Annotated in this window: 61 protein-coding genes, 3 tRNA genes and 2 riboswitches (1 of these 66 running past the window's edge); of the genes, 50 read left to right on the top strand and 14 right to left on the bottom strand. The window is 35.4% G+C overall.

Annotated features, from left to right (window positions below; all coding sequences use genetic code 11):
• Window positions 1–136: 136 nt before the first annotated feature.
• From O1A01_RS18300 to O1A01_RS18265, 8 genes are all read left to right on the top strand, one after another.
• Window positions 137–427 carry a DUF188 domain-containing protein gene (locus O1A01_RS18300; protein WP_270064687.1) on the top strand — a complete coding sequence of 97 codons (291 nt, stop codon included), beginning with the start codon at window positions 137–139 and terminating at the stop codon, window positions 425–427.
• A gap of 14 nt (window positions 428–441) precedes the next feature.
• A complete protein-coding gene (gene dnaG / locus O1A01_RS18295; RefSeq protein WP_270064686.1) occupies window positions 442–2256 on the top strand; it encodes a DNA primase in 1815 nt (604 codons plus the stop codon).
• Between the two features lie 44 nt (window positions 2257–2300).
• On the top strand, window positions 2301–3425 hold the full coding sequence (rpoD, locus tag O1A01_RS18290) for an RNA polymerase sigma factor RpoD (protein WP_066418699.1): 1125 nt from the start codon (window positions 2301–2303) through the stop codon (window positions 3423–3425).
• A 110-nt stretch (window positions 3426–3535) separates the two neighbouring features.
• On the top strand, window positions 3536–4078 hold the full coding sequence (locus O1A01_RS18285; protein ID WP_270064685.1) for a hypothetical protein: 543 nt from the start codon (window positions 3536–3538) through the stop codon (window positions 4076–4078).
• 110 nt (window positions 4079–4188) lie between these two features.
• Window positions 4189–5328: an acyl-CoA dehydrogenase family protein gene (locus O1A01_RS18280; protein ID WP_270064684.1), complete on the top strand. Its 1140-nt coding sequence runs from the start codon at window positions 4189–4191 to the stop codon at window positions 5326–5328.
• A gap of 180 nt (window positions 5329–5508) precedes the next feature.
• Window positions 5509–5874, top strand: a complete 366-nt coding sequence (gene cccA / locus O1A01_RS18275) for a cytochrome c550 (RefSeq protein WP_066418704.1) — start codon at window positions 5509–5511, stop codon at window positions 5872–5874.
• A gap of 262 nt (window positions 5875–6136) precedes the next feature.
• Window positions 6137–6841 carry a tRNA (adenine(22)-N(1))-methyltransferase gene (locus O1A01_RS18270; protein ID WP_066418710.1) on the top strand — a complete coding sequence of 235 codons (705 nt, stop codon included), beginning with the start codon at window positions 6137–6139 and terminating at the stop codon, window positions 6839–6841.
• On the top strand, window positions 6838–7959 hold the full coding sequence (locus tag O1A01_RS18265) for a Nif3-like dinuclear metal center hexameric protein (RefSeq protein WP_270064683.1): 1122 nt from the start codon (window positions 6838–6840) through the stop codon (window positions 7957–7959). The genes O1A01_RS18270 and O1A01_RS18265 overlap by 4 nt, the downstream gene beginning before the upstream one ends.
• Before the next feature lie 381 nt (window positions 7960–8340).
• Here O1A01_RS18265 and O1A01_RS18260 read toward each other — a convergent pair whose 3' ends face one another.
• Complete coding sequence (locus tag O1A01_RS18260) at window positions 8341–9288, bottom strand: 4-hydroxy-3-methylbut-2-enyl diphosphate reductase (protein ID WP_066421940.1); 948 nt, start codon at window positions 9286–9288, stop codon at window positions 8341–8343.
• 92 nt (window positions 9289–9380) lie between these two features.
• Entirely contained in the window at window positions 9381–9986 is a 606-nt protein-coding gene (gene vrrA, locus O1A01_RS18255) for a VrrA/YqfQ family protein (protein WP_270064682.1), read from the bottom strand.
• A 278-nt stretch (window positions 9987–10264) separates the two neighbouring features.
• On the opposite strand from vrrA, the gene O1A01_RS18250 reads away from it, so the two are divergent.
• The gene (locus O1A01_RS18250) at window positions 10265–11566 is read left to right on the top strand and encodes a DEAD/DEAH box helicase (protein WP_270064681.1); all 1302 of its coding nucleotides are present in this window, start codon (window positions 10265–10267) and stop codon (window positions 11564–11566) included.
• Between the two features lie 197 nt (window positions 11567–11763).
• Complete coding sequence (locus O1A01_RS18245; RefSeq protein ID WP_270064680.1) at window positions 11764–12663, top strand: deoxyribonuclease IV; 900 nt, start codon at window positions 11764–11766, stop codon at window positions 12661–12663.
• Window positions 12664–12704: 41 nt separating this feature from the next.
• Here the strand turns inward: O1A01_RS18245 and O1A01_RS18240 are convergent, their stop codons facing one another.
• Window positions 12705–12965, bottom strand: coding sequence for a DUF2624 domain-containing protein (locus O1A01_RS18240; RefSeq protein WP_066421021.1), 261 nt, complete (start codon window positions 12963–12965; stop codon window positions 12705–12707).
• 123 nt (window positions 12966–13088) lie between these two features.
• On the opposite strand from O1A01_RS18240, the gene O1A01_RS18235 reads away from it, so the two are divergent.
• The 5 genes from O1A01_RS18235 (at window position 13089) to O1A01_RS18215 (ending at window position 16943) form a co-directional block, all read left to right on the top strand.
• Entirely contained in the window at window positions 13089–14465 is a 1377-nt protein-coding gene (locus O1A01_RS18235) for a PAS domain-containing sensor histidine kinase (protein ID WP_270064679.1), read from the top strand.
• A gap of 153 nt (window positions 14466–14618) precedes the next feature.
• Window positions 14619–15401 (top strand): metal ABC transporter ATP-binding protein, encoded by a 783-nt coding sequence (locus O1A01_RS18230; protein WP_270064678.1) that lies wholly within the window; start codon window positions 14619–14621, stop codon window positions 15399–15401.
• Entirely contained in the window at window positions 15401–16237 is an 837-nt protein-coding gene (locus O1A01_RS18225; RefSeq protein WP_270064677.1) for a metal ABC transporter permease, read from the top strand. Before O1A01_RS18230 ends, O1A01_RS18225 begins: the two co-directional genes overlap by 1 nt.
• Entirely contained in the window at window positions 16237–16653 is a 417-nt protein-coding gene (locus tag O1A01_RS18220; RefSeq protein WP_270064676.1) for a Fur family transcriptional regulator, read from the top strand. Before O1A01_RS18225 ends, O1A01_RS18220 begins: the two co-directional genes overlap by 1 nt.
• 134 nt (window positions 16654–16787) lie before the next feature.
• Window positions 16788–16943 carry a hypothetical protein gene (locus O1A01_RS18215; RefSeq protein WP_270064675.1) on the top strand — a complete coding sequence of 52 codons (156 nt, stop codon included), beginning with the start codon at window positions 16788–16790 and terminating at the stop codon, window positions 16941–16943.
• 26 nt (window positions 16944–16969) lie between these two features.
• Here the strand turns inward: O1A01_RS18215 and O1A01_RS18210 are convergent, their stop codons facing one another.
• Both O1A01_RS18210 and O1A01_RS18205 read right to left on the bottom strand, forming a co-directional pair.
• Window positions 16970–17092, bottom strand: a complete 123-nt coding sequence (locus tag O1A01_RS18210; protein ID WP_268874294.1) for a hypothetical protein — start codon at window positions 17090–17092, stop codon at window positions 16970–16972.
• A gap of 41 nt (window positions 17093–17133) precedes the next feature.
• Window positions 17134–17218: riboswitch (cyclic di-GMP riboswitch) on the bottom strand.
• 74 nt (window positions 17219–17292) lie between these two features.
• Window positions 17293–17859 (bottom strand): 5' nucleotidase, NT5C type, encoded by a 567-nt coding sequence (locus tag O1A01_RS18205; protein WP_270064674.1) that lies wholly within the window; start codon window positions 17857–17859, stop codon window positions 17293–17295.
• A gap of 163 nt (window positions 17860–18022) precedes the next feature.
• On the opposite strand from O1A01_RS18205, the gene O1A01_RS18200 reads away from it, so the two are divergent.
• Entirely contained in the window at window positions 18023–18430 is a 408-nt protein-coding gene (locus O1A01_RS18200; RefSeq protein ID WP_270064673.1) for a hypothetical protein, read from the top strand.
• A 68-nt stretch (window positions 18431–18498) separates the two neighbouring features.
• Here the strand turns inward: O1A01_RS18200 and ispG are convergent, their stop codons facing one another.
• From ispG to O1A01_RS18185, 3 genes are all read right to left on the bottom strand, one after another.
• On the bottom strand, window positions 18499–19605 hold the full coding sequence (ispG, locus tag O1A01_RS18195; RefSeq protein WP_270064672.1) for a flavodoxin-dependent (E)-4-hydroxy-3-methylbut-2-enyl-diphosphate synthase: 1107 nt from the start codon (window positions 19603–19605) through the stop codon (window positions 18499–18501).
• A 139-nt stretch (window positions 19606–19744) separates the two neighbouring features.
• The gene (locus tag O1A01_RS18190; protein WP_270064671.1) at window positions 19745–20083 is read right to left on the bottom strand and encodes a hypothetical protein; all 339 of its coding nucleotides are present in this window, start codon (window positions 20081–20083) and stop codon (window positions 19745–19747) included.
• A gap of 99 nt (window positions 20084–20182) precedes the next feature.
• Window positions 20183–20983: a DUF1189 domain-containing protein gene (locus O1A01_RS18185; protein ID WP_270064670.1), complete on the bottom strand. Its 801-nt coding sequence runs from the start codon at window positions 20981–20983 to the stop codon at window positions 20183–20185.
• A 238-nt stretch (window positions 20984–21221) separates the two neighbouring features.
• On the opposite strand from O1A01_RS18185, the gene O1A01_RS18180 reads away from it, so the two are divergent.
• From O1A01_RS18180 to O1A01_RS18110, 15 genes are all read left to right on the top strand, one after another.
• Window positions 21222–22862 (top strand): Na/Pi cotransporter family protein, encoded by a 1641-nt coding sequence (locus O1A01_RS18180; protein WP_270064669.1) that lies wholly within the window; start codon window positions 21222–21224, stop codon window positions 22860–22862.
• Between the two features lie 105 nt (window positions 22863–22967).
• Window positions 22968–23450: a DUF456 domain-containing protein gene (locus O1A01_RS18175; protein WP_270064668.1), complete on the top strand. Its 483-nt coding sequence runs from the start codon at window positions 22968–22970 to the stop codon at window positions 23448–23450.
• Between the two features lie 150 nt (window positions 23451–23600).
• Window positions 23601–23677 (top strand) — tRNA-Met (locus O1A01_RS18170).
• Between the two features lie 8 nt (window positions 23678–23685).
• A tRNA-Ile gene (locus O1A01_RS18165) sits at window positions 23686–23759 on the top strand.
• Window positions 23760–23777: 18 nt separating this feature from the next.
• Window positions 23778–23870, top strand: a tRNA-Ser gene (locus tag O1A01_RS18160).
• Window positions 23871–24166: 296 nt separating this feature from the next.
• Window positions 24167–25126 (top strand): 6-phosphofructokinase, encoded by a 960-nt coding sequence (gene pfkA, locus O1A01_RS18155; RefSeq protein WP_270064667.1) that lies wholly within the window; start codon window positions 24167–24169, stop codon window positions 25124–25126.
• Window positions 25127–25271: 145 nt separating this feature from the next.
• Entirely contained in the window at window positions 25272–25880 is a 609-nt protein-coding gene (locus O1A01_RS18150; RefSeq protein ID WP_270064666.1) for a superoxide dismutase, read from the top strand.
• A 220-nt stretch (window positions 25881–26100) separates the two neighbouring features.
• Complete coding sequence (locus O1A01_RS18145; protein WP_270064665.1) at window positions 26101–27384, top strand: MFS transporter; 1284 nt, start codon at window positions 26101–26103, stop codon at window positions 27382–27384.
• 107 nt (window positions 27385–27491) lie between these two features.
• Entirely contained in the window at window positions 27492–29600 is a 2109-nt protein-coding gene (locus tag O1A01_RS18140) for a peptidoglycan D,D-transpeptidase FtsI family protein (protein ID WP_270064664.1), read from the top strand.
• Window positions 29601–30107: 507 nt separating this feature from the next.
• On the top strand, window positions 30108–31118 hold the full coding sequence (locus tag O1A01_RS18135) for a PstS family phosphate ABC transporter substrate-binding protein (protein ID WP_270064663.1): 1011 nt from the start codon (window positions 30108–30110) through the stop codon (window positions 31116–31118).
• 88 nt (window positions 31119–31206) lie between these two features.
• On the top strand, window positions 31207–32157 hold the full coding sequence (gene pstC / locus O1A01_RS18130) for a phosphate ABC transporter permease subunit PstC (protein ID WP_270064662.1): 951 nt from the start codon (window positions 31207–31209) through the stop codon (window positions 32155–32157).
• 1 nt (window position 32158) lies between these two features.
• Window positions 32159–33043 (top strand): phosphate ABC transporter permease PstA, encoded by an 885-nt coding sequence (gene pstA / locus O1A01_RS18125; protein WP_270064661.1) that lies wholly within the window; start codon window positions 32159–32161, stop codon window positions 33041–33043.
• Window positions 33044–33092: 49 nt separating this feature from the next.
• Complete coding sequence (gene pstB, locus O1A01_RS18120; RefSeq protein ID WP_270066435.1) at window positions 33093–33887, top strand: phosphate ABC transporter ATP-binding protein PstB; 795 nt, start codon at window positions 33093–33095, stop codon at window positions 33885–33887.
• Window positions 33888–33904: 17 nt separating this feature from the next.
• Window positions 33905–34567, top strand: coding sequence for a phosphate signaling complex protein PhoU (gene phoU / locus O1A01_RS18115; protein ID WP_270064660.1), 663 nt, complete (start codon window positions 33905–33907; stop codon window positions 34565–34567).
• A gap of 265 nt (window positions 34568–34832) precedes the next feature.
• Window positions 34833–36296 carry a SulP family inorganic anion transporter gene (locus O1A01_RS18110; RefSeq protein WP_270064659.1) on the top strand — a complete coding sequence of 488 codons (1464 nt, stop codon included), beginning with the start codon at window positions 34833–34835 and terminating at the stop codon, window positions 36294–36296.
• 21 nt (window positions 36297–36317) lie between these two features.
• Here the strand turns inward: O1A01_RS18110 and O1A01_RS18105 are convergent, their stop codons facing one another.
• Together O1A01_RS18105 and O1A01_RS18100 are read right to left on the bottom strand one after the other, a co-directional pair.
• Window positions 36318–36491, bottom strand: coding sequence for a hypothetical protein (locus O1A01_RS18105; protein WP_270064658.1), 174 nt, complete (start codon window positions 36489–36491; stop codon window positions 36318–36320).
• Window positions 36492–36631: 140 nt separating this feature from the next.
• Complete coding sequence (locus O1A01_RS18100) at window positions 36632–37243, bottom strand: class I SAM-dependent methyltransferase (RefSeq protein WP_270064657.1); 612 nt, start codon at window positions 37241–37243, stop codon at window positions 36632–36634.
• Window positions 37244–37474: 231 nt separating this feature from the next.
• On the opposite strand from O1A01_RS18100, the gene O1A01_RS18095 reads away from it, so the two are divergent.
• From O1A01_RS18095 to O1A01_RS18065, 7 genes are all read left to right on the top strand, one after another.
• Complete coding sequence (locus tag O1A01_RS18095) at window positions 37475–37819, top strand: ArsR/SmtB family transcription factor (RefSeq protein ID WP_270064656.1); 345 nt, start codon at window positions 37475–37477, stop codon at window positions 37817–37819.
• 13 nt (window positions 37820–37832) lie between these two features.
• The gene (locus O1A01_RS18090) at window positions 37833–39131 is read left to right on the top strand and encodes an arsenic transporter (protein ID WP_270064655.1); all 1299 of its coding nucleotides are present in this window, start codon (window positions 37833–37835) and stop codon (window positions 39129–39131) included.
• Window positions 39132–39155: 24 nt separating this feature from the next.
• Entirely contained in the window at window positions 39156–39575 is a 420-nt protein-coding gene (arsC, locus tag O1A01_RS18085; protein ID WP_270064654.1) for an arsenate reductase (thioredoxin), read from the top strand.
• A 139-nt stretch (window positions 39576–39714) separates the two neighbouring features.
• Window positions 39715–40002: a hypothetical protein gene (locus O1A01_RS18080; RefSeq protein ID WP_270064653.1), complete on the top strand. Its 288-nt coding sequence runs from the start codon at window positions 39715–39717 to the stop codon at window positions 40000–40002.
• Window positions 40003–40126: 124 nt separating this feature from the next.
• Window positions 40127–40235, top strand: a riboswitch (SAM riboswitch).
• 142 nt (window positions 40236–40377) lie between these two features.
• Entirely contained in the window at window positions 40378–41487 is a 1110-nt protein-coding gene (locus O1A01_RS18075; RefSeq protein WP_270064652.1) for a sugar ABC transporter substrate-binding protein, read from the top strand.
• 61 nt (window positions 41488–41548) lie between these two features.
• Complete coding sequence (locus O1A01_RS18070; protein WP_270064651.1) at window positions 41549–43054, top strand: sugar ABC transporter ATP-binding protein; 1506 nt, start codon at window positions 41549–41551, stop codon at window positions 43052–43054.
• The gene (locus tag O1A01_RS18065; protein ID WP_270064650.1) at window positions 43044–44042 is read left to right on the top strand and encodes an ABC transporter permease; all 999 of its coding nucleotides are present in this window, start codon (window positions 43044–43046) and stop codon (window positions 44040–44042) included. Before O1A01_RS18070 ends, O1A01_RS18065 begins: the two co-directional genes overlap by 11 nt.
• A gap of 47 nt (window positions 44043–44089) precedes the next feature.
• Here the strand turns inward: O1A01_RS18065 and O1A01_RS18060 are convergent, their stop codons facing one another.
• Window positions 44090–44626, bottom strand: coding sequence for a hypothetical protein (locus tag O1A01_RS18060; protein WP_270064649.1), 537 nt, complete (start codon window positions 44624–44626; stop codon window positions 44090–44092).
• Complete coding sequence (locus O1A01_RS18055; protein ID WP_270064648.1) at window positions 44619–44978, bottom strand: hypothetical protein; 360 nt, start codon at window positions 44976–44978, stop codon at window positions 44619–44621. Before O1A01_RS18055 ends, O1A01_RS18060 begins: the two co-directional genes overlap by 8 nt.
• Window positions 44979–45186: 208 nt before the next feature.
• On the opposite strand from O1A01_RS18055, the gene O1A01_RS18050 reads away from it, so the two are divergent.
• Both O1A01_RS18050 and O1A01_RS18045 read left to right on the top strand, forming a co-directional pair.
• The gene (locus O1A01_RS18050) at window positions 45187–45588 is read left to right on the top strand and encodes a hypothetical protein (RefSeq protein WP_270064647.1); all 402 of its coding nucleotides are present in this window, start codon (window positions 45187–45189) and stop codon (window positions 45586–45588) included.
• Window positions 45578–47959 carry a glycosyltransferase gene (locus tag O1A01_RS18045; RefSeq protein WP_270064646.1) on the top strand — a complete coding sequence of 794 codons (2382 nt, stop codon included), beginning with the start codon at window positions 45578–45580 and terminating at the stop codon, window positions 47957–47959. The genes O1A01_RS18050 and O1A01_RS18045 overlap by 11 nt, the downstream gene beginning before the upstream one ends.
• 58 nt (window positions 47960–48017) lie before the next feature.
• Here the strand turns inward: O1A01_RS18045 and rpmG are convergent, their stop codons facing one another.
• Window positions 48018–48167, bottom strand: coding sequence for a 50S ribosomal protein L33 (gene rpmG, locus O1A01_RS18040; protein WP_013059189.1), 150 nt, complete (start codon window positions 48165–48167; stop codon window positions 48018–48020).
• A gap of 204 nt (window positions 48168–48371) precedes the next feature.
• On the opposite strand from rpmG, the gene O1A01_RS18035 reads away from it, so the two are divergent.
• The 7 genes from O1A01_RS18035 (at window position 48372) to O1A01_RS18005 (ending at window position 54459) form a co-directional block, all read left to right on the top strand.
• Window positions 48372–48932, top strand: a complete 561-nt coding sequence (locus tag O1A01_RS18035) for a 5-formyltetrahydrofolate cyclo-ligase (RefSeq protein ID WP_270064645.1) — start codon at window positions 48372–48374, stop codon at window positions 48930–48932.
• Window positions 48925–49719 carry a DUF92 domain-containing protein gene (locus tag O1A01_RS18030; RefSeq protein WP_270064644.1) on the top strand — a complete coding sequence of 265 codons (795 nt, stop codon included), beginning with the start codon at window positions 48925–48927 and terminating at the stop codon, window positions 49717–49719. Before O1A01_RS18035 ends, O1A01_RS18030 begins: the two co-directional genes overlap by 8 nt.
• A 58-nt stretch (window positions 49720–49777) precedes the next feature.
• Window positions 49778–50731, top strand: a complete 954-nt coding sequence (locus O1A01_RS18025; protein ID WP_066419219.1) for an L-lactate dehydrogenase — start codon at window positions 49778–49780, stop codon at window positions 50729–50731.
• 83 nt (window positions 50732–50814) lie between these two features.
• Complete coding sequence (locus O1A01_RS18020; RefSeq protein ID WP_066419217.1) at window positions 50815–50994, top strand: hypothetical protein; 180 nt, start codon at window positions 50815–50817, stop codon at window positions 50992–50994.
• A gap of 181 nt (window positions 50995–51175) precedes the next feature.
• On the top strand, window positions 51176–52021 hold the full coding sequence (locus O1A01_RS18015; RefSeq protein ID WP_066419216.1) for a 2OG-Fe(II) oxygenase: 846 nt from the start codon (window positions 51176–51178) through the stop codon (window positions 52019–52021).
• A gap of 11 nt (window positions 52022–52032) precedes the next feature.
• On the top strand, window positions 52033–52305 hold the full coding sequence (locus O1A01_RS18010) for a DUF1450 domain-containing protein (RefSeq protein ID WP_270064643.1): 273 nt from the start codon (window positions 52033–52035) through the stop codon (window positions 52303–52305).
• Between the two features lie 639 nt (window positions 52306–52944).
• Window positions 52945–54459 carry a rhomboid family intramembrane serine protease gene (locus tag O1A01_RS18005; protein WP_270064642.1) on the top strand — a complete coding sequence of 505 codons (1515 nt, stop codon included), beginning with the start codon at window positions 52945–52947 and terminating at the stop codon, window positions 54457–54459.
• A 329-nt stretch (window positions 54460–54788) separates the two neighbouring features.
• On the opposite strand, the gene O1A01_RS18000 is transcribed toward O1A01_RS18005, so the two are convergent.
• The gene (locus tag O1A01_RS18000; protein WP_066419835.1) at window positions 54789–55640 is read right to left on the bottom strand and encodes a hypothetical protein; all 852 of its coding nucleotides are present in this window, start codon (window positions 55638–55640) and stop codon (window positions 54789–54791) included.
• A gap of 204 nt (window positions 55641–55844) precedes the next feature.
• Between O1A01_RS18000 and O1A01_RS17995 the strand changes: the two genes are divergently transcribed.
• The 3 genes from O1A01_RS17995 to O1A01_RS17985 all read left to right on the top strand — a co-directional run.
• Window positions 55845–57257 (top strand): spore germination protein, encoded by a 1413-nt coding sequence (locus O1A01_RS17995; protein ID WP_270066434.1) that lies wholly within the window; start codon window positions 55845–55847, stop codon window positions 57255–57257.
• Window positions 57258–57453: 196 nt separating this feature from the next.
• A complete protein-coding gene (locus O1A01_RS17990) occupies window positions 57454–57645 on the top strand; it encodes a YqgQ family protein (protein WP_066419833.1) in 192 nt (63 codons plus the stop codon).
• Between the two features lie 14 nt (window positions 57646–57659).
• On the top strand, window positions 57660–57671 hold the 5' portion of the coding sequence (locus tag O1A01_RS17985) for an ROK family glucokinase (RefSeq protein WP_270064641.1). Its footprint extends 948 nt past the window's final position; the window shows 12 of its 960 coding nt (coding positions 1–12); the start codon lies at window positions 57660–57662; the stop codon falls past the right edge of the window.

Below are 57671 nucleotides of genomic sequence, written 5' to 3'. Positions count from 1 at the left end.
ACGCATAAGCCATATGTGCTCTACATTTCAAGGAGAGACTTATAAGTAGCATCCCTATTCTCATGTTATAAAAAGAGAAATAAAAGGTACTTGAGTTTATGTCGATGAAGGAAAAGAATCTGCAGACTTATACATAATGAATGCTGTAAAAAAAGGCGACGTTGTAATAACTCAAGATCATGGGCTTGCTAGTATGTTAATCGGTCGAAACGTTTACGTAATATCATCGTGTGGAAAGGTATATAAAGAGGATGAAATGGATTTCAGCCTACATTTACGTTACTTATCAGCTAATAAACGTAGAAGTGGAAAGTATGTAGAAGGGCCAAAGCCTTTTACAGAAGAGAACGACAGCAATTTACTACTTCACTTTCAAGAATTTTGTCGAACTATGAAGGAATTCAAGATTTTAAGTAGAATATTATAGCATGGAGTGTTTTTATGACTATAAGAATTCCTGAAAATACAATTGAACAAATAAGACAATCGACTGATATTGTAGAAGTAATAAGTGAATATGTAAGTTTAAAGAAACAAGGAAGAAATTTTTTTGGCTTATGTCCATTCCATGGTGAGAGTACACCTTCTTTTTCCGTTTCACCAGATAAGCAAATATTTCACTGTTTTGGTTGTGGTGCTGGTGGAAATGCATTTAATTTTATAATGGATATTGAAGGTATAAGTTTTGTCGAAGCAGCACAAAAACTAGCTAAAGTTTCGAATGTTGAAATTGAACAAGACGTTCAGCTTACTTCAAATGAAACTTCTGCTAATAGCACTGAGAAAAGTCAAATGACAAATGCTCATATGCTCTTACAGAAATTTTACCATCATTTACTCCTAAATACAAAAGAGGGTCAACATGCATATGACTATTTAACTTCTCGAGACTTTACAGATGACACGATAAAAAAGTTTGGAATTGGGTATTCCCTTAATAGTTGGGATTTTGCATTAAAGTTTCTAACAAAAAGGGGTTTCAAAGAATCCTTACTTGAAAAAGCTGGATTACTAATTGAAAAAGAAGAGAAGTTTGAGTATTTTGACCGCTTTCGTGATCGAATTATGTTTCCTATATATGATCATAAAGGGAACTTAATTGCTTTCTCAGGAAGAGTTTTAGGAAAAGGGGAACCAAAGTATTTAAATTCTCCAGAAACCATTATTTTTAACAAAAGTCAGGTTCTTTACAATTTTCACCAAGCAAGATCCCATATTCGAAAGGAACAAAAAGTAATCCTTTTTGAAGGGTTTGCAGATGTAATAGCCGCAGATCGTGCAGGTGTTTTTCATTCGATTGCAACAATGGGAACATCTTTGACGGACGATCAAGCAAGAATTATTAGGAGAAATGTAGAGAACGTAACTATTTGCTACGACGGTGATAATGCAGGAGTGGAGGCTGCCTTTCGAGCTGCCAATTTATTAACTAAACATGGTTGTACTATAAGAATTGCAACGTTACCAGACGGTCTAGACCCTGATGACTACATCCGCAAAAAAGGTCCGGAGTCATTTAAAGATGATGTATTAGGGGCAAGCCTAACGTTCATGGCATTTAAGTTAAAATATTTCCGAAAAGGGAAAGATTTAAATGACGAAGGCGTAAAAATGAATTATATTGATTCCGTTCTACAAGAAATTAGTTATTTACATAACGCAGTAGAGCGAGACCATTATCTTCGTCAATTATCTTCCGAGTTTTCTTTATCACTGGAAGCTTTAAAAGAGCAACTACAAAAGTTTTCCAAAAAGAACAGTAAAAATCAAGAGAAGGAAGACATTACCATCAAGAAACCAGTTTCAAAGGTAGTTCTTTCTCACAAGCTTCGACCAGCATATGAGAACGCTGAACGATTTTTACTAGCGCATATGTTAAGAAACAGAGACATATCCGATAAAGTACAAGATCAAATTCAAGGCTCCTTTAACATAGAGCAGCATAAAGCAATAGCAGCTTATTTATATGCTTTTTATGAAGAGGGGTTTGAACCAAATATTAGTCTTCTATTAGAAAGAATAACAGACGAAAACATAAAACGACTCGTTTCCGAACTAGCAATGTTAACAGTTGAGGATGAAGTAAATGATGTAGTATTGAATGATTACATTAAACAGGTGTTGAATTATCCAAAGATGTTAACAATAAAAGAAAAGGAAATAGAAAAACAACAAGCGGAACAAAAGAAGGACATTATGAAAGCTGCGCAAATTGCTATGGAGATTATCCAATTAAAAAAACTACTCAAACAGTAATAAATGCCTCTTATCGCGTTTCAATGTTGGAAGGAGGGACCGTGATGGCCGAAAAGTCAGCACATTCTAAAGATATGGAAGCAGAATTAACAATTGAACAAGTGAAAGAACAATTAACAGAGGTTGGAAAAAAACGTGGTGTCCTTACCTATGAAGAAATAGCTGAACGGATGTCAAGTTTTGAAATAGAGTCCGACCAGATGGATGAATATTATGAGTTTCTAGGTGAACAAGGCGTTGAAATCATCGCTGAAGGTGAAGAACCTGAAAATCCAAACGTTAAAGAATTAGCAAAAGAAGAAGAATTTGATTTAAATGATTTAACAGTTCCACCGGGAGTTAAAATTAATGATCCTGTTCGTATGTACTTAAAAGAAATTGGACGTGTTGATTTACTCTCCGCTGAAGAAGAGATTGAATTAGCTAACCGAATTGAGCAAGGTGACGAAGAAGCAAAACGTCGACTAGCAGAAGCAAATTTACGCCTCGTTGTAAGTATTGCTAAGCGTTACGTCGGTCGTGGAATGTTGTTCCTTGATTTAATTCAAGAAGGGAATATGGGATTAATCAAAGCTGTAGAGAAGTTTGATTATCGCAAAGGATTTAAATTTTCCACTTACGCAACATGGTGGATTCGTCAAGCTATTACTCGTGCAATAGCAGACCAAGCCCGTACAATTCGTATTCCTGTGCATATGGTTGAAACAATTAATAAACTTATTCGAGTACAACGTCAACTTTTACAAGATTTAGGTCGCGAACCAACACCGGAAGAAATTGGAGAAGATATGGATCTGACTCCTGACAAAGTAAGGGAAATTTTAAAAATTGCTCAAGAACCTGTTTCGTTAGAAACTCCTATTGGTGAAGAAGATGATTCGCACTTAGGTGATTTTATTGAAGACCAGGATGCAACATCTCCTTCTGATCATGCCGCGTACGAGCTTCTTAAAGAGCAATTAGAAGACGTTTTAGACACTTTAACAGATCGTGAAGAGAATGTACTACGTTTACGCTTTGGATTGGATGACGGACGTACTAGAACGTTAGAAGAAGTAGGTAAAGTCTTCGGTGTTACAAGAGAACGTATTCGTCAGATTGAAGCAAAGGCTTTAAGAAAATTAAGACATCCTAGTCGTAGTAAACGATTAAAAGATTTTCTTGAATAATTAATACCAAGAAGTAGTTTACTTTTAGACAATAAAAGTAGGCTATTTCTTTTTTATTTTATAATTAAAAAGTGAATTTTCTGTCTTTAAAACTTATTGGAGGGTCCAATATGCGTGATCAAAGAAAATCAATTATTATAAATGAAATTAAATATTGGAAGCAGAATCGTTTGTTACCAGAACAATATTGTAATTATTTATTAGCTCTTTATTCAGAAGGTACGGAAATAGATAATACAATAACCCAAAAAGCATCAAAGCTTAGAGGAAATATAGCATTACGTTTGTTCGGATTGTTTCTCCCGTTATTAGTACCATTTACTTTTCTTGTCATTTATTTTACTGAATTGTCGAGCCAATTGCAAATGGTCATTCTGTCGATTTTTATCGTAATTGCGTTTTTAGGACTTATTTTATTTTCTAAGGAAGGTCATTTTATCCACATACCAGTAATTGTACTTATTTTATTATTACTTGTTTTCTCAGTAACTTTAGCTGAAATGGTAAATGTTGGACCTCACTTTTTTACTATATTAGTAGCATTTCAAGCTGTCGTTTGGCTATTGATTGGTATTTGGAAAAGGTGGTACTACTTACACGTTGTTTCTATCTTTACATTTCTTGTGATTATCTTATTTATAATATTGCAATAATATCAGAAATTTTTATGTTTTTTAAAAGTTGAGAATATTACTCTCCTTCTATTATAATACATTTGAAAGCGTATTCAATAGTTTTTCGGAAGAATAAAGGGGGAGAGAAGATGAACTTTGATTTAACGCAAGAACAAGCGCTTATAAAAAAAACAATTCGTGAATTTTCAGATGAAGAAGTTGCACCAGGAGCATTAGAAAGGGACCGAACAAAGGAATTTCCGTTAGAAATATTCAATCAGTTAGCTGATTTAGGAATTATGGGCTTGCCCTTCCCGGAGGAGTATGGTGGTGCTGGTGGTGATACGGTAAGTTTTGCTATTGTAGTCGAAGAGTTAAGTCGAGCTTGTGGATCTACAGGTATCACTTACTCTGCACATATTTCTTTAGGTGGTTCACCTATAAACATGTTTGGTACGAAAGAGCAAAAAGAAAAATATTTAACTCCGATTTGTACTGGTGAATCTTTTGGAGCATTTGGGTTAACAGAGCCAAATGCTGGCTCAGATGCAGGGGGAACACAAACAACAGCGATAGAAGCAGGTGATGAGTATGTTATAAATGGTAATAAATGTTTTATTACTAATGCTTCCTATGCGAAACACCTAGCTCTAACAGCAATTACTGGACGTAATGGTGCCGAAAAAGAGATTTCTGCTATTATCGTACCTACAAACGCACCAGGATTTCATGTAATTGATAACTATGAAAAAATGGGATTAAATTCGTCTAATACGACTGAGTTAGTATTAGAAGATGTTAAAGTACCAAAAGAAAACCTAATAGGGAAACGTGGAGAGGGCTTTAAACAATTTTTAATTACTCTTGACGGTGGTCGTATCGGAATTGGTGCAATGGCTGTAGGAATCGCTCAGGCAGCTTTTGAGCGAGCGCTCGCTTATTCGAAAGAAAGGAAACAATTTGGCCGCTCTATTTCAAGTTTCCAAGTGAATCAATTTAAGTTAGCCGATATGGCAATGAAGCTAGAGCTGGCTCGAAATATGGTTTATAAGGCTGCGTGGTTAAAGGACCAAGGTAGACTGTATTCGAAAGAAGCTTCAATGTGTAAACTATACGCATCAGAAATTTGTATGGAAATTGCCGATCAAGCTGTTCAGCTTCACGGTGGTTACGGATATATGAAAGACTATCATGTGGAACGTTACATGCGCGATGGGAAATTGCTAGAAATAGGGGAAGGTACTTCTGAAGTACAAAGAATGGTCATTGCTAGACAACTTGGCTGTTAAATAATATTACTTTTTATGAAAAACTTCATCAAATGATGAAGTTTTTTTGTCTAATCTGTGAATTATAAAAGAGAGTTTTTAATTTGGTCTTTTCCTATGGTAAAATATGAAGTAAAATAGAGGTTGCTTGTATTATAATAAATAATGACCTAACGTATGTACATAAGGAGGTTGAAATCGATGAATCGTAATCCGCTAATTCCATTTGCATTAATTGCGGTGCTTGGTCTTGGATTTATGTTCTTATTATCCTTTGTTGGATTAAACCAAGCTAACAATTTAGCTGATGGTGGTGGTGAAGAGGCAGCAGTTTTAACTGCTGATGAGCTTTATCAACAAAGATCTTGCTTAGGCTGTCATGGAAACGAGCTTCAAGGTGTATCTGCACCGGCTTTAGCTGATGTAGGTGAGCGTCTTTCTGAAGATGAAATTAAAGACATCATCATTAATGGACAAGGAACTATGCCAGGAAACCTAGCTACTGCAGAAGAAGCAACTATCTTAGCAGAATGGCTAGCTAACTATGGACAAGAAGAAACTGAATAATAAAGCGAAAGCGTATTAACTTTTGGTTATCTTATTAATAAGCAAAAGCTCAATACTAATTGAATACGTTTTCTATAAGCAAAAAAAGTCCTTTACATTCGTAGAGGACTTTTTTTAGCGATATAATGGAATTACCAGGTAGATCTTGAATTTAAAAATTTAAACTTAGGTTGAAGTGGAAAATATCATACCAATACTGTTATAGTAATAAAAGATTAAACATACATAAATTTTAACAATACATAGATAGTGGTGATTATCGTTGAATGAATTAAAACTTTCCAAACGACTAGAAGAAGTGGTAAAACATATTCCAAAAGGTAGCTCCATCGCAGACATAGGATCTGACCATGCCTACCTCCCTTGCTATGCTTACTTAACAGAGCAGATCAAAAGCGCCATCGCAGGGGAAGTTGTTGAAGGACCTTACCAATCAGCATTAGAACAAGTAAAAAAATCAGATTTACAACATGTCATTACAGTAAGAAAAGGAGATGGACTCGATGTAATTTCTCCTGGAGAAGTTGACTGTATTACGATTGCTGGAATGGGCGGTACCCTTATCCAATCTATATTAGAACGTGGCAAAAACAAGCTAGAAGGCGTTCAAAGGCTTATTCTACAACCTAATATAGGAACTCATAAAGTAAGAGAATGGCTTTTGCAAAATGACTGGGAAATAATTGCTGAAACAATTTTAGAGGAAGACCAACGGATATATGAGATCGTTGTAGCGGAAAGAGGAACAGCAATCGCACCTTATCATGAAAACAAAGAAGCTGGCTTACTTTTAGGGCCATTCCTGATGAAAGAAAAAAGTGAAGTGTTCACGAAGAAATGGCAACATGAAAAATTGCATTGGCAACAAATTGTAACGCAATTACAAAATGCTCCAGAAAGTGAAGAGAACAGAAAGAAAAAAGCGGAGTTGCACCAGAAGATTGCGATTGTGGAGGAGATATTGTGAATAAAATACCAAATGGCTACGAAATCATCCAAGCATTTGAATCCTTTTCGCCTAAAAAATTGGCAGTAGAAGGAGATAAAATAGGTTTGCAGATTGGTACATTAAATAAAAAAGTTGAAAACGTCATGGTTACTTTAGATGTGTTAGAGTCAGTAGTAGACGAAGCGATTGAAAAAAAGGCAGATCTTATTATTGCGCATCATCCTCCAATTTTTCGCCCGCTTCCGAATGTGACACCTAATAGTGCGGCAGGGAGAATTGTAACAAAATGTATTCAACACAACATTGCGGTTTATGTAGCACATACCAATTTAGATGTTGCACCAGGTGGTGTGAATGATTTATTAGCGTCAGCCTTACAATTACAAAACACAAAAGTGCTCTCACCTACAACAGAAGATAAGTTAAAGAAATTAGTAGTATTTGTACCTTTTTCACATGTAGATGAAGTTAGAGACGCGATTAGTACTGCAGGAGCAGGACATATCGGCAACTACAGTCATTGTACTTTTAATATTGAAGGAGAAGGTACTTTTAAACCACTTGCTGGTACTAATCCTTATATCGGTGCAGTTAATGAGTTAGAAACCGTTCAAGAAAAACGTATTGAAACAATAATTCCTTCCTCAATGGAGACTAAAGTCATTTCAGCAATGATAAAAGCACATCCATATGAAGAAGTAGCTTATGATATTTATGAGTTGGAAAATAAAGGAGAAGTATTAGGTTTAGGTAGAATTGGAACATTGCAAAATACAATGACGTTGCTACAATTTGCCCAATACGTAAAAGAAAAGCTAGAAGTGGAAAATGTACGAGTTGTCGGCCCGCATGATGCTGTTATTGAAAAGGTTGCAGTGTTAGGTGGGGATGGTAATAAGTATATTTATGATGCGAAATTTGCTGGTGCAGATGTGTATGTAACAGGAGATGTTTATTTCCATGTTGCACATGATGCAATGGCACTTGGTTTACATGTGGTAGATGCAGGACATTATGCAGAAAAAATAATGAAAAAAGGGGTAGAAGAAAAACTAGCCCATTTTGCTTCAAAAAATAAATGGAATGTTCAAATTGCTATTTCCACAACGAATACAGATCCTTTTACATTTGTTTAGGTAGATAAACAACGAATAAAAAACGGAAGTGAAGTCACTTCCGTTTTTTATTATCGTTTAGGAAATTATAAAAGTGGAAAGTTGTGGATAACTACTAACTTTGTGTTGCTACGTCTAGCTCCTTTGGAAAAGGCCCTCGAGACATAATTCAGTCACTTCCGGTGGACAAAGAGCGTCCACCTGCAGCGCCGCACCTTTCTTGTCGGGCCAGAACGAGCCGCCTCCGCTTTTGTGTCTAGCTCCGGCGCTTAGGCCCTATCAAACTTCCCTTATCCGAAGTACGATAAGTCAACATCGGCTCCTCCGTCGCCGTGTTTCCTTTATCACAACCGTAACAGTCCAGTTTGTACGGGCCTAAATGAAGCGCCTGCGCTTTTGTTCTTATTTACTAGCTGTTTTTACTTTTGGTAATATTTTTTGAAGTGGTACTTTACGCTCGCGAACCCACGTTTCTTCATTTTCAGGGTCAAATTGCTGTAAAAATGTAATGACTTCCTTTGTAATTGGAGTCGGTGTTGAAGCTCCAGCTGTAACAGCTACATTTTTTGCATGTTTAATCCAATCAATTTCAATTTCTGTAACATCTGCTACTCGGTAAGCTGGTGTATTAGCTATTTCTTTAGAAACTTGCGCAAGTCTATTAGAGTTATTACTCTTTGGATCACCAACTACTATTAGTACATCCGCTTCACCGGCTTGTTCTGCTACCGCCTCTTGTCGAACTTGTGTTGCTAAGCAAATTTCTTTATGTTGTTCTACGTGAGGGTATTTTTCTCTCACTTTATCCATAATATCAAGTACATCCCATTGACTCATCGTCGTTTGATTCGTAACAACGATTTTCTCATTCGTAATATTTAATCGGTCCACATCATCAACGTTTTCCACGAGATGTACAATATCTGGTGCAATTCCAACTGCACCCTCAGGCTCAGGATGACCTTTTTTACCAATATAAATAACATGATAGCCTTCTGCCTTTTTTGCTCTAATTAGATCGTGCGTTCTTGTTACATCTGGACAAGTAGCATCAATCGTGACAAGTCCTTTTTCCTTTGCACGTTTTTTTACTTCTGGAGAAACACCGTGAGCGGTAAAAATAACAGTACCGGAATCGATTTTTTCTAGAATCTCTAATCTATTTGCACCGTCAAGTGTAATGATTCCTTCTTCCTCGAAGGCATCAGTAACATGTTTATTATGAACAATCATACCTAATATATAGATAGGGCGAGGTAATGATTTATCTAAAGCTGCATTCCTTGCAATTACCATTGCATCTACAACTCCATAGCAATAGCCGCGAGGGGCAATTTTTATAATCTCCATCTGCCAATCCTCCTTAAACAATAAAGAGAGTGTCCAACACTCTCATCTACACTCTATTATATAGAAGGAATGGTGTTTTGACAAAGAAAGAGTTATAGATATAGTTTAGGTGTTGATGTACCGCGGTTATTTTTTTTCTGTTCTTTTGACTGTGAACTTTCTGTTGTTTCTTTTTTATGCTCTGACTTGCTTTCTTGATCGCTACTTTCTTTTTTTTCTGTTCCTTCTCCCTCGTTATTTTTTGGTTCTTCCGTCTCTGTTTCGTTAGTATTTTCACTATCATTATTATCTGTTGCTTTAAATTCACTATATAGTTTCCACATTGCTGGTAAATTTCGAACGAGAGGTCCATATTGTTGTACCATCGGAACGACTGATTCTGCTGTTTTTAAAGCTTTTTGTACGTTCGTTAATAGTCCAGTTAAATTATTTGGATTTGCAAATTGTTGGATCGCATTCCCTGCTCCCGCTACATTACTAGGATTAGCCAATTGCCCCATAGCACTCATATTACCGATATTTCTTGCTCCAGTTCTGCCGAGTAAACGGGCTAGTAACCCACCGCCACCTCGATTCATACCTGTTGGTCCCATTTGTCTTGGTATTCCCATCATTCCATTGGGTGCTCTTCCAGGCATAAATCCTCTCATTGGTGGACGAGGCGGGAATGGTGGCATTGGTCGATTAGGTCCAAACATCCGCGATCCTCCTTCCTTTAGTTAAATAAAACAAGTGCAACACGTATGATAAAAGCTTTTAGAAATTTAGGCGTTTATCGTCATTAATAATGTATGCAACTAAATACGAAAATGTTTAATGTTAAGAGATATTGGGCGGAAGACTTCTAGCCAAATAAGAAAAACTACTTTATAATAAAAAATTGGTCATTATGGATAAACTAAGTAATAATTATTTATAACTGTTACAGGCATATGACGCTTATACATATAGATAAATATTTTTTGGAGGTAACAAAATGAGTAATAATCAATTTGAACGATTTGAACTAAAACCCTTTATATTAAAGGGAATTGAAGATTTGAATTTTTTTAAGCCAACGGAAGTACAAGAAAGAGTTATTCCATCTATTCTGCGTGGAGAAAGTGTTATTGGACAATCGCAAACTGGTACAGGAAAGACACATGCGTATTTACTACCAATATTACAAAAAATTGACCCTGAGAAAGATGAAGTACAAGCAGTCATTACTGCACCAACAAGAGAACTAGCAAACCAAATTTATCAAGAGGTATTAAAAATAACAAAGTATGATGAAGCTATTTCTGCAAGATTGTATATAGGTGGTACAGATAAACAAAGGATGATTGATAAGTTAAAAAAACAGCCTCACATTGTTGTTGGTACACCAGGAAGAATTCATGATTTAATGAAGGAGCAAGCATTATTCGTTCATACTGCGAGCACAATTGTTGTCGATGAAGCTGATTTAATGCTTGACATGGGATTCATTGAAGACGTTGATCATATTGCATCCGCAATGCCGGAAAAATTACAAATATTAGTCTTCTCAGCAACTATCCCAGAGAAACTAAAGCCTTTCTTAAAAAAATATATGGAAAACCCAAAATATACTCACGTAGCACCAAAACAAGTTACAGCTGCTAAAATAGAACATGTATTAGTTCCAGTTCGTTCTAGAAATAAATTAAAACTACTTAAAGACGTTTTATCTAGTTTTAATCCATATTTAGCTATCGTATTTACAAATACAAAAAAGATGGCGGATGAAGTAGCGGATGGTCTATTAGAACAAGGTCTAAAAGTTGGAAGAATTCATGGAGACTTAAGTCCTCGTGAACGCAAAAAAATGATGAAACAAATAGGGGATTTGGAATATCAATATGTAGTGGCGACAGATTTAGCTGCACGTGGTATTGATATACCTGGAATTAGTCATGTTATTAACTATGAAATTCCGTCTGACCTTGATTTTTATGTTCATCGTGTGGGAAGAACAGCTCGTGCAGGACAATCTGGGATTGCAATTACATTTTTTGAACCAAGTAATGAAGATGCAATTCATCAAATCGAAAAACTAGGGATCACTTTTGAGCAAAAAGATTATCGTGCAAAAGAGTGGGTAAATTTAGGTCCATTAAATAAAAGAAAGAACAGAAAAAAGCAAGTATCCGAAGAAGACGTAAAAGCAAAAACAATGGTTGCCAAATCGAAAAAAGTGAAACCAGGATACAAAAAGAAATTCCAAAGAGAATTAGAAGAAGTGAAAAAACGCCAACGTCGTCTAAAAAGAAAATAAAAGCAAAAAGACTGAAATCTCATATTTCAGTCTTTTTGTTTTGGTTTGAATTATTAAACGTTCTTAAATCATTAGGGGCCGGTAGGAGTCCTACAAATAAAACAGTTCATAAATACCAAAAAAGCGACAAGCCTCGACTTCTATGTTAAGATAGGGAAGTATAAAAGAGACAAGGTTATGCTTAAGAGGTGAAAAAAATGAGTGAATTAATTATCGGATCTCATGTTTCCATGAGTGGTAAAAAGATGTTATTATCAGCTAGTGAAGAAGCTGTATCATACGGAGCCAACACATTTATGATCTACACTGGTGCTCCTCAAAATACGAGAAGAAAAAAAATCGAAGACTTAAATATTGAATTGGGAACGGCGCATATGAAGGAGCACGGAATTAATGAAATCATTGTTCATGCTCCCTATATAATCAACATTGGTAATTCGGAAAAACCAGAAACATTTGAATTAGGGGTTAATTTTCTTCAGGAAGAAGTACGAAGAACAGATGCAATTGGTGCGAATCAAATAGTTCTTCATCCTGGTGCCCACGTTGGTGCTGGTGCAGACGTAGGGATTAAAAAGATTATCGAAGGCTTAAATGAAGCATTAACAAAAGAGCAAAATGTACAAATCGCGTTGGAAACGATGGCTGGAAAAGGAACAGAATGCGGTAGAAGTTTTGATGAATTAGCTGCTATTATTGATGGCGTTACATTAAATGAAAAGCTTTCTATCTGTTTAGATACTTGTCACGTCCATGACGCAGGATATAACATAGTGGAAGACTTTGATGGGGTATTAGAGCAGTTTGATAAAATTATCGGATTAGACCGCTTAAAAGTACTACACATTAATGATAGTAAAAATGAACGTGGAGCTAGAAAAGACCGTCACGAAAACATCGGTTACGGTAAAATTGGTTTTGAAGCGATAAACTATATCGTTCATCACGATCAATTAAAAGCTGTTCCGAAAATTTTAGAAACACCTTACGTTGGAGAAGATAAAAATAATAAAAAAGCTCCGTACAAGTTTGAAATTGAAATGTTAAAAAGTAAAGAATACGACGAAGACCTGTTAACAAAAATTAAAAATAGTTAAATGAAAAATGACCTTTCTTTATGAGAGGTCATTTTTTGTTCTTACTTTATAAATTCCATAAATAGCTGATTGACTTTTTTTGCTGTTTCGTGGCCAGTTATTTTAGATAATTCTTTCATTAGTTGTAACCTCTCGCTAGTATTAAATACGTTAACTTTACCGTTCTTTTCTTTAACTAGTTTTATTATTTTTTTTGCTTGCTCCATCGAAATTTCAATATTATATTGTTGAGCATATTGAACGAGCTCTTCTGGGCTTAATGTATTTAACTTTTTATTTATTATTTGTTGATAGATATTCATACAATCGCCTCCCTTTAACACCGTATGTAGGAAGAGCTAAAAGTGTGAAAGAGATTGTTATGTTAATAATTTGAAAATTATTATATAATATACATAAAAAAGGCTATACAAGGAGGAGTCCCCTTGTCAATAGAAATAGATAAGCATTCTGTTTTTTGCGGGCTTTCTAAAGAATTTCAATTCGTATTAACTTTAAATGGTGTAATAGAAGAAATAAATAGTCATGCGGAGGAACTATGCGCAAAGTATAATGTATCAACTGGAGATTCCTTTTATGCTCTTTTTCCATTTGATATAAAGGAAATGGTCTTTACCTTTCTTTCTGAACTAATACATAATAAAGGAAAAATTATCGAAGAGACTTTTGTCTGTTGCACAAATGAATCGTTTCAATATCGAGGGAAATGTGTTGGTGAAAAAATATACATAACTGGTTTTGAAATGGAACGGAAGAATATATTCTCAAGTTTACGTTATGAATCAGAGCAGAAATTAGAAAACTTTGTATTAAATACGTTAGACAATGCTATGTTGATATTAGGGAAAAATGGTCATATTCTTTTTATGAATGATCGGTGCGCAGAAATATTAGGGCTTGGAGATAAAGGAAAACAATATTGGGATAATAGCTTTTACGACTTAAAAACGAATACTACTATTCAGCAAATGATGTTAGATTCGTATGAGTCTGTAAAAATAACAATGCAATTTCAAGAAAGATACTGTTATGAAGATGAGCAGTTGTACCAAATGCAAGGATTTTATGATGAAGAAAAGCAGGAAGTATTTATGGTTATCCATGACAGGTCTTATCAGCAAAAATTCGAGAACTTACTAATATATAAACAACAAATGGAGTCTGTCTCGCAAATTTCTGCAGGAATAGCCCATGAATTAAGAAATCCTCTATCTGTAATTAAAGGATTTTTACAACTTTCAAGGAAGACAAACAATTGGGATAAATATTACGACACCGTTATGGGAGAGATAAATCGTATGAACTCTCTTTTGGAAGATTTTCTTTCTGTTTCGAGAAAAAAAATTAAAAAACAATATATGAAGCCTCATGAAGTGCTAGCTTCATTAGAATATATTTTTCAGTCAGAATGTTCTCTTCATAATATAAATTTCTTATCATCCATTGAGGAAGTGGACGGATCTATTTTTATAAACGAGACGATGTTAAAACAAGTAATGTTAAATTTACTCCGAAATGCGATTGAAGCGTTTTTACCTAATCAAAAAAATAAAGAGTTTACACTCGAGTGCAAAAGTGAAGATAATCTTATTAAAATTATTGTAAGTGATAACGGAAGAGGAATACCTGAAGAAATAATGGAAAAGATTGGAACGTCATTCTTTACAACAAAAGATAAAGGAAATGGATTAGGCCTACCACTCTGTAAAAAGATAGTAGAGGACCATGAAGGGGATATGAAAGTAACTAGCGAAGTAGGAATCGGAACTACGTTTGAGATAAGTATACCTATTAAGTGCTGAAAGAAGTCTATTTAAAGGAGGCTTCTTTTTCTTTTACTTGAATGATTTATATTTTCTTCACGCTTTATTTATTTACATAAATAGATCTGTCATGTATACTAAACTATTGTTAGAAATCGTAATGATTCTTATCTATATAAGGTGTGAGAAAAAGTGAGCAAAGAAACTATTTTAGAAGTACAAAACGTTTCATTTATATATGACCACCAACCGGTGCTTGAGGACATTAATTTAAAAATACCAAAGGGAGCTTTTTTAGCGCTTGTTGGTCCGAATGGTTCAGGAAAATCTACATTGTTAAAGTGCATTCTAAATTTATTAAAACCAAGACAAGGAAACATAGAGATTTTCGGTAAAGACGTACGAAAATTTAAAGACTGGAGTAAGGTAGGCTTTGTTTCACAAAAAGCGAATAGTTTTAACTCTGGTTTCCCCGCAACAGTTTTTGAAATAGTTTCAACAGGGTTAGTCTCAAAAGTTGGCCTACTGAGATTTTTTCAAAAAGAGCATAAGCAGAAAGTGATGGATGCAATCAAAGCTGTTGGAATGGAAGAGTTTAAAGATCGAAACATAGGAGAATTATCGGGTGGCCAGCAACAACGTATTTTTATTGCAAGAGCGCTCGTTAGTGAACCAGAATTGTTAATATTAGACGAACCTACAGTTGGTGTTGATGCCAAAAACGTACAAACGTTTTATTCTATGTTGGAACATTTAAATAAAGATTTAAATATAACTTTAATTTTAGTAACACATGATGTTGGAACGGTTACAGATAAGGTAACTCATGTTGCTTGCTTAAATAAACATATACATTTCCATGGAGAGGCGAGTGAATTTGACGAATTGAAAACGAAAGATTTTTCTCAGTTTTACGGGCACGAAGTTCATTTGTTAAATCATGACCATCACCATCACGATGGAGGTCACCACTAATGATTTCTGCTTTTATGCAATTTGAATTTTTACGAAATGCTGTTTACACAGGGGTATTGATTGGGATACTCGCTCCGCTTTTAGGTGTATTCGTAGTTGTTAGACGACTAAGCTTAATTGCTGATGCACTTAGCCATGTAACATTAGCGGGGATTGCAGCAAGTTTATTAGTAGAGAAAAAGCTTGGACTATTTGTCGGTATGAGCCCATTATATTTTGGGATGGCCTTTTCAGTTACTGGTGCATTATTTATTGAAAAGCTCCGAAATGTATATAAACATTATCAAGAATTAGCAATACCAATTATTCTTTCTGCTGGAATCGGTTTAGGTGCTATTTTTATTTCATTAGCTGACGGTTTTAACACAGATTTATTTAATTACTTGTTCGGTAGTGTTAGTGCTGTTTCTCGAACAGATTTTTGGGTTATTTTTTATATAGCCATTGCAATCTTAATAACTATATTCCTGTTTTATAAAGAACTATTCGTTCTCTCATTTGATGAAGAACATGCTCGTGTTTCGGGAGTGAATTCAAAAATATTTCATTTGATTTTCATCATCATGGTGGCTTTAGTCATTGCTGTATCGATGCGAGTGGTTGGTATTTTACTTGTATCTTCATTGATGACGCTACCTGTTGCCTCAAGTATGCGGATTGCAAAAGGGTTTAAACAAACTATTTTTCTCTCCATTCTATTCGGAGAAATCGCAGTTATTGGGGGATTAATAACCTCCTTTTATTTTGATTTAGCACCTGGTGGTACCATTGTAATTATTTCAGTTCTTATCTTAATTAGTACAATAGTATGGAAAAAAATGAGGAGAGGGACGTAATGAATGTTTCACAAGCATTAGAAATAATGAAAGAGCAAGGATACAAATTTACAGGCAAGCGGCAAGATATGTTAGAAATATTTGCAACTTCTAACCGATATTTAACGGCGAAAGATGTTCTAGACTCAATGAAAGATGATTATCCTGGATTAAGTTTTGATACAATATATCGAAATTTAGCCTTATTCGTAGACTTAGGTATTTTAGAAAGCACAGAGTTGTCGGGTGAAAAAAATTTCCGATTTAAATGTAGTACTACGAGCCACCATCATCATTTTATATGTTTAGATTGTGGAGGTACGAAAGAAATTGCAACCTGTCCAATGACGGTATTGACAGAAAACTTAAAAGAATATGATGTGACAGGTCATAAATTTGAAATATATGGTAAATGTCCAGTATGTAAACAAAGCTAGTAGGGGTACTAGCTTGTTTTTTTATTATGTAATAACCAAATTACGTTGATTACATAATATAGTATTAATTTAAGCCCTCAAAGTTTATCTTTCCATTACGAATGTTGTATAAAATGAGAACAAGGGTGTTTACAATGAAAGAAGCACGTCTTTTAGACAGCGAAGACTTAGTGAAAATACTAAATAATGCTAAGTCTATTGGTGATACCGAGCATGTGACGTCAATAGAACTAGTAAATATTATGAAGCAACAACTACAACGCGCTATGAGTAATAATAAAGAAAAATGACTGGAGTTCTCTAACTCCAGTCATTTTTATAGGAAATTGTTCACTAAATAAGTAATTCCTGCTCCGATAACGACAGCAATCAAAATTAAAGTAGCATTTAGTAACTTTTCTTTACGAGCAGGTGTTAGCCATGATTCTTCATTATGCAAAATAAGTTCCCCCATTTTTTAAGCTCTACGGAGAAGTATGTATCGGTAGCTGGCGAGCATAGCTAGTTAAACGTTAGCCCCTTAGCTTTGCGTCATCGCTTTTCAACGATTTTGCCTTTTCGTACAGCTCATTTTATATATATTATCGGTAAAGGAAACTATTTATTAACATAATGTTGCAAAAAAAGTCGAAAAATATTTTAGTCATGTAATAATTTTTTTATATATTGATTTGCTTCAAGCCAGTTTTGAACACGATAAACGTTCTTCGGAATAGGATCACGGTTATAAGGTGTATCAAAAAGGAGAACTGGGATATTACACGCTTCGCTTATATTACAGGCGTTATCGTGTTTATCTTCAAGGAAAATATGTAGTTCATGTTTCTTAATCGCTTCAATCTTATTATGTGTTCCGATAAGTTCTAAATGATCAAAATCAATTGCTTGCTTTTTAAACCAATTGTTTGTTACCTCATATAAATGGTTTCTTCTAGCGCTAATAAAGTATAGGTCATAGTTATTTTTCCATTGTGTAACAACTTCTTTGGCTCCAGTAGCTAGAGGTGCATTTTCATAAATAGTTGGCTCCATTTCGTCCATCCATGCCCAAAACTGCTCGTCTGTAATCCCGATTAAAGGACTTAATTCATACTGCTTAATGTCTTCTAACGTAATATTCATTTTGAATGATTCATTAATGTATGGAACAAATGAAGAAGGACTAGTTAATGTACCATCTATATCTATGCCTAAGCGATATCTCATATGAACAACCTCCGATATATAATGCTATTAATACCATATAAACTTGAGAATATATTGTACAATTTCTCATTTTAACATAAGTAGAAAACATTAACATCAATGATTTTTTAAAATAGGTCCATACTAATAAATGCTTCTAACCTTACGAAAGCGAGGGATAAGCATGGCAAACGAATATGATAAGATTGAAAAAAATGAGCCAACAGAAGACAGGTTTGCTTATGAAGAGCCCCATATTTCGAGGGCAAACGTTGAAAGGGAACATATGGAAGAAACTGCCGCAGAAGTTGCGGTTCCTCCAAGTGTTTCATTAGAACGTGAAAGAGAACGAGAAGCAGTTTTTGAAGAAGAAAGAGAAGACGTAATGGGAATGTCAGGTAGAGGGCTTGGCTATTTAGGTTTAGCATTAGCTATTCTATCACTGTTCATCTTACCGATCATCCTAGGTGCTGCTGGAATTATCATCGGCTTTATTGCCCGCAAACGCGGAGCAACGGGGTTAGGTGCTTGGGCAATCGGTATTGGTGCTATTTCCATTATTGTAGGTATCTTCATATTGCCACTCTTTTAGTATGCTGGGATAACAAAAGAAGAGATTGACAATTACGTCAATCTCTTCTTTATGTTTTTGAACTTTTTTTAAGCATTAGCTTTTTCAGCCTCTTGCTTTGCGTAATATTCTTCGGCAATTTTATCTACTTCTTTTTTTAGTTCCTCAACCATTGTCTCTTCTGGTACTTTACGGACAATTTCTCCTTTTCGGAATAGAAGACCTTCACCACGAGCTCCTGCAATTCCAATATCAGCTTCTCGTGCTTCTCCTGGTCCATTTACTGCACAACCTAATACCGCAACTTTAATTGGAGCTTTTATTGTTGAGATGTATTCTTCGACTTCATTTGCGATACTAATTAAGTCAATTTCAATACGTCCGCACGTTGGGCAAGAAATTAATGTTGCCATATTGGAGGCAAGGCCAAACGATTTTAATAGCTCTCTTGCAACTTTTATTTCTTCTACAGGATCCGCACTTAAAGATATTCGTAACGTGTTCCCGATTCCTTTACTTAGTATTGCGCCAAGTCCAGCTGCACTTTTGACAGTCCCAGCAAACAATGTGCCTGATTCAGTAATACCTAAGTGTAGAGGATAATCAAAAGCTTGTGCTGCTTTTTCATAAGCTTCAATTGCTAAGTTTACATCTGAAGCCTTCATGGAAACGATAATATCGTGGAAGTCTAAATCCTCTAAAATTTTGATGTGATGTAGAGCACTTTCCACCATTCCATCAGCAGTAGGATAACCGTATTTTTCAAGAATTCTTCTTTCTAAAGAACCAGCATTTACACCGATTCGAATTGGAATTCCTTTTGCTTTAGCAGCATTTACTACCGCTTCCACTTTTTCGCGGCGACCAATATTACCAGGGTTTATCCGGATTTTATCGATCCCGCCTTCAATAGCTTTTAACGCAAGTTTATAATCAAAGTGAATATCAGCGACCAACGGTATGTTTATTCTTTTTTTAATTTCTGGAATTGCATTTGCTGCTCTTTCGTCAGGAACCGCAACTCGAACAATTTGGCAACCTGCTTCTTCTAATCGAAGAATCTCAGCAACGGTTGCTTCAACATCATGTGTTTTTGTAGTGGCCATACTTTGTATAAATAATTCGTTACTTCCCCCAATTGTTAAGTTACCAACCTTAACTGGGCGAGTTTTCGTACGATGTATTAATTCTTTCACGAGTAATCGCTCCTTTAACGTTAATCCTTTTGAAGGACTTAACTACTCAACTTAATGGTTGAATATTATTTTTCCATTGTGCCTACCAAAATATTGTATCAACGTATACATCATTTTGACAAGTATTAAACAATGCTAATTATGGATAGACAGGAAACTTATATGTTTTTCCAATTTGAATTCGTTCAGGTGTAACATTATCATTTAGTAGTTCAAAATCGTGAATTAATTGTGGAACGGTTACCGGTAAAGGACCATTAGTTATTCTTTCCACTATAGTTAAAACGGTATCACCCGGCATTACTTCAATCATTACGTAATCTTCCTCTATAATTGAATCGGTATCTTCCAGTAATTGAACTATATTTGAAGCAGGTATACTATCTTCTTTAGGTGTAGGGATAGTCCCTTCTGTTAAATCATAGTATATGCTGAAAAATGTAATGCCAATTAAAAGTGTAACGAATAATCGAATCATAATTTTTCCTCCTTGGACAAGCATATTAATGTATACGCTCATTGGAAGAAAATATGACAAAAAAACATCAGCAAAATATTCACTGATGTTTTTACCAATTTACCACTGTGTAATGTCTTCTTCTTGCTCCTCGTTCACATCTTCTTTTATCTCTTTTACAATTAAATACAGAATAAAGAAAGCAGCAGTAAAGCTAATGATTGTAGTGTATGGAATATAGATTCCAATGAATTCTAATATAGCAAATAGAACTGTAGGAATTGTTACGGCATATGCAGATAAAATCCATGTATGACGATACTTTATAAATGGTTTATTTAAGCTACCTTTTAAAATAAGACCAACTAAGCCTAATAACGTAACTTGAATAAATTTGCCTATACTAAAAAGAATATACATGATAGCTGCAAATAAAAAGATAATAAGTGGTATGAACGAACCAACTGTATCTAAAAGTGATTCTAAGTCGGATTTTGAAATTGTAAATCCGTCTGTTTGACCTAGATCAAATATATCGGTTGTACCATCAATGATTGTAATCACTTCATAACGTTGTAACGCAATAACATCACCGAAATCTTCAATTTCAGAAAGTGAAAATTCAGAGTTAGGATCTAGCAATAGAACTAAACCGTCTTGGTCCATAATTAGGGGCTCATCTACATCAGCAGTAAACTCCCCGTTATCAATTACGAACTCTGGTAAATCACTTTTAACGACAGTTTCTGCTGCTGCATGTAATTGATTAATTGCTATTCCGATGGATATGAAAAATGGAATAGAAGTTATTAGTACAAGGAAGAATATGTACAATATCGTTTTCCCGATTCCTTGTTGATAAAAGTTAGCCATCTCTTTAGGAGAATAAAGGCTCTTTATAAATTGTTTAAAAATATTCATGCTACCCATCCCTTTACCGTTTTTTTTACAATTTAATGTTATCTGATTAGATACTGATAGTAAACGAAAATCTGTTTTATTTTTAATTGTAAATTACTTTGTAAAGATATTGTAAATTTTACTCTAGTTCTATTTACATTTCATTAATTATTCGTTAATAATTATGAAGGGCCAAGCTATGTTGGTTGCTGTCGATTAATGTCGAAAATATTTCATTTGGATTAAGGGGTTGTTACTTTTGGAAATCGACGTTCAGAGAACGATATTTGAATTTATAGGTGGTCTCGGTATTTTCCTTTTTGGTATTAAATATATGGGAGACGGACTACAAAAATCAGCAGGTGATAAACTGCGTGACATCTTAGATCGTATGACAACGAACCCATTTATGGGTGTATTAGCAGGTATTTTAGTTACAGTTCTATTACAAACAAGTACAGGTACTACCGTACTTACTGTAGGATTAGTAAACGCTGGTTTTATGACATTACGACAAGCAATCGGAGTAATTATGGGTGCAAATATCGGTACAACGGTTACTGCTTTCATCATCGGTATTAAAATTCAAGATTACGCGTTACCGATTATAGCTGCTGGAGCAATTTTAATATTTTTCTTTAAAGCAAAAAAATTACAATACTTAGGTCAAGTAGTATTTGGTTTTGGAGCACTTTTCTTAGGTCTTAAAATTATGGGAGACGGGCTTAAGCCTTTGTCTAAATTACAAGCATTCCATGATTTAACTGTTTCGATGAGTGACAATCCTATTCTGGGAGTAGTTATTGGAACTGTATTTACAGTAATAGTTCAAAGCTCAAGTGCTACAATTGGTGTTTTACAGGAATTGTTTGGTCAAGGAGCGATTGATTTAAAAGCATCATTACCAGTTTTATTTGGTGATAACATTGGTACAACAATTACTGCCATATTAGCTTCTTTAGGTGCTTCTGTCGCAGCAAGACGTGCAGCGTTAACGCATGTTATTTTTAACTTAATAGGTGCAACAGTTATTCTTATTATTTTAGGACCATTCACTAAATTTATTGCCTTTTTACAAGGTGCAATGGACTTAAATCCTGAGATGACAATAGCTTTCGCGCACGGAATATTTAACGTATCAAACGTTATTATTCAATTCCCATTTATCGCTTTATTAGCTATTCTTGTTACGAAAATTATACCTGGTGAAGACAGTGTAATTGAATATAAAGCTAAGCATTTAGATCCAATTTTTATTGAGCAATCACCTTCTTTAGCGTTAGGACAGGCGAAAGAAGAAGTAGTTCGCATGGGTGATTTTGCAGTTATCGGTTTAGAAGAAACAAAATCGTTTTTAACGTCAGGTTCTCAAAAACATTCAGAAATGGCCTTCCAATTAGAAGATGCCATTAATAATTTGGATCGAAAAATAACAGATTATTTAATTAAACTATCATCAAGTTCATTGTCTGCACATGAATCGGAAGAACATTCTATGCTTATGGACTCTGTTAGAGATATAGAACGTATGGGAGACCATTTTGAAAATATTTTAGAATTAGTTGATTATCAAATATCCAATAAAGTGAAGCTTACTGATAAAGCAGAGCAAGATTTAGAAGAAATGTTTGCCCTTACTATTTCAACAGTAAGAGAATCAATTGAAGCTTTAAAGACGAGTAACGTTGAACTTGCTAAAGATGTCATGCTAAAAGAAGAGAAAATTGATAAAATGGAAAGAAGCTTACGTAAGAAGCATATTTTACGATTAAACGAAGGATTGTGTACTGGACAAGCTGGTATCGTATACGTTGATATTATTAGTAACTTAGAACGTATCGGTGATCATGCAGTAAACATTGCTGAAGCAGTGTTAGGTGAAGACCACGGAACATATTAATGGCAGAAGAGCGAGTGGATCTCGCTCTTTTTCTCTATATTTTATTAAGAAAGTCTGATACGTTTATTAGAGGGAAATTATTGTTATTTTAAGGAGCGGTCAAAAATGGAATTATTATATTGGATAATAATCATTGCGCTGTTCGTTGTCGCGTTTATTGGGTTAGTTTATCCTATTATACCGAGTGTTCTTTTTATTGTTGGAGCGTTTCTTTTATATGGTGTTGCATTTTCGTTTGCTTCTTTAAATACATGGTTTTGGCTTATACAAGGCTTATTTGTATTATTACTATTTATTGCTGATTATTTAGCGAACATTATTAGTGTGAAGAAATTTGGTGGAAGTAACGCTTCTGTTTGGGGGAGTACAATAGGAATTCTTATTGGTCCTTTTGTCATACCGGTTGCCGGAATTATTTTAGGGCCATTCTTAGGTGCGATAATTGCAGAAATGTTAGTGAAAAAACAGGATATAAAAACTTCTATTAAAATTGGGGTAGGTTCGGTAGTAGGATTATTTAGTAGCGCAATTGTGAAAGGAATAGTTCAAGCGGTTATGATTATTTATTTCTTCATTGTCGTTTTATAAGCTTTTAAAATATTTTTTTAGTTACAAACTGTTGACAGAGACGGTCTCCCATGTTAAATTGGTATATGTCTCTAATGTGGCAGTTAGCTGACACAATAGAATAGTTGATAGGCTGACAAGTGCAGTTGATTCATTATATTCTATTTATATGGCGGTGTAGCTCAGCTGGCTAGAGCGTACGGTTCATACCCGTGAGGTCGGGGGTTCGATCCCCTCCGCCGCTACCAACTAAAGAGGACCCTTAGCTCAGTTGGTTAGAGCAGACGGCTCATAACCGTCCGGTCGCAGGTTCGAGTCCTGCAGGGTCCACTTTGCTAGCATATATATGGAGGAATACCCAAGTCCGGCTGAAGGGATCGGTCTTGAAAACCGACAGGGGTGTTAAAGCCCGCGGGGGTTCGAATCCCTCTTCCTCCGCCATACATAATAAATGATAAGAGCGTTATCTTCGGATAGTGCTCTTTTTTGTCGTTTCCTTTAAGATTTCATCCAAAAGTCTTAGTCTAATTTACAAATATATACTGATTTTACTTTTCACGTAATACAATATAGTAATTTTATAAATAGTAGGAGGTGACAATTTACAAAAATGACCTTAGATTAAGGTGTAATCTCTTCATTATTATTTTTATGATTGTAAATCAATTATTTTCTCATGTTTATGGAATCATATAAGTTGTGAAGGATAGTAATAAATGATTCTAGGAGTGTGAGAGATGAAAACGATTGGTGTTTTAACTAGTGGTGGAGATTCACCTGGAATGAACGCTGCTGTTCGTGCTGTCGTACGTAAGGCAATTTACCATAATCTAAATGTATTTGGGATTTATCAAGGCTACGCGGGTTTAATGGCAGGTAATATGAAGCAATTAGAATTAGGGTCTGTTGGGGATATCATACATCGAGGCGGAACGATGCTTTACACTGCAAGATCTGAAGATTTCAAAACATTGGAAGGTCAGCAAAAGGGCATAGAGCAATTAAAAAAGCATGGAATTGAAGGTTTAGTCGTTATCGGTGGAGACGGTTCATACAAAGGTGCACAAAAATTAACAGAGCACGGTTTTCCTTGCATCGGCTTACCAGGTACAATTGACAATGATATTGCAGGTACAGACTATACAATTGGTTTTAATACTGCGCTTCATACTGTGTTAGATTCAATTGATAAGATTCGTGATACTGCAACTTCTCATGAACGGACCTTTATTATTGAAGTGATGGGGCGGCATGCGGGTGACATTGCGTTGTGGGCTGGCCTTGCTGGAGGAGCGGAAACTATTATTATTCCTGAATTTGATACTACTATTGATGATGTTGCTAATCGTATCAGACAGGGACAAGAACGTGGAAAAAAACATACAATTATAATAGTAGCAGAAGGCGTATGTAGCGGAATGGAATTTGCGAAACAATTAAAAGAAAAAACTAACTTAGATACAAGAGTGTCTGTTTTAGGTCATATTCAAAGAGGTGGATCTCCAACTGCATTTGACCGTGTACTTGCTAGTAGGCTGGCAGGAAGGGCTGTAGAATTATTAATAGAGGGAAAAGCGGGAAGAGCAGTAGGAATGGAAAAAAGTGAAATTGTAGATTACTCTTTTGATGAAGTTTTTTCTATGCCGCATAAAATCGATGAAAGTATGTATCGATTGTCAAAAGAACTTTCTATTTGAAATGTAAGATGAATAGAAGAAAAAGAATTAGTAAAATATAGGTATGTTTAAGAGCAGATTGATTGAAACAATGATTAAATTTTGGTAATCTGAAATTGGAACTAAATAGTTCAAAATTTGTACATAAATTAGGAGGAGATTTTAAATGGCATACGAACTACCACAATTACCTTACGCTTATGATGCATTAGAACCACATATTGACAAGGAAACAATGAACATTCACCACACAAAACACCATAACACTTACGTAACAAATGTAAATGCTGCATTAGAAGGACATGCAGATTTACAAAGTAAGTCTGTTGAAGAGTTAATTTCTAATTTAGACGCTGTTCCTGAAAACATCCGTACAGCTGTTAGAAATAACGGTGGTGGACATGCAAACCACAGTTTATTCTGGACACTTTTAACTCCAGGCGGATCTAATGCACCGACTGGTGAATTAGCAGATGCAATCAACAGTAAATTTGGTAGCTTAGAAAGCTTTAAAGAAGAATTCACAAAAGCTGCTACTACTCGTTTCGGTTCTGGCTGGGCATGGTTAGTAGTAAATAACGGTGAATTAGAAGTAACAAGCACTCCAAACCAAGACTCTCCATTAATGGAAGGTAAAACTCCTGTTTTAGGTTTAGACGTTTGGGAGCATGCTTACTACTTAAACTACCAAAACCGTCGTCCTGACTACATCTCTGCATTCTTTAACGTAATTAACTGGGATGTTGTTGGTGAATTATACGAAAAATCAAAATAATGAATAATAAAAAGAAGCCTTTACAAACGTGAAGGCTTCTTTTTTTTGTTCTATTAAAAATGATTTTTAGGACTCCCTCCCCGCGGAAAGCCTGTAGCGAAGTGAAGCGGAATTACTAAAATCCATCATACTAAAGCCATTAGAAACAATCCGAAAAAAAGTACATATCTCTCCAACCTTTAAGACAAAATAATGTTAAGTTAAAGGAGCGAGAATTAAAATGGTTGGGATAAAAAAGATTTTTGGTGATGTAGAAGTAAATAAAGCCTTAGTATTACTACTCTGTATCGGTGGGCTATATTCTTTAAGTATTGCCCTATCTAACACGTTTGTGAACGTTTATTTATGGAAGCAATCAGGAGAATTTAAAGACTTAGGATTGTACAATTTAGCAATCGTCGTCTTTCAACCGCTAACTTTTATACTAGCAGGAAGATGGGCGAAAAAAATTGATCGTGTCATTGTATTACGGCTAGGTGTTATTTTTTTAGCTATTTTCTACTTAATGGTGCTTTTTATTGGAGAGCAAGCATCAACCTATTTGCTTTTGTTAGGTGGATTATTAGGAATAGGATATGGTTTTTATTGGTTAGCATTTAATGTTTTAACATTCGAAATCACGGAGCCTGAAACCCGAGATTTTTTTAATGGATTTTTAGGGATTATGACTTCCCTTGGTGGAATGATTGGTCCTTTTTCCGCAGGTTATATCATCTCGAAAATGGAAAAATTCACAGGTTATACGACAATCTTTACGATTTCTCTCGTTTTATTTTCCGCAGCTGTACTTCTAAGTTTCTTTTTAAAAAGAAGAGGTGCAGAAGGTAGCTATGAACTGTTTTTTGTATTAAAGGAACGAAAAAGAAATAGCAACTGGCGAAATATTACGAATGCACACTTTTTCCAAGGTATTCGCGAAGGTACGTTTATTTTTGTCGTTTCGGTATTAATATTCATTACGACCGAAAGTGAAATGGCTTTAGGTACATACGGTTTAGTGAACTCGGGAGTTTCATTTATTACGTATTATTTAGCAACACGACTAATAAAAAAGAACATGAGGAAAAAGTCTATTTTAATAGGTGGTATCCTTCTGTATTTAGCTGTTTTTCTATTAATATTCAATCTGACGTACACTAAACTAATTATTTATGCCGTTTTAATTGCAATTGCTTACCCTATTCTTTTAGTGCCGTATATATCTTTAACGTACGACGTAATTGGAAAGAGTCCAAATGCTGGGAAAATGAGAATAGAATATATTGTCGTACGGGAATTATTTTTAAATAGTGGAAGAGCCACATCGATACTTTTATTTTTATTCGCTGTTACGATGTTTGATGAAGCAAAGAGTATACCAGTATTGATGGCAGTAATTGGGCTTGGCCATACTATTATTTATTTCTGGATTCGCAATGTACATTTAACAGAACCTCCGAAGAAAGATCATCCTTACCCTGTTGTGGCAACTTTAAGGGATGGAGAAGGAGAAACTACACCATAGTTAATATTTATTTATAGAAAAAGTTCACGTTTTCTAATACAATATAAAAAGAGGGCACCAGCCTAATGGTGCTTCTTACTTTTGTAAAACGAAAAAGGTGTAGTGCTATGACTAATAAAAAACAAAATAAGAAGAAAAAGAATATAATTCCGTATCGTTTGAACTTATTATTTTTTGTCGTGTTTTTGCTGTTTTCGGCATTAATTTTGCGATTAGGATTCGTCCAAATTGTTTACGGTGAAAAATACCGAGTAGAAGTAGACCGTACAGAAAATATTACGGTCAACACTCCTGTTCCACGCGGGAAGGTGTATGACCGAAACGGTGATATCGTGGTAGATAATGAACCGTTAAATGCGATTACGTACACAAGATCGGGTAGTACAAAGGAACAATTAGAAGTTGCTGAAAAATTAGCTACAGTAATAGAAGTAACAGAAGAAATGATTGATAAAATTCAAGTGAGAGATAAAAAAGACTTCTGGTTATTAAAAAATGAAGAAGAAGCAAAAGAGCTAATTACAGATGAAGATAGACAAAAAGTTACCGAAGGGGAACTAGTTGAAAGTGACTTGTATAGGTTACAAATAGAAAGAATTACGGAACAACAGTATGAATCCTTTACGAAAGATGAATTAAAAGTTTTAGCAATCTTTCGCGCAATGAATAGAGGTTATGCTCTAACTCCTCAAATCATTAAAAATACAGATGTATCTGATGAAGAAATTGCTATTATTAGTGAAAGATTAAGTGAATTTCCAGGTGTTGATACGACGGTAGATTGGAATCGTAAAATGATTTACGGGTCTACATTAAGAACTTTACTTGGAAATATAACGACATCTGATCAAGGGCTACCTAGTGAGCGTTTATCAGAGTATTTAGCAAAAGGTTATAGCCGAAATGATCGAGTAGGAACTAGTTTTATTGAAGCGGAATACGAGCAAGTGTTACGAGGACAAAAGGCTAGAATAAGAAATGTTACCGATCAATCAGGTAATTTACTACATCAAGAAACCGTTTTTGAAGGTCAGCGAGGAAAAGACCTCGTCCTTTCAATCGATATTGAGCTTCAGCAACGTATTGAAGAAGTAATAACAAACGAATTACTGGAAGAGAAAAAATTAGCCCAGGCAGCTAGATTAGACCGTGCCTTTGTCGTTATTTTGGATCCAAATACTGGGGAAGTACTTTCTCTAGCTGGAAAAGTGTTGACGAAGGACAAGAATGGTGGCTACGAAGTGTTAGACCATGCCCGTGGAACTTTCCAAGAAGCATATCATGCAGGGTCAACGGTAAAAGGTGCAACTGTATTAACGGGCTATGAGACAGGGGTTATTTCTCCTGGGACAGTTCTTTATGATACACCGCTGAAAGTAGCGCAGGACCGACCGAAAGGTTCATGGCAAACTATGGGTAATATTGATGATTTAACTGCGTTAGAACGTTCTTCCAACGTTTATATGTTCCGAACAGCAATTAGAATTGCCAATGGTAATTATCAATATGGTCAACCGCTGCCAATTGATCCGGCTGGATTTGATCGAGTACGCTATTACTTTAATCAGTTTGGTCTTGGTGTGAGGACAGGAATTGACTTACCAGCTGAATCGTTAGGGTTCGCTGGGTCTGAAACAATACCAGGGAAACTAATGGACTTAGCAATTGGGCAGTATGATTTATATACAACATTACAATTAGCGCAATACGTATCTACAATTGCAAATGGCGGCTATCGTTTAAAGCCACAAATAGTTCGTGAAATACGTGAGCCAGTTTCAGAAGATGAGCTAGGACCTGTATTGCAACCATTTAAGCCGGAAGTATTAAACAGAATTGACATGCCAGATGATCAAATTAAACGAGTTCAAGAAGGATTTAGACGAGTTTATTTCGGTAGTAGGGGTACAGCTAGTAGTTCGACAGCCAAACAATATAAGCCTGCTGGAAAAACAGGTACAGCGGAAACAGGGAGAGGTACATTAACTTACAGCCTTGTAGGGTACGCTCCATACGATAATCCGGAAATCGCATTTGCGGTTGTTGTACCAGATGCAGCAGTAGTTGGTGGTACTATTCGAGGCGGTATAAGTACTCGTCTAGGCGATAAAGTAATGAAAACATATTTCGATCTAAAAGAAGAAAGAATAAAGGGAAATGTTAATAGTTCCAAAGATGACGACGAGTCAGAGGAAGATGAAGATACAGAAGAATAATAAGATGGTCAAAACGAGATTCTATAGAATCTCGTTTTTTTGCGCTAAGGAAACATTAATGTTGTGTGCTCCTAGTGATTTCTTCAGTTAGTAGGGACCAATCCGAAGTGTCATCACTTTTGTTATAAAGAGAGAATACCTTGGCCATGAAACTGGGCTTAAGTAGCTCGTTTGCAGGGCTACCGCTTGAGTGTCGTAATTTTCACATCGTTACACTTTCGGTTTTTTTATTCTGAAGAAAATAATTTTGAGGAAAATCACCCTATTTTACTTATTATTTTTCTCTTAATATCATTTACATAACAGCCGTTCGATTTTACTTAACAGCGCTCTGTATTTATTTATGCTCCTGCCCTATTAATTAGAAAATATTCCTTCTTTAACTCTCTTTTACAAAACATTTACATTCATTTCACACTCTATTAATACCTCATTAATACAACAGGTTTATTCTTATTCTTGTAGGACAAAACAAAAAACATTCATACAAGTAGGGGGAAAAAAAGAATGAAAAGCATGAGACGTTTATTTTTACTAATTTCTATGATAGCAATCGCTCTATTTGCAGTTGCTTGTAGTAGTGACACGAATGGCAACGGAGGAACCAACAACACAGGTAATAGTAATTCTGGTAGCGGTGATGCAGGAAGTGGAGAAGCTTCCGTAGAGTTAGAAGGAAGCGTAGTTATCGACGGATCAGGTACTGTTTATCCTTTAATGGCAAAATTAGCTGAAAACTACATGATTAATGAGCAAGAAGGAGTTTCTGTTGAAGTAAGTAGAGCAGGTACAAGTGCTGGATTCAAAAAGTTTTTAGTTGAAAATGGAACTGATTTCAACGATGCATCCCGTCAAATTAAAGATGAAGAACAAGCTGAAGCAGATGCACTTGGAATGGAAGTAAAAGAATTAAAAGTAGCTTTAGATGGATTAACATTTGTAGTACACCCTGAAAACGATTGGGCTACTGAATTAACTGAACAAGAAATTATTGATATTTTCTTAGCTTCAACTGGTAAAGAAAACTGGTCTGATGTACGTTCTGATTTCCCAAATGAGCCAATTAACACTTACGGTCCTAACGAAAACCATGGTACGTATGAGTTTTTCTGGGAAGTAATCTTAGGTAAAGAAGATTTATCTAGCGATGTTAACTTACAACAAGAATATTCTACTTTAGTAGATTTAATTTCAAAAGATAAAAACGCTATCGGATTCTTCGGATATGGTTACTATGCAAATAACACTGATAAATTAACTGCAGTAAAAGTAGACTTTGGTAACGGTCCTGTAGAACCTTCCTTAGATACTATTAAAGAAGATGGCGCATATGCTAACTTCACTCGCCCAGTATTCACTTACTTAAATGTGGATCACGCGAAAGAAAAGCCACAAGTATTAGACTTCGCAATCTACGCGATGAAATCTGTCAATGATGTAGCTGGAGAGACTGGATTTGCTCCACTTCCATCTGAAGAAATTGATAAAGTAGTTAGTGAGCTAGAAGCTCTTAAATAATAAAGTAATAGGAGAAGGTGGGTACAGTTACGTTACTCATCTTCTTATCTGTTAATCTTTGGCGCTTAGATGAAAGGGGTCTTCAAAAATGCCAGAAGTAACAACTAACGTAAAAAAAGCTAATGTTAGAGAATTAATAAAGAAAAATAAAAATACTGTAAACATGCACAAAATTTTAGAAACGGTAATGCCTAAACTTTTATTAGTAATTGCTATTATTTCTGTTTTAACGACAATTGGTATTATTCTCACACTCATAACGGAAACATTTGAATTTTTTAAAAGAGTACCGTTTGTGGAATTTTATACAGGCACAGTATTAAAGCCTTTAGGTGAAAATGCTCAATTCGGTATTTTACCCTTAATTGCAGGAACATTAATGTCTTCACTTATTGCGATGTGTGTCGCGATTCCGATTGGGTTAATGTCCGCTATTTATTTAAGTGAGTATGCGTCAGAAAGAGTAAGAAAAGCTTTAAAACCAATTCTTGAAGTGTTAGCAGGAATTCCAACAATCGTATATGGATTTTTTGCTTTAACGTTTGTAACTCCTCTATTAAGATCATTTATACCAGGTCTTGAGCCATCTAACATCCTCAGTCCGGGTATTGTAATGGGGATCATGATTATTCCAATGGTTGCATCTTTATCAGAGGATGCCATGAGTTCTGTACCTAAATCAATGAGAGAAGGTGCATTGGCATTAGGTGCTACAAAACTAGAAGTATCATGGAAAGTAGTGGTTCCTGCTGCTATGTCTGGAATTATTGCTTCTTTTGTACTAGCTATTTCCCGAGCAATAGGCGAGACAATGATTGTAACAATTGCGAGTGGTAGTTCAAAAAACTTTACATTTGATTTAACGCAATCGATGCAAACGATGACTGCTTATATTGTCGAAGTAACAGGTGGAGACGCTCCAGCCGGTTCAACTTTATATTACAGTCTATATGCTGTTGCAATGACGTTATTTGTATTTACTCTCGTGATGAATATGTTAGCTCAATACATCTCTCGTAAATTTAGGGAGGAATATTAATATGAAATATATTGATTCAGCTCAAGTACAAAAGAAAATGTCTTCTCGACTATTATTCAATCAAATTTTAAAAACATTGTTTTTCTTATCAACTATAGTAGGTTTAGTAGTTTTAGTTGTTTTATTTTATCGGGTTATTTCTCAAAGTATTGGTTGGATTGACTTATCCTTTTTAACGAATAAGTTATCTACTATGCCTGAGAGAGCTGGTATTATGGGTGCCATCTTAGGTACTGTTTGGTTAATGATAGTTGTTGCTCCAATTACGTTATTCCTTGGAGTAGGAACAGCAATATATTTAGAAGAATATGCAAAAAAGAGTAAATTCCAGTCCTTTATCCAAACAAACATATCAAACTTAGCTGGTGTTCCATCTATCGTTTTTGGTATTTTAGGGTTAACTATTTTCGTTCGAGCTGCTGGGCTAGGAAATATTATATTAGCTGGTGGATTAACGATGGCGCTCCTAGTATTGCCGATTGTCGTTGTTTCAAGTCAAGAAGCAGTTCGTGCTGTACCTTCTTTTTTAAGAGAGGCATCGTATGCAATGGGTGCAACTAAATGGCAAACTATTATCAAAGTTGTATTGCCAGCTGCATTACCTGGAATTTTAACTGGTACGATATTAGCACTATCAAGAGCAATAGGTGAAACTGCTCCGTTAGTAGTTATCGGTATTCCAGCATTATTAATTCCGTTTCCAGGTGGGATTTTTGATAAATTTACCGTTTTACCGATGCAAATTTATTATTGGACGGTGGACGCTGCACTTGTTGCCGAATATGCAAACTTAGCTGCTGCTACAATTGTTGTTTTATTATTTGTGTTATTCGCGATGAATTCAATAGCCATCTTTATACGAAATAAATTCCAACAACGATATTAATCTAACGGAGGGATAAACTATGGTATTAGCTACACAGTTAAAAAAAGATATGGAAGTTCAAGTGGATGTACAAGGGTTACCTGAACAAAAGAAAGTTGTATATAACACGAAAGATTTAAATTTATGGTACGGCAATGATCATGCATTAAAAAATATTAACCTTGAAATCAACGAAAATGAAGTTACGGCAATTATCGGACCTTCAGGTTGTGGTAAATCAACTTATATAAAAACGTTAAACCGAATGGTAGAGTTAGTTCCAACTGTTCGTATTTCTGGAGATATAACGTATCGTGAACAAAGTATTTTTCAAAAATCATATAAAGTGGAAGAGTTAAGAACTTACGTTGGGATGGTGTTCCAAAAGCCGAATCCTTTCCCAAAATCGATATACGATAACATTGCATACGGACCGAGAACGCACGGAATAAAAAATAAAAAAATATTAGATGAAATTGTAGAGAAAAGCTTACGCGGGGCGGCTATTTGGGATGAAGTAAAGGACCGTCTAAACGAAAATGCATACGGATTATCTGGCGGTCAGCAGCAACGTCTTTGTATCGCTCGCTGTTTAGCGATTGAACCAGACGTAATTTTAATGGACGAACCGACGAGTGCACTTGATCCAATTTCTACTTTAAAAGTAGAAGAACTAGTTCAAGAATTAAAGAAAGATTACAGCATCATCATAGTAACGCATAATATGCAGCAAGCAGCTCGTATTTCCGATAAAACGGCTTTCTTCTTAAATGGAGAAGTAATCGAATTTGATCAAACAAATAAAATCTTTTCTAACCCAAATGATAAACGTACAGAAGATTATATTACAGGCCGTTTCGGATAATAAAGGAGTGGGGATAAATGTCAGTTCGCGGAAAGTTTGATATTGATTTAGAGTCGTTACGTAATAAATTATTAGAGTTAGGTAGTTTAGCAGAAATTGCACTAGATAAATCATTTACTTCTTTACAGACAAGAAACATTGAAAGTGCCTTACAAGTGATTGAAGACGATAATCGGGTAGATAAATTAGATGAAGAAATTAATGATACTTCTATTATGTTAATTGCTAAACAACAACCTGTTGCTATTGATTTAAGGCGAATTATCGTGGCCATTAAAATTTCAACAGATGTAGAAAGAATTGCTGATCATGGAGTAAACATAGCGAAGTCTACTATACGTATCGGTGAAAACGACCCTTTCATCATTCCGATGGAAAATATCCAAAAAATGTATAGCATCGTTACGGAAATGTTTTCCCTGGCATTAAAAGCATATTACGATGAAGATATCGTTTTAGCAAAGAAAGTTGCAGGAATGGATGATGAGGTAGACGAGCTTTACGGAAAAAATATAAAAGAATTATTATCTTTAACTGTTGAAAACAAAGATATGATTCATCAAATTACCCAATTAAGTTTTATTTGCCGATTTTTAGAAAGAATTGCTGACCATACTACAAATATTTCAGAGAGTGTTTTTTATTTAGTAAAAGGTAAGCATTATGAATTAAACGTTTAATGGAAGAAGTAGGGGAAACTCTGCTTCTTTTTTTGTTGGTTTTATTATTCAGAAAATTACATTTATATGAGTTTGTCTTTTTTGTGAACTTAGTGTGAAAAAGGGAGAAATAAGGAGAAAAGGATTGAAAAATTGCTCTGAATTCGTTTACTTTGCCGTTTTGATGAATAGGAGGAATGTGGTATCATTTTTCTTGTTATAAACGGCCTCGGCTTTCTTGAGAGTAGAAAGTCAAAAATAAAAAACATATAGAAAGAGGTGTGCTATGAACATAGCAAACTTAAAACAAGAATGGTTTGGAAACATTCGCGGCGATGTTTTAGCAGGTATGACCGTTGCTTTAGCCCTTATTCCTGAAGCAATTGCCTTCTCCATAATCGCAGGTGTAGACCCCATGGTAGGGCTTTATGCATCCTTTTGTATCGCTGTTGTCATAGCTTTTACTGGTGGACGTCCAGGAATGATTTCAGCGGCAACAGGTGCGATGGCACTATTAATGATTACGTTAGTTGCAGATCACGGCATTGAGTATTTATTTGCTGCTACCGTGCTAACTGGTATTATACAAGTCTTGATGGGTGTATTCAAACTTGGAAAGTATATTTCATTTTTGCCACAAGCTGTTATTATTGGTTTTGTAAATGCCCTAGCCATATTAATTTTTATGGCTCAGTTAGAACAGTTTAAACCAGAAAAAGGCGGGTCCTTCTTAATGGTTGGATTCGTACTTGCAACGTTGGCGATTATTTATATTTTGCCTCGTTTCACGAAAGCAATTCCATCTGCGTTAGCGGCAATTGTAGTTATTACCGCAGTAGTAGTTTTTGGCGGTGGTTTTGGATTAGCAACGGTGGGAGATCAAGGTGAAATTACGAGAGCGTTACCAATTTTCCACATTCCGATGGTTGAACTATCTTGGCAGACGTTAATGATTATATTACCCTACGCGTTTACATTAGCAATCGTGGGAAATTTAGAGTCGTTATTAACGGCAACAATTGTAGACGAAATGACTGAAACGAAAAGTAATAAAAATCGTGAAATGAAAGGACAAGGTATTGCGAACATCGTAACTGGATTTTTCGGTGGGATGGCAGGTTGTGCAATGATTGGACAGTCTGTTATTAACGTTAAATCTGGTGGACGTGGTCGGCTCTCTGCATTAGTAGCAGGTGTGTTTTTATTATTTTTAATTATGGTATTAGGAGACGTTGTTATTCAAATACCAATGGCAGCATTAGTTGGTGTAATGGTAATGGTTTCTATTGGAACATTTGATTGGCAATCTATACGTGAATTACCTAAAACACCAAGAGCGGATGCTTTTGTAATGATTGTAACTGTTGCGATTGTCGTTTACACTCACGATTTAGCAAAAGGTGTTTTTGCAGGTGTTGTAATAAGTGCTTTAATCTTCGGTTGGAGAATGGCAAAAATTAAGGCACATGGTATGATGGACAACGATAAGAAAGTATACCGTATCCAAGGGCAAATGTTCTTTGGAACGATGAGTCATTTTATTGATTTATTTGATTATCAAAATGATCCTGAGGAAGTTGTAATTGACTTCTCTACTTCCCATATTTGGGATCAGTCTGCTGTAGTTGCAATTGGCAAAACTTTAGCTAAGTATCAAAAGTATAATAAAAAAGTAACAATTGTAGGAATGAATCCGGAAAGTGAAGCATTAGTAAATCGAATTGGTTTATCTGCTACTTCTGGACACTAAATTAAATGAGAAGGCACTCCTTTAGGGGTGCCTTTGGTTTGTATTTGAACTGTGATTGGCGAACGGTAAGAATGAAACAATCGTTGCTAGAAGAGATTTTGACTTCGCATACTCATTTTTAAATTCTTGCTTTACTTCTTCTTTTTCATTTTTTAAGCTTTGCAAGGCTTTTCTTCTGTATTGATAGTCCATCATATTCAGCCACACCTTTCACCATTAGGTTTAAAAGCGTTTTCCTTACACTTTTATTTTAGTAAATTAACCTATCATTAACAAGAAAGTTGTCGGAAAATTCAGGAAGAACTTCGCTTTTAACACTTTTTTCCTGTACATCTCTATTTTTTACAAACAACAATGCCAATTGGGTAAAAAGTTGACTCATTTTTAGGAACAACTAGAACACCCTTTTGATAGAAAAAACTAACCTCGTCATAAGTTGGAAATAAATTAAAAAACTCTTCTCGTGATAATTGATGTACGTGATACGGCTCATTTGTCGGGTATCCTCGACCTTGGCCAAAAGGGGTAGATAATATTAATGTACCGCCTGGTTTTAACATGTCGTATATATTAAGAAGGAACTGTTCTTCCTGTTGTACATGCTCTATCGTTTCGAAGCTTACGATACAATCAAAATTACCTAAACTGGAAGGTAATTTTGGGTCCGCTACATCTCCAACAATAAATGTTGATTTCGGGTGGTAGTACGTTTTTTTTGCGTACATAATTGTTTCTTCGCTAATATCTATACCTACAACTTCTGTCACTTTTTTCTTTGCTATTTTTGCCATTATGTGAGTTCCATATCCAGATCCGCAAGCAAAGTCTAACACTCTTCCGTGTAAAAAAGGAATTGTAAAGTGGTAGCGCGCTAAATGCTCTAATAGTAAACCATTTGTCAGTTTCATTTTTTCAGGAACAATACGTTCATCTGTCAATTCAAGCATGGTTCTTTTCACCACTTTTTATTATTTTTATGTTATTATATCAGTTTATTTTTCTAGATGAAAACTTGAATACGGTCATAAATTTGGTTAGAGCAGTTAAAAGAGCTAAATAATAAATTTACAATAACTTAATATGTTTTCTATTGAAAATTGCATATAAGTGTTTTATTATATAAACATTCAGTTATATAAGCATTTGGTTATGTGAATTGGAGAAGAAAGGGGAATACTATGAGCGAATCTTTAGAGCAAATCGAAAGTGCTGCTATAACGTTAAAGGCATTGAGTGATAAAACACGTTTATCGATGGTTGCTTTAATGCAACATCATGAATGTTGTGTGTGTGAGTTTGTGGAAATTTTTAAAATGAGTCAACCTTCCATAAGTCAACATTTACGAAAATTGAAGGATATTGGCTTAGTAAAAGAATCGAGAAGGGGACAATGGATTATTTACTCTTTAAACGATCAACATGATCATTATCCGCTTCTAAAATCCATTTTATCTCATGTGCCTGATCTTGAAGAGAAAATGGATGAATTACAATTAAAAGGACTTCGAATTTCATGCAATTAATGGGGGAATACAGTTGTTAAATATTATTTTAGCGTCTGCAATATTTATTGCGACACTCATCTTTGTTATTTGGCAGCCAAGAGGGCTTTCCATCGGTTGGTCGGCTTGTGTTGGTGCGCTAATTGCACTACTAGTAGGAGTTGTTTCACTCCAAGATGTTTGGGATGTAACTGGAATTGTATGGAATGCAACACTTACTTTTGTTGCGTTAATTATCATTTCTCTAATACTAGATGAAATTGGATTTTTTGAATGGTCTGCACTTCATATGGCTAGGTTCGCCAAAGGGTCAGGTGTGAGAATGTTTGTCTATATATCGTTGTTAGGAGCGGTTGTAGCGGCCTTTTTTGCGAATGATGGGGCAGCATTAATCTTAACACCAATCGTACTTGCGATGGTCCGTAACTTAAATTTTAAAGAGAAGATGATTCTTCCATTTATTATGGCAAGTGGGTTTATTGCAGATACGACTTCTTTACCGTTAGTCGTCAGTAACCTAGTAAACATTGTATCGGCGGATTTTTTCCAAATAGGTTTTGTAGAGTATGCATCCCGAATGATTGTGCCGAACTTCTTTTCTCTCGGTGCAAGTATCTTAGTTTTATATTTGTTTTTCCGTAAAAGCATCCCAAAAACTTATGATGCCACTCATTTGAAGGAACCGGTTGAAGCAATTAAAGATAAAAAACTATTTAAGCTTTCATGGTATGCCTTAGCATTTTTATTAATTGGATATTTCGTAAGTGAGTTTAGTGGAATTCCTGTTTCGTTCGTTGGAGCAACAGTAGCTATTATTTTCTTATTCATTAGTAGAACAAGTGATGCAATTGAAACGACGAAGATATTAAAAGGCGCTCCATGGGCAATTGTGTTTTTCTCTATAGGGATGTATGTCGTTGTGTATGGTTTAAGGAATGTAGGGTTAACTTCGGTCTTAACAGATGTGATTCAAAAAGCTGCTGATCAAGGATTATTCGTCGCTACAATTTCGATGGGATTCATTGCTGCTATTCTATCATCTGTTATGAATAATATGCCGACTGTTATGATAGATGCAATTGCAATTCAAGATACAAATACTTCGGGTGTAATACGAGAAGCTCTCATTTATGCCAACATAATCGGTTCTGACTTAGGACCGAAAATTACACCGATTGGGTCACTTGCTACACTACTTTGGTTACATGTACTCAACTTAAAGGGTGTAAAAATTACTTGGGGCTATTATTTTAAAGTAGGAATTATTTTAACAATCCCAACGTTATTTATAACCTTAATTGGTTTATATATTTGGCTGTTAATTATTGGCTAATTACGATAAAAGGAGATAAAACAAATGAGCAAAAAAACAATTTACTTTTTATGTACAGGAAATTCTTGCAGAAGCCAAATGGCAGAAGGTTGGGGAAAGAAATATTTAAGTGATGAGTGGGAAGTTTACAGTGCGGGAATTGAAGCACATGGTGTGAATCCTAACGCAATTAAGGCGATGAATGAAGCTGGTGTTGATATTTCTAATCAAACTTCTGATACAATTGATCCTGGAATTTTAAAGAAAGCAGATTTAGTTGTTACTTTATGTGGTCATGCAAATGATGTTTGTCCAGCAACTCCCCCAAATAAGGAAAGAGTTCATTGGGGATTTGATGACCCAGCAAAGGCTGAAGGTTCAGATGAAGAAAAATGGGCATTTTTCCAACGAGTTCGAGATGAAATTGGGGATCGTATAAAGCAATTTGCTGATACAGGTAAGTAAGTAAAACCCAGTAACTCCAAATGAGGGGTTGCTGGGTTTGTTTGTATGGAAATTTTTTGGAAAAGCATATTTCTTTACATTTATTTGTTAAAAGCCGAAAATAGTAGAAGTAACATTAACAATGTAGGTGGGATGGAATATGAACATTTCAGATGAAGCGAAAATCGCTTTAGAAAATATATTAGAAGATCATGAAGCAAACAATGTTCGATTATTTCATAATTCAACATGTGGAGATACACCGGTAGGTATTTCATTAGATAACCCGAAAAAAGACGATATCGTGACAACAATTAATGAAATTAAGATAGCGATGGAACCGGAGGTAGAGCATTTATTAAAAGGGGTTACTCTTAAAATAGAGGAAGGACCTTACGGCGAAGCTCTAGTATTTGAAGGATTAGAATTAAATTGTTGTTGTGATTAACTAATAGTTGCTCATTGCATAAACGGATTGTATTGAAAATAATTAAAATTAAAAAAACGTTGACAGCTTCACTTTAACAGTTTAAAGTATTGTTATATAAAAATTTAAAATCTTAATACTTGATCTCTTATCAAGAGAGGCGGAGGGACTGGCCCTATGATGCCCAGCAACCGTTCCATCATGGAATTGGTGCTAAATCCTGCAAAACAAGCAATTGTTTTGAAAGATGAGAGAGGATAAACCGGATTACGCCGTTTAAAACCTCTCTTTATTAGAGAGGTTTTTTTATTTTACATATCGGTAGCCCTCTCACTGGATTGTAATCAAGAGAAAAAGATCCGTATTAAGAGATAAGAAAAAAGGAGAGAGAATACAATGAAGAATTGGATAAAAGGATTATTCCTAACTGCACTTGCATTTTCATTAATATTAACGGGGTGTAGTAATAACCAGCCTACAAATCAAGGAAGTAAAGAACCAGTTTCATTTGACAATGTTCCAGAGCGTTTTTCTAACGGGGAAGGTGCAAAAATTAAAGTCATTCGAAAAATTGGTGGTGATGACCATACGACTCAGTTTTTAGCAGGCGCGAAGGAAGAAGGGGAAGCGTTAGGCTTTGAAGTAGACGTGTTTACAGCAAACGGTGATACAGCTAAATTCCATGATGCTATTGAACAAGCGTTAAATCAAGATTTTGATGGTTTTATTATTTCTCACGGTGATGATGCTGCCACAGTAGATGCTGTAAAGAAGCTAACGGAAAACGGAAAAAGTGTTGTGACCTTTGATTCTAATCCGGACATTGCTACAGTTTCAGGAGTTACGTTAACTTCGCAAGATGATGAAGCATTAGCTCAATTAGCTCTTGATCAGTTAGTAGCAGATTACAATGGGGAAGCAAATATCGTTTATTTATGGGTTGATGGATTTCCACCGATGGTTCGTAGAAACGCGGTATACCAGGAAGTGCTAAAAGAAAATAGTGGTTTAAATGAATTAGAACGTTTTGGTGTAGCAACATCAGATACGTCTGTACAAACGCAAAACGCTGTTGCAGCAATGTTAAACAAGCATGGAAAAGGAGAAATTGATGCTATTTTTGCAACGTGGGACGCATTTGCAATTGGGGCGGCTCGCGCTATAAAAGAAGCTGGTCGTGATGAAATTAAAATTTACGGTATTGACGTTTCAAACGCAGACTTACAAGAAATTCAATCAGAAGGAAGTTCATGGGAATATACAGCAGCAGTTGATCCGAAGTTAATTGGTGCAGTGAATATGAGAATATTAGCGAAAAAGCTTGCTGGTGAAGAGACACCGGAAACTTACGATTTAGAAGCATCATTAATTTCTCAAGAAGCATTACAAACGGTGAACGAACCAGTAAATATGGTTAACTTAGTGGATGTTATTGATGGTTGGGGAGTTTCAACTGCATTCGAAGAGGAATGGATGAAAGTATTAAAAGCCCACTATACAAAATAAGTAATGGAAACACTCTCGATTTTGAGGGTGTTCCCTTTTCTTTTACAAATGGGGGAACAGTATGAAGAAAATGACACTAAACATGGAGAATATTTCTATTGAATTCCCTGGAGTAAAAGCATTACAACAGGTTCATTTTATCGCAGAAACAGGTAAAGTTCATGCGTTAATTGGTGCAAATGGTGCAGGGAAATCAACGTTAATGAAAGTACTTTCTGGGAGTTACACTCACTATACAGGCGATATTTTCATTAATGAAGAAAAAATTTCCGTTAATTCACCAAAAGAGGCTCTACAATATGGTATCCAAATTGTCCATCAGGAAGTGGATACTGGTTTAATCCCATATTTAACAGTTGGCGAAAACATAATGCTACATAAAGTAGAGGAAAATTTTTGGGTGAATTGGAAGAAGGTTCATAAAGAAGCGGAAGCTGTATTAAGAAGCGTGGATGTGCAAGTACCCTCAACAAAACTAGTGCGGGACTTAACACTTGCTGAAAAACAAATGGTGTTAATAGCAAGAGCTCTTACGACTGAGTGTAAATTTCTTTTGCTAGATGAACCAACAGCTAGTTTAAGTAAAAAGGAAACAGATCAGCTATTTAAAATTGTCAGAGAGCTAATGAGAAAAAATGTAGGAGTTATTTTTATATCTCATCGCTTACCAGAAATATTTGCCTTATGTGATCAAATTACAGTAATGAGAAATGGTAAAGTAGTTGGACAAGAGGCGACACATGTAACTACTCCAAATAAAGTAGTTGAACTAATGCTTGGAAAAACATTAGAAGATCAATTTCCGGAACGTAAGGCTACTACAGGTGAAACATTGCTACAGGTAAATGGATTAACAGATTCTAATATGTTATCAAATATGGATTTACATGTGAAAAAAGGTGAAATAGTAGGAATTGCTGGTTTAGTTGGTGCAGGGAAATCAGAATTATGTAAAGCTTTATTTGGGTGTGAGCCAATTACTTCAGGTGAGCTGATGATTGGTAATGAAAAAGTAAAGATAAAAAGCCCTACAGATGCAGTTTCTAAAGGTATTGCCTTCATTCCAGAAGAGAGAAGGAAAGAAGGAGTTCTTATTTCTGAATCTGTCGCCGTCAACATGACAGCTGCCAACTTACATGCTGTTTCTAATAAATATCATTTTTTAAATAAAAGAATAGAAAATCAAAAGACAAATGAGTTGATTAATCGTTTAGGAGTTAAAACACCTTCCTCTAAAACAAAAGTCCAATTTTTGTCTGGAGGAAATCAACAAAAAATTGTTATTGGGAAATGGTTGTTAACAGATGCAGATCTTTATATTTTTGATGAACCGACAAAAGGAATAGATGTTGGAGCTAAAAAGGATATTTTTGAGTTAATTCATCAGCTTGCAGTGAGGGGGAAAGGAATTCTTTATGCCTCAAGTGAAACAGCCGAAATTATTGGGTTAACGAACCGCACTTATGTTTTATATGATGGCAAGATTGTGAAAGAGGTAACTACTTCTGAAACAAGTGAAGAGGAAATATTGTATTACGCAACAGGAGGGACCGACTATGGAAAATGAGCTTTATACCGGAAAAGCGCAAATCACAAAAAAGTGGGATTTGTTTACCTTTCTATATAAATACGGAACTATATTAACGATTATTCTATTAATTGCATTCTTTGCTATATCACAACCCGCTTTTATTCAGAGCAATAATATTATTAGTATTTTACGCTCTATATCTATCGTTACCATTATAGCAATTGGAATAACGATCTCGTTAACGGTAAATGGCTTCGATTTGTCGGTCGGTTCGGTAGCGTCACTTTCCAATGCTATCGTTATTTCGATGTTTGTATGGTTTTCGCAAAATACATTTATAGCGATACTATCCGCATTAGCGGCAGCGTTACTAGTTGGAGCTTTGAATGCATTCTTCATCGTAAAAGTGAAAATCCCTGATATGTTATTAACGTTAGCGATGATGTTTATTATTCAAGGTGTAGCATTAACGTATACAAAAGGAGCAACAGTTTCACAAAACATGATGATGCCTGACGGAACGTTTGCAGAAGGAACTATTACCTCATTGTTTGCACGTATTGGGCAAGTCCCTTGGATTATTATCATTATGCTTTTTGTCGTAATTATTGTTCACGTTTTTTTAACCTTTACGAAGCATGGTAGGTCTATGTACGTTATTGGAGGAAATACTGAGGCTGCTAGATTATCAGGAATAGCTGTTTCCAAATATAAAATAGCTGCTTACTTAATGAGTGCCTTTTTCGCTGCGCTTGGTGGTATTGTGCTAGCGTCAAGAGTCATGACGGCTGAAATTAACGCAGGTTCCCCTTATTTAATGGACGCAGTTGCGGCAGCTTTTATAGGGTACTCTGTTCTTGGAGCTGGAAAACCAAATGCATTTGGCACATTTGTTGGGGCAGTATTAATTGGGATTTTACAAAATGGATTAGTGATGATGAGTGTTCCATATTATGCAATGGATATAGTAAAAGGAGCAGTCCTAGCATTAGCATTAGCGATAACATATTATAAATTTAAATAAGAAAGAGGAGGGATATAGATCCTCCTCTAAAAAATAATAAAAGTTCATTATCTGTTTTTTGTAATGATAGCCGTTACTTCACGATAAGAAAGACCTGTAGTTAATTCAAATGTTCCAATTTGAACTAGCTTACTTTTGTCATTCTTTTCTAAATATTGATTAAAGCTAAATGCATTATCAATAATTCCGGCGTTTTCTAATTCTTTAGTCGCCTCATGAAGCAACATACCTTCACGAATCGTTAATGTAAAAGTTTTAGGTTCTTCTTTTTTCTCTTCTTTCGGCTCTTCTTTTTCTTCTTTTTCAATTTTTTCTTCTTTCGTTACTTCTTCTTCTACAGTCTTATCTTCTTCCGGTTCGGTTGGTTCTTTTACTGTTGTTTCATCCTTCAAGTCATCTAATTGTGGTAGTAGTTGGTCGTACTCTTCTTTTGATAATACTACTAAACTATTTTCTTCTGCATAGGAAAGAACTTGTTCTTCCTCTAATACTACCTCTTTTGAGCCTTCAAATGCATAGGCACACCCAGTTACTCCTGTTGCAAAGAGGATTCCAATAGCAAAAGCGCGAATACTATTATTCATAGGAATTCGCTCCTTTCTTTTGGACAGATTGAAGCATAGTTTGTACTTTAGCTAAAGGTGTAGAAGTGAATTGAGCAATTTGCTGAGCAGTATATCCTTTTTGATAAAGGGATATCGCTACTTCTTCTTCGCTAGCTTGTCCAGACTTAACAGAATCTGTATGATTAGGTCCAACAAGTAGTTCCTCTTCTAACACTTTAATTTTTCGTTCTAATTTATATTTATCTTGAACAACTTCCATTGATAACTGTTCAACTTCTTCTTCTAGCTCTTTTATTTTGTCACGTTGAAAGAAGGATAAAACGATAAGAACGGCGGAAATGACGATAAGGCTGATACTTGCATAAATCATGCTTTCACCTCGTTTTTAAGTTCACTTGTATAATAATAAACTAAACTACTATAAAAAATCATTAGTTTTTTGTAATTGTTACATACTGTTAAAATAATTTCCGTTTTATGGACAATAAAGAAAAAGAAGGTTTTTTCATCATACATAGAAAGAGCCTATACATTTTACGTGTTTTTTCTACATTTTATGCGGGTAGGAGGGAGACTTTTTGAATAAAGATATAAAATTAATTTGGACAAAGGATCATTCATTACTAGTAGACTATAAAATACCTCATTGGAAACTAGACGTAGCTAATACCTTTTTACCTTCGAAAGAGTGGGAGTATCTTTATCGACTGTATGATATTCGTGCTGGAAAAGTATATAAAGAGGTTGTTCATCAGAATTACAGTAGACATGTGATGTTTCCTGAAATCGAGGAGAAAAAGTTATTGCTAGTTGAAATTGGTGTCATATATGAAGAGAAATTTGTTCCGATCGCACAATCGCGGTTATTTTATACTACTATATCGAAAGAGAGTGTTGATAACTTGTCTTATAATTCTACTAATTTAGAAGGTTTTTCTTCTTATACTATTTACAGAAAGGGTGAAGTGCATGACGAATAAAATTTCTTTTGTATTTCATGCACATGTACCGATTTTTTCATTGAACAACGAAAGGGAAACGGTAACCTTTTTTGAAAAATTGACGGACTCGTATTTACCTTTTTTTCTGCTGTATGAACAGCTCAAGCATAAAGTTGGCCTTACTATTACACCTACATTTTTACATATGGTAGAGGAAGAAACATTTAAAAACCAATATAGTACTTTTTTAAAGGAGAAATTAGCACTAGCGCTTAATGAAGAAAAAGTAAACCCTTCTGCACTTGTGTACGTAAATCGCTATAAAACAATTCATTCCTATTGGGAAAAAAATCATCGTAGCATTGTAATGATTATAAAAAAATTAGTAAAGAGGGAAAAGATCGTTCCGCTATTAAAGTTCTCTAATAGTAATTTTGTAGCGCATTATAACAGTATGTGGTTGAAAGAGGCTCAAATTCAATATTGTATAGACAAACTAGATACGATGAGTTTTTGGGGGGAAACATTTTCTGATGAAGAAGTAAATCTTTTGCAAAAATATTCATTAGTAAATGTAAATATCGAAAGTAGAACGTATAATTTATCTCCTATTATTTCCAAGTATGTAAAAGACGCTGTATATCGCGATAAAAACAACGATATTGCATTTGAGCGTCAGTGGGATTATTTGCAGACATTTTTTCCTGCTAGAATGAATAGATTGGCTGTTGGAATTTCTTATAAGGCTAAAGGAAGCGGAAAGAACAGTCCGTTACGGTACATCGAAAAAAAAGCAACAGAAAGATGCTTAATACACGCACAGCAATTTTTGAGGGAAGTTGCTAATACAGTAGTTGAAGAGTATGCTATTTTGATTTTTTCACTTGAGCTGTTCGGTTATGAGTGGGATGAAGGTATCCTGTTTTTATCACATATAATGGAAAACTTAACAACTTTATCTTCTTTATCATTTGAACACCAGGATGGTTTTTCTGTAGTTAAACAGCTTTATAAACAATCGTGGAAAGCGAATGATGTTAATGTAACGGCGTTATATGATTTAGAAGAAGAATTGAATACGGCCTTTTTCCATAAAGATACAAAAAAACTACAACAGTTACATTCAAGTTGGCTCCAGAAAACAGATGACAAACTGTTAAATGAAAAAAGGATGAAGCATGTTGAGGAACTATCCTCGTTTAATGTGAATTGGGATAAGTTGTTTACTACATATTTGAATCGAAAAGACGAAAAGGCTCATGTATTATGGTTATCAACAGAGTTCCCACCAGGTATGATTGGTGGACTAGGGACACATGTTGCACAACTTTCGAAAACTTTACAAAAACGCGGTGTGAAAATAATCGTAATAACAATAGGTGCAATAGGTGCCCCTAGTTTTGAAGTAATAGAAGGTGTTGATGTATACAGAATTACACCATTCCAACCAGCTGGAACAACTTTAATACAATGGAACAGTAGGATTAACGTTGCAATGATTGAACAGGCAGTAAAATTAGCGGAAACAAAGTCCTTTTCATTTATTCATGCTCACGATTGGCTAGTGTGCGCAGCAGCCACTCAACTAAAAAGTATGTGGAATGTTCCACTCATTTCAACGATTCATGCTCTTGAAAAGGGGAGAAGGTTAGGCGAGGAGTTGAAGGGAGACCAAGAAGAAATTCATCGACTTGAAGAAAATTTAACGAACGCATCCGATTATATAATCGTATGTAGTGATTATATGAAACAGGAATTAGAACGTCATTTTTCCACTCCTCAACATAAAATTACGGTAATACCAAACGGGGTCAATGATGTGAAAGATAATGAGATACAGCCAATTAATTCTACTTATCCTAAAATTGTTGCAATTGGAAGACTTGTTCCTGAAAAAGGATTTCAGTATTTTATAGAGGCCGCTGCAATAGTACGTCAACACTTTCCACAAGCTATATTTATGATTGCAGGTATTGGTCCGTACGAAAGAGCGTTAAAAAGAAAGGTAAAGGAACAAAATGTAGAAGATGTCGTTCAATTTGTTGGGTTTTTACAAGAAGAACAAAAAACAACACTGTTGCAGGAATGTGATATTGTTGTTGTCCCAAGCTTGTATGAACCGTTTGGAATTGTTGTTTTAGAGGCAATGGCGCATAGCAGAATAGTGATTGCTAGTAACAGCGGGGGGATTCCCTCCATCATTAAACATGAGCAAAATGGTTTTTTAATAAATCCTGGCAAAGGGAACGAAATGGCAAGGTTCATTTGTCATGTTTTAACTAAAGGACAATCTATTAAAAGAATTCAAGAAAATGCAAAAAAATCAATGGAGCTATATTCATGGGACATCATTTCTGAGAAAACGTTACATGTATATAAAAATATTCAGGGGAGGGTAAAAATTCCTTGATAAGCCTTTTAGTAATCGTGTAAAGGTAAAAAAATAAGCAGTAGGAAAAACCTACTGCTTACTTTGTTTCACGGTGAAGTGTTACTTTTTTTAATCTTGGGCTATATTTTTTAAGCTCAAGACGGTCTGGGTTATTACGTTTATTTTTAGTAGTGATGTAGTTACGATCACCAGTTTCTGTGCAAGCTAAAGTTACGTTTACGCGCATCGTTATCCCTCCAAACTATATTGCTTAATTCAGACTTACTTATAATATCACTTTTAATCATGAAATTCCAGTCCTTTTTAAACTTTCCTCTTAAGAGAGAGGAGTGAATATGACTTTTAGTTGTTTTTTAAGGAAAATAATGACCTCACTAACATGATAAACTACTATTATAATAATAGTAATTAAAAAGTAGGTGGACGAAAAATGCTAGCAAAAAAGGAAATGAGAAGCAAAATAAAAAATGCTCTTGAAGTGATGACAGAGGAAAGGTATGAAGAGAAATCAAATGCCATACACAATCGTTTGTTTCAAACGGATAGCTGGGAGAAGGCAACGACTATCGGTGTTACGATTTCTCGTTTTCCTGAAGTGAGTACGAAAGAAATTATTGAAAAAGCGTGGGAACAAAAGAAACGAGTGGCAGTTCCTAAATGTTATCCAAGAGATAATTCGATGCGCTTTTTTTATCTTACAAGCTTTAGCGAGCTTGAAACAGTTTATTTTGGATTACAAGAACCGATTGAGAACGAAACTGTTTATTGTGAAAAAGACTCTATCGATTTAATGCTTGTACCGGGTGTTGTTTTTGATAACAGGGGTTATCGGATCGGTCATGGAGGAGGTTATTACGACCGTTATTTACAAGGATTTACTGGAGAGAAAGTTTCGCTCGCTTTTCAGGAGCAATTGGTAGCTTCTGTACCAACTGAGAACCATGATATTCCTGTAGAGTTCATTATTACAGATGAGGGACTTTATGCTTGACCTATTAAATAATCTGTACGTACTATTCATAGGAACAATTGCAATCGCTGTTTTAGGATATAAGGGAAGGGCCCTTTCGAAATCAGGTAGCATTGCTACAATAATTGTTGGTGTGTTTATTGCAAATGGTTTCGGATGGAAAGGTTTATTATTAATCGGGATCTTTTTTGTTACTTCAAGTGTATGGAGTAAATGGAAAAAAGGTAAGGATGAGACATCGAAAGTAGTCGAAAAAGGTAGTCAACGAGATTGGATACAAGTGTTTGCGAACGGTGGTATTCCTGCAGTGGCGAGTATACTATTTAGTGTTTCAGAGTCTAGCTTATTTTGGATAGCATTCGTTACAGCAATTGCCGTTTCTACATCTGATACATGGGCATCAGAAATTGGCCCTTTATCAAACAAAAGGCCTTTGTCTATTTTTTCTTTAAAGAGGGTAGAAAAAGGTACATCAGGTGCCATTTCTTTACTCGGTACAACTGCCGCGCTTTTTGGTAGTATCATAATTAGCCTCATTAGTGTTGTTTTATGGGATGGTAGTATTGAGTTGTTTTTAATGATATGTACTTTCGGTTTTATTGGTTGTTTTTTGGACACGATATTAGGAGCAACAGTACAGGTTAAATATCGTTGTTCAAAATGTGGAAAGTCTACAGAACATCGCATTCATTGTAATGAAGTAACAATACATACTAGTGGCTCTACTTTTGTGAATAATGATGTTGTCAATATTACATCTATTCTTTTTACTTCCATTTTTGCATGCATTTTTTATGTGTTTGTTTAGGCTAATATTTGTACTTAAAATTGAAGATATATAAAAAACAAGAATTGAGGGGATTACTTTGGAAAATGGTGTAAACCGCGTCGCGTTAATTGGAACAGGTTTTGTTGGTTCTAGCTATGCTTTTGCGTTACTAAATCAAGGTGTCACGGAAGAATTAGTACTTATTGACTTAAATAAAGAAAAATCTGAAGGGGATGCAATGGATTTAAACCACGGAATGGCCTTTGCCCCAACTCCAACAAAAATATGGTACGGGGACTATACAGACTGTGCTCAAGCAGATCTCGTTGTCATTTGTGCTGGTGCGAACCAAAAGCCAGGTGAAACTAGATTGGATCTAGTAGAGAAAAACACAAGAATTTTCAAAAGTATTGTAGATAGTGTAATGAATAGTGGATTTAATGGTATTTTCTTAGTAGCAACGAACCCTGTAGATATATTAACGTATGCAACTTGGAAGTTTTCAGGATTACCGAAAGAAAGAGTCATTGGTTCTGGTACTATTTTAGATACTGCGCGATTCCGTTACCTTTTAGGTGAATATTTTAACGTTGATGCTCGAAATGTTCATGCTTACATTATGGGAGAGCATGGTGATACAGAACTACCTGTTTGGAGTAAAGCTGACATAGGTGGAAAGCCGATATTAGAAATGATGAAGCAAAAAGAAGGATATAAGGAAGAAGACCTTGATGAAATTTTTGTAAACGTTCGCGATGCCGCTTACCATATTATTGAGAGAAAAGGTGCGACTTATTACGGAATAGCAATGGGGTTAGTCCGGCTTACAAAAGCAATTTTACAAAATCAAAATTCGATATTAACGGTGTCCGCATATTTAGATGGTCAGTATGATGGAAAAGATATATACATCGGAGTACCAGCGGTTGTAAACCGTCAAGGAATAAGAGAAATAGTAGAACTAGAACTAAGTGAAAAAGAAAAAGAACAGTTTAAACAATCTGTAGAAGTGTTAACGGCTATTAAAAATGAAGTATTTACAAAAAAATAATAAGTTTATGGAAAAACATGCCGTATAAATGGCATGTTTTTTCTGTTATTGCAAAACATACATGTAGGAGGGATGTAAACACAATGAACTCACTTATAAGAATTATTTTAATGGCAGCTGGGACGTATGCACTTTATCAAAACAGGTATAAAATTATGAACTATCTACTTGGGATTAGTTCTATTAGAAGGTTTGCCGTTACGTTCGGAATGGATCTCCCATTTGTCCGTGACCGTTTTATGTCAGCGATATTTCGCGCGTAATGGAAAGTGTCAAACATATTGTTTGGCACTTTTTTATTTTTTTCCTACTGTTATCACAGGATAATTATAAATGAAAGATATTTCCTAAATTTTAGTAAGCTATTTCATTTGTTAGCTTTTCTTTTGCCATGATATAGTTAAAGTATTGAAAACGCCTAACAAATAAAGAGGGGTCTTGAACATGGGGAAAACAATAGCTGTTCCAGAGAAACTAAAAGAATGGATTATTCATACTTTTAATAGGGGGATCAGTCCTGTAGCTATTTTACAGGGAATGGTAGATAAGGGGTATGAAGCGAAATCTGCATATTCAACAATAGCAGCTGTAATTGGACCAGATAAACTAAAAGAAGTTGATTTAAATCAACTAACATATGAATATGAGGATGTAGGGATAAGTACGACTAACAATAAGATTCAAACGAGTGACAGAGATGTAAATATACTACTAAAAATGGAGAAACCATATATTTTATATTTAGATAATGTTTTAAGCAGTGAAGAATGTGATCAACTAATACAGCTTTCGAAAGAGAGATTAAAGCCTTCTACTGTTATTGATCAAAGAACAGGTGAGATAAAACTAGCAACTGGAAGAACAAGTAAAGGTACCTATTTTTCGTTTGATGAAAACGAGTTAATTTCAAAACTAGAAAAAAGAATATCTGAAATTACGAATACTCCTGTTGAAAATGGAGAAGGATTACAAGTGTTAAAATATGAGGTTGGTGAAGAATACAAACTACATTTTGATTTTTTCCCAACAAATAAAGTCGATAACTCAAAAGGTGGTCAAAGAATAGGCACCTTCCTTCTTTATTTAAATGATGTAGAAGCAGGTGGGGAAACGGTTTTTCCGAAAGTAGGATTATCTATCGTTCCGAAAAAGGGGGCAGCAGTTTTCTTTCATTACGGTAATAGTAAAGATCAAGTAGACCGCAAATCTTTACATGCTAGTATTCCAGTTTCTAATGGGGAAAAATGGGTTGCGACGAAATGGATTCGCAAAGGAAAAATATATGAATAGGAACGTTAGCTATGAAAATATTGAAAACATTGTTTTCTAAAACTAAAAACTATGATGTTCATTTCTGCGTGAAAAATATTGACCAGTTTTTTTCTGAAGAGGAACTTGCACGATACTCTTCCGCATTATTGTCTAAAAAAAATGTCCATTTTCAAGAGTATCATTGCCAGAACAAATGTGAAGAGTGTCGAGTAAATCCGTACGCTTTAGTGAATGGAAAGTTTATCAAGGCAGATAGTCCTGATGACTTACTAAAAAAACTGCTCCAAAAAGTGGAGGGTTGATAAAAATAAACAAAGAGGTGCCAAAGTTGGCATCTCTTTTTTCATCGTTTAGGAAATTTTAAAAGTGGAAAGTTGTGGATAACTACTAACTTTGTGTTGCTACGTCTAGCTCCGGCGGCTTGGCCCTCGAGACATAAGTCAGTCACTTCCGGTGGACAAAGAGCGTCCACCTGCAGCGCCTGCCTTATACTTGTCGGGCCAGAACGAGCCGCCTCCGCTTTTGTGTCTAGCTCCGGCGGCTTGGCCCTCGAGACATAAGTCAGTCACTTCCGGTGGACAAAGAGCGTCCACCTGCAGCGCCTGCCTTATGCTTGTCGGGCCAGAACGAGCCGCCTCCGCTTTTGTGTCTAGCTCCGGCGCTTAGGCCCTATCAAACTTCCCTTATCCGAAGTACGATAAGTCAACATCGGCTCCTCCGTCGCCGTGTTTCCTTTATCACAACCGTAACAGTCCAGTTTGTACGGGCCTGAACGAAGCGCCTGCGCTTTTGTTCTTATAATGTAATATTGAGATGGGATGAAATAACATAAATCCGTATTATTTCGAGTAAAGTTTTTTACTTTCGTTCTTGTGAAAGGTAAAATAAATAGAATAATAATAATGGTCGCTTAAAGAATAAGGCAGGTGCTGCTCATGTTAATGGATACCGTTTTTTGGAGAATTATTCATCAGTTTGTTATTCAACATGAATATAGAATTCTTCATATTTCTGAAACGCAAAAAGAAGTTTGGCTAGAGTCATTACGAAATAAGGATGCTCCAATTATTCGTCTACTTCGATATGACCTTGATTGGGCTATGTGGTTAAAAAGAGATATTGAAAAGACAACATTTCAAGTGGAGCAGTTTAGAAAACAGCTTTTTAAACGTGATTTACAGGCGGTTTCTATTTATGTATCAACATATCCACCAGTAGATGACTGGGAACCTTTAATGGAGAGAGTAGGCAATAAGGAAAAAGTAGACGTTGCACCTATCATATTACATAACCAAAACATTCAAGAAGCAACGAAAAAAGTTTCTGATGTAACAAAAAAGCCTATCATGATTCAAGAAGAAATGGTCCTTGATGATTTAGCTCTTGAACATTTAAAGCAATCTGTCGTTTCTGTTGCAAACAACCGTATCAAAAGAGAAAGAGATGTATTCCAATATGGTAAACCATTCTTTACGTACATTTTTATTGCTGTCCAAGTAATTTTCTTCTTACTGCTTGAAATGAATGGTGGAAGTCAAAATATCCAAACACTTATTGATTACGGTGCAAAATATAATCCGCTAATAATTGATGGTGAATGGTGGAGGTTCTTTACACCAATTGTTCTTCATATTGGATTACTTCATTTAGTGATGAATACGCTAGCCCTTTATTATATTGGCTCAGCAGTCGAAAGAATTTATGGAAGCGCTAGGTTTTTATTTATGTACTTGTTTGCTGGTTTCACTGGGTCTGTAGCTAGCTTTATCTTTACTCCATCTGTATCCGCTGGAGCTTCAGGAGCCATTTTTGGTTGCTTCGGTGCCCTACTTTTTGTTGGAATTGTCATGCCAAAGTTATTTTTACGGACGATGGGAATGAATATTTTAGTGATTGTCGGTATCAATTTGTCGTTAGGTTTTATCATTCCAGGAATCGATAATGCCGGTCATATTGGCGGATTAGTTGGCGGGTTTCTTGCGGCAAGTATTGTTTCGTTACCTAGACACAAAAAGTCTGTCCGACAGCTTTTAACTGTTTTAGTAACAGCTGCCATTGTATTTTATGGTCTCCAAATAGGCTATACAAACAATGCTGAAGATCCATTAGTTGTTGCAACGCAAGTACAACAGCTTATAGAAAACGAGCAATTAGAGGAAGCTTACGAAAAACTGGCATTATTAGAAGGGCAAGAAAACCTACCTGCAGAGATTTATTTTTATTTTTCGTATATAGAAATAAAACAAGGAGAATTGCAATTAGCGAGAGAGAATTTAGAAAAAGCAATTGCTATCCAACCAAGGTTTCATGAGGCTCATTATAATTTGTCGTTAGTTTATATTGAGTTGGATGAATTAGAGCTTGCGTTGGCCTCTGTCGAAAATGCGATAGAAATTGAAAATGTAGAATCTTATATGCGAATACGAGAAGAGCTTATAAGGATGTTAGGAGAATAGCACTACTTTATTACCGATTGAACGTTGTTTTTCGGTCGGTTTTTATTTGTTTCTTGCATGTGGTGGCAACCTTGAAAATAGAGAGTGGTTTAATTTAGTCCGTCGCACTTCGCTGCAGACACAAGCTTTCCTCGGGAAGGGAGTCAAGTGTCTGTAGCTACGTTCCACTCTCGGTTCTATATATTGAATAGCAAAACATTTTTGTAGTTCTATCTGTACCACCTATCTTCATTCTCCAGGTACAAAATTTATCTTGCATTGTTTCTATCTTGAAAATAGGTAGCAACGGTGAAGCAAGTAGAAAGGCATTTGCATTTTAGTGTATTATTTTAATTTATTTGTTGAATAAGCCTTATTGCTTCCCCGTTAGCCGTTTCGAATAGAACAAGTAGATGAGAAGAGTCTTTTGCTAACAGTATTAATGGCATTGTACTACCGATTGGTGGAATAATAGAGCCGTCGTACGTTTTAATTCCTAAAAAGTATTCTTTATAAATACCTTCCCACAGTTTACCGATTATTTCTTGTGTTTTGTCTTTATTAAAGTTAGGGAATTTTTCAATATCGACTAGTTCCGCTAGTGAATAAGAAAAATAGTTTCGTGATGGAATTTCAAAACTATTTATCGTTCGGTTCCAAGCTTGTGTTAGTTGCTGTTCGCTTACTGTATCGAGCACGTCCTTCCATTCCTTCTGCTCAGAAGTAACTGCCTCTTTAAATGCATGAATAGGTTTTGAACTTGAATCGATAACATAAAGGAAGTCTTTGCTCATCGCTTGCGTACTAGTGATTTCATCTTCAGTGTGTATTTCCCCATGATGAAACGAGATGGACATATAACGGCTACTATCCTCCCCTGACAGGGTAGCTGCTTGTGTTAATGTTTGGCTATTATCCTCCCAATCGCTTAAAACGCCTTTTAAAATACCTTCTTCAAAAAGTAATGAAATATCTTGCCTTAAATAAATCGAGTCGGTTGTCGTCGAACTTACTTCCCAATTAACTTCATAACCGTCACTATTTTTTATTTTCCCTAATGATAGTTGAGTAACTGCCTTTTCAACAGAAACGAAAGGGTCTAGCTTAAAGAAAATAATACTTTCTTTTGTTTCATCTTCAATATTTGTTATAAAAATAAATAATAAAAAGAATGTAAATGCAATTAATGTTAATTTTCTCATAATAGCCTCCTGGTGAAACTTCACTATTACCACCGTATGAGCTTGTCTTTCTGTTTATGTAGGAAATATTTATGAAAAGTGTATGTTTTAATAGAAGGAAGTAAAAAATGGATAGAGACACATATTTGGTTGACAGCATTGGAGGTATGCAAGGTGAGCGGGTACCAACCTAGTAAACCAGTTACAGGAAATTATGAACATGACATGGAATACATAAAAAAACGTTTAGATGTTGATAAAAGTTTTGATTTAATTAATTTAGATTTAGAATATGTAGGTCGTAAATTTGGAATGTTTATGGTCGACGGATTCGCGAAGGATGATATATTACATCTACTCATGAAGTTTCTTGCCGGCCTATCGCCAGAACAATTAGAAGAAGGTACGTTAGATAAACTATTAAAAACATATATACCTTACATAGAAATTGAAACAGTCGATGATTTAGAAAAAGTGGTTGATACAGTATTAGCTGGACCAACTGCTTTAATTATTGAAGGTTTAAAAGAAGCCATTATTATCGATGCTCGGACGTACCCTGTACGCGGTCCAGAAGAGCCAGACACCGAAAGAGTTGTAAGAGGTTCAAGAGACGGATTTGTAGAGACGTTAGTGTTTAACTGTGCACTTATAAGAAGAAGAGTTCGGGATCGGTCATTGAGAATGGAATATACGCAAGTGGGACGTCGTTCGAAAACAGATATAAGTATTTGTTACTTAGAAGACATCGCAGATCCTCATACTGTTAAAAAAGTGAAAGAATCTCTAGATTTAATTGATACAGATGGAATCCCGATGGCGGAGAAAACGATTGAAGAATATGTAGATGGTAGGCACTTCAATCCTTATCCTAATGTTCGCTACACTGAGAGACCTGATACAGCTGCAACACATCTTTTTGAAGGCCATGTACTTATATTAGTAGACGGTTCACCAAGTGCTATTATTGCTCCGACTACATTTTGGCATCATATGCAGCACGCAGAAGAGTACCGAAACAAACCGGTTGTTGGTGCGTACTTGCGATTAGTTCGATTCTTAGCCGTTTGGGCCTCGATTTTTATTTTGCCGTTATGGTATTTATTTGCACTTAATCCTGAATTACTTCCAGAAAGATTGGAGTACATTGGTACTTCTGAGCAAAGTACAGTTCCGTTGCTCGCTCAAATTTTAATTATTGAAGTCGGAATGGACATGTTAAGGATGGCTGCCATTCATACCCCGACTGCATTAGCAACTGCTCTTGGGTTAGTAGCAGCGATATTAATAGGCGATGTTGCTGTAACTGTTGGATTGTTTGTTCCGGAAATCATACTTTATTTAGCAATTGCTGCGATTGGAACGTTCTCTACACCTAGTTATGAAATGAGTCTGGCAAATCGATTGTTCCGCATCGTGTTACTTCTTGCGACAGCTGGATTTGGAGTTACAGGGTTTATGATTGGCTTAGTTGTTCTATTAGTATTGTTAACAAGAATGAAGTCTTATGATGTCCCATACTTATGGCCGTTCATTCCATTTGATTTACGTGCATTTCGAGATGTATTATTCCGGTCTCCAATTCCATTAAAAAACCGACGACCATCCGTCTTACATCCACAAGACCCGGATAGATAAAATCAAAGCGACTGTCTCTTAAAAGATAAAAGAGAGACAGTCGCTTTTACCTTATGTAGATAAAATAAAACCGTACTTAGCGGACAGATTAACTTAAATTGTATGACTATTTTAGCGATAGACTAAAAAAACTTGACGAACAAAGCAATTACTTTATACTTGAAAGTGAATGGACTATACCGTAAAAGGTGATAAAATGAAATCGATTACAGATGTAAGAAAACTATTAATTAAGTATGGCGCAATTATTTATATAGGTGATAGAGTAGCAGACCTAGAGCTAATGCAAGATGAATTGAGAGAGCTATATAGATCAAATATATTAGAAGCTTCTGATTTTCAATCTGCGATGATAATTATTCGTAATGAACTATCTAAACTGATGTAGAAAGAGTGACGAAAATGGAAAACAAA

Source organism: Sutcliffiella sp. NC1 (assembly GCF_027594365.1).
In the GTDB taxonomy this organism is placed as follows: Bacteria; Bacillota; Bacilli; order Bacillales; family Bacillaceae_I; genus Sutcliffiella; species Sutcliffiella cohnii.
The sequence above is the reverse complement of the archived record's forward strand: the minus strand, read 5'-3'. Positions and strand labels throughout refer to the sequence as shown.

What these genes read in the sequence shown, in the direction of transcription:
- O1A01_RS18300 (WP_270064687.1), top strand. Translation starts at nt 137, where the DNA reads ATGAATGCTGTAAAAAAAGGCGACGTTGTAATAACTCAAGATCATGGG.
- dnaG (WP_270064686.1), top strand. Translation starts at nt 442, where the DNA reads ATGACTATAAGAATTCCTGAAAATACAATTGAACAAATAAGACAATCG.
- rpoD (WP_066418699.1), top strand. Translation starts at nt 2,301, where the DNA reads ATGGCCGAAAAGTCAGCACATTCTAAAGATATGGAAGCAGAATTAACA.
- O1A01_RS18285 (WP_270064685.1), top strand. Translation starts at nt 3,536, where the DNA reads ATGCGTGATCAAAGAAAATCAATTATTATAAATGAAATTAAATATTGG.
- O1A01_RS18280 (WP_270064684.1), top strand. Translation starts at nt 4,189, where the DNA reads ATGAACTTTGATTTAACGCAAGAACAAGCGCTTATAAAAAAAACAATT.
- cccA (WP_066418704.1), top strand. Translation starts at nt 5,509, where the DNA reads ATGAATCGTAATCCGCTAATTCCATTTGCATTAATTGCGGTGCTTGGT.
- O1A01_RS18260 (WP_066421940.1), bottom strand. Translation starts at nt 9,288, where the DNA reads ATGGAGATTATAAAAATTGCCCCTCGCGGCTATTGCTATGGAGTTGTA.
- vrrA (WP_270064682.1), bottom strand. Translation starts at nt 9,986, where the DNA reads ATGTTTGGACCTAATCGACCAATGCCACCATTCCCGCCTCGTCCACCA.
- O1A01_RS18250 (WP_270064681.1), top strand. Translation starts at nt 10,265, where the DNA reads ATGAGTAATAATCAATTTGAACGATTTGAACTAAAACCCTTTATATTA.
- O1A01_RS18245 (WP_270064680.1), top strand. Translation starts at nt 11,764, where the DNA reads ATGAGTGAATTAATTATCGGATCTCATGTTTCCATGAGTGGTAAAAAG.
- O1A01_RS18240 (WP_066421021.1), bottom strand. Translation starts at nt 12,965, where the DNA reads ATGAATATCTATCAACAAATAATAAATAAAAAGTTAAATACATTAAGC.
- O1A01_RS18225 (WP_270064677.1), top strand. Translation starts at nt 15,401, where the DNA reads ATGATTTCTGCTTTTATGCAATTTGAATTTTTACGAAATGCTGTTTAC.
- O1A01_RS18220 (WP_270064676.1), top strand. Translation starts at nt 16,237, where the DNA reads ATGAATGTTTCACAAGCATTAGAAATAATGAAAGAGCAAGGATACAAA.
- O1A01_RS18215 (WP_270064675.1), top strand. Translation starts at nt 16,788, where the DNA reads ATGAAAGAAGCACGTCTTTTAGACAGCGAAGACTTAGTGAAAATACTA.
- O1A01_RS18205 (WP_270064674.1), bottom strand. Translation starts at nt 17,859, where the DNA reads ATGAGATATCGCTTAGGCATAGATATAGATGGTACATTAACTAGTCCT.
- O1A01_RS18200 (WP_270064673.1), top strand. Translation starts at nt 18,023, where the DNA reads ATGGCAAACGAATATGATAAGATTGAAAAAAATGAGCCAACAGAAGAC.
- O1A01_RS18190 (WP_270064671.1), bottom strand. Translation starts at nt 20,083, where the DNA reads ATGATTCGATTATTCGTTACACTTTTAATTGGCATTACATTTTTCAGC.
- O1A01_RS18185 (WP_270064670.1), bottom strand. Translation starts at nt 20,983, where the DNA reads ATGAATATTTTTAAACAATTTATAAAGAGCCTTTATTCTCCTAAAGAG.
- O1A01_RS18175 (WP_270064668.1), top strand. Translation starts at nt 22,968, where the DNA reads ATGGAATTATTATATTGGATAATAATCATTGCGCTGTTCGTTGTCGCG.
- pfkA (WP_270064667.1), top strand. Translation starts at nt 24,167, where the DNA reads ATGAAAACGATTGGTGTTTTAACTAGTGGTGGAGATTCACCTGGAATG.
- O1A01_RS18150 (WP_270064666.1), top strand. Translation starts at nt 25,272, where the DNA reads ATGGCATACGAACTACCACAATTACCTTACGCTTATGATGCATTAGAA.
- O1A01_RS18145 (WP_270064665.1), top strand. Translation starts at nt 26,101, where the DNA reads ATGGTTGGGATAAAAAAGATTTTTGGTGATGTAGAAGTAAATAAAGCC.
- O1A01_RS18140 (WP_270064664.1), top strand. Translation starts at nt 27,492, where the DNA reads ATGACTAATAAAAAACAAAATAAGAAGAAAAAGAATATAATTCCGTAT.
- O1A01_RS18135 (WP_270064663.1), top strand. Translation starts at nt 30,108, where the DNA reads ATGAAAAGCATGAGACGTTTATTTTTACTAATTTCTATGATAGCAATC.
- pstC (WP_270064662.1), top strand. Translation starts at nt 31,207, where the DNA reads ATGCCAGAAGTAACAACTAACGTAAAAAAAGCTAATGTTAGAGAATTA.
- pstA (WP_270064661.1), top strand. Translation starts at nt 32,159, where the DNA reads ATGAAATATATTGATTCAGCTCAAGTACAAAAGAAAATGTCTTCTCGA.
- pstB (WP_270066435.1), top strand. Translation starts at nt 33,093, where the DNA reads ATGGAAGTTCAAGTGGATGTACAAGGGTTACCTGAACAAAAGAAAGTT.
- phoU (WP_270064660.1), top strand. Translation starts at nt 33,905, where the DNA reads ATGTCAGTTCGCGGAAAGTTTGATATTGATTTAGAGTCGTTACGTAAT.
- O1A01_RS18110 (WP_270064659.1), top strand. Translation starts at nt 34,833, where the DNA reads ATGAACATAGCAAACTTAAAACAAGAATGGTTTGGAAACATTCGCGGC.
- O1A01_RS18105 (WP_270064658.1), bottom strand. Translation starts at nt 36,491, where the DNA reads ATGATGGACTATCAATACAGAAGAAAAGCCTTGCAAAGCTTAAAAAAT.
- O1A01_RS18100 (WP_270064657.1), bottom strand. Translation starts at nt 37,243, where the DNA reads ATGCTTGAATTGACAGATGAACGTATTGTTCCTGAAAAAATGAAACTG.
- O1A01_RS18095 (WP_270064656.1), top strand. Translation starts at nt 37,475, where the DNA reads ATGAGCGAATCTTTAGAGCAAATCGAAAGTGCTGCTATAACGTTAAAG.
- arsC (WP_270064654.1), top strand. Translation starts at nt 39,156, where the DNA reads ATGAGCAAAAAAACAATTTACTTTTTATGTACAGGAAATTCTTGCAGA.
- O1A01_RS18080 (WP_270064653.1), top strand. Translation starts at nt 39,715, where the DNA reads ATGAACATTTCAGATGAAGCGAAAATCGCTTTAGAAAATATATTAGAA.
- O1A01_RS18075 (WP_270064652.1), top strand. Translation starts at nt 40,378, where the DNA reads ATGAAGAATTGGATAAAAGGATTATTCCTAACTGCACTTGCATTTTCA.
- O1A01_RS18070 (WP_270064651.1), top strand. Translation starts at nt 41,549, where the DNA reads ATGAAGAAAATGACACTAAACATGGAGAATATTTCTATTGAATTCCCT.
- O1A01_RS18065 (WP_270064650.1), top strand. Translation starts at nt 43,044, where the DNA reads ATGGAAAATGAGCTTTATACCGGAAAAGCGCAAATCACAAAAAAGTGG.
- O1A01_RS18060 (WP_270064649.1), bottom strand. Translation starts at nt 44,626, where the DNA reads ATGAATAATAGTATTCGCGCTTTTGCTATTGGAATCCTCTTTGCAACA.
- O1A01_RS18055 (WP_270064648.1), bottom strand. Translation starts at nt 44,978, where the DNA reads ATGATTTATGCAAGTATCAGCCTTATCGTCATTTCCGCCGTTCTTATC.
- O1A01_RS18045 (WP_270064646.1), top strand. Translation starts at nt 45,578, where the DNA reads ATGACGAATAAAATTTCTTTTGTATTTCATGCACATGTACCGATTTTT.
- rpmG (WP_013059189.1), bottom strand. Translation starts at nt 48,167, where the DNA reads ATGCGCGTAAACGTAACTTTAGCTTGCACAGAAACTGGTGATCGTAAC.
- O1A01_RS18035 (WP_270064645.1), top strand. Translation starts at nt 48,372, where the DNA reads ATGCTAGCAAAAAAGGAAATGAGAAGCAAAATAAAAAATGCTCTTGAA.
- O1A01_RS18030 (WP_270064644.1), top strand. Translation starts at nt 48,925, where the DNA reads ATGCTTGACCTATTAAATAATCTGTACGTACTATTCATAGGAACAATT.
- O1A01_RS18020 (WP_066419217.1), top strand. Translation starts at nt 50,815, where the DNA reads ATGAACTCACTTATAAGAATTATTTTAATGGCAGCTGGGACGTATGCA.
- O1A01_RS18015 (WP_066419216.1), top strand. Translation starts at nt 51,176, where the DNA reads ATGGGGAAAACAATAGCTGTTCCAGAGAAACTAAAAGAATGGATTATT.
- O1A01_RS18010 (WP_270064643.1), top strand. Translation starts at nt 52,033, where the DNA reads ATGAAAATATTGAAAACATTGTTTTCTAAAACTAAAAACTATGATGTT.
- O1A01_RS18005 (WP_270064642.1), top strand. Translation starts at nt 52,945, where the DNA reads ATGGATACCGTTTTTTGGAGAATTATTCATCAGTTTGTTATTCAACAT.
- O1A01_RS18000 (WP_066419835.1), bottom strand. Translation starts at nt 55,640, where the DNA reads ATGAGAAAATTAACATTAATTGCATTTACATTCTTTTTATTATTTATT.
- O1A01_RS17995 (WP_270066434.1), top strand. Translation starts at nt 55,845, where the DNA reads ATGGAATACATAAAAAAACGTTTAGATGTTGATAAAAGTTTTGATTTA.
- O1A01_RS17990 (WP_066419833.1), top strand. Translation starts at nt 57,454, where the DNA reads ATGAAATCGATTACAGATGTAAGAAAACTATTAATTAAGTATGGCGCA.